Origin of the sequence: Sphingobacterium tenebrionis (assembly GCF_037126265.1) — a bacterium.
GTDB classification, from domain to species: Bacteria; Bacteroidota; Bacteroidia; order Sphingobacteriales; family Sphingobacteriaceae; genus Sphingobacterium; species Sphingobacterium tenebrionis.
Genome location: NZ_JAYLLN010000025.1, coordinates 1 through 57,671, shown reverse-complemented (window position 1 = coordinate 57,671; position 57,671 = coordinate 1). Strand labels below are relative to the sequence as shown.

At 37.3% G+C, this 57,671-nt stretch carries 44 protein-coding genes and 1 pseudogene (1 of these 45 running past the window's edge); 26 read left to right on the top strand and 19 right to left on the bottom strand.

The window, feature by feature from the left end; all coding sequences use genetic code 11:
• The 3 genes from VJ786_RS10890 to VJ786_RS10880 form a co-directional block, all read right to left on the bottom strand.
• Nucleotides 1–2,499 carry the 5' portion of a SusC/RagA family TonB-linked outer membrane protein gene (locus VJ786_RS10890; protein ID WP_336557703.1) on the bottom strand. It extends 507 nt beyond the left edge of the window, so 2,499 of the gene's 3,006 nt are visible here — the first part of the coding sequence; the start codon lies at nucleotides 2,497–2,499; its stop codon lies off the left edge, out of view.
• A gap of 304 nt (nucleotides 2,500–2,803) precedes the next feature.
• Nucleotides 2,804–4,741, bottom strand: coding sequence for a hypothetical protein (locus VJ786_RS10885; RefSeq protein WP_336557702.1), 1,938 nt, complete (start codon nucleotides 4,739–4,741; stop codon nucleotides 2,804–2,806).
• A gap of 32 nt (nucleotides 4,742–4,773) precedes the next feature.
• Nucleotides 4,774–4,959, bottom strand: coding sequence for a hypothetical protein (locus tag VJ786_RS10880; protein WP_134777931.1), 186 nt, complete (start codon nucleotides 4,957–4,959; stop codon nucleotides 4,774–4,776).
• Between the two features lie 315 nt (nucleotides 4,960–5,274).
• On the opposite strand from VJ786_RS10880, the gene VJ786_RS10875 reads away from it, so the two are divergent.
• Both VJ786_RS10875 and VJ786_RS10870 read left to right on the top strand, forming a co-directional pair.
• Entirely contained in the window at nucleotides 5,275–6,252 is a 978-nt protein-coding gene (locus VJ786_RS10875) for an SMP-30/gluconolactonase/LRE family protein (protein ID WP_134777932.1), read from the top strand.
• A 64-nt stretch (nucleotides 6,253–6,316) separates the two neighbouring features.
• Nucleotides 6,317–7,591, top strand: coding sequence for an acetylxylan esterase (locus VJ786_RS10870; protein WP_134777933.1), 1,275 nt, complete (start codon nucleotides 6,317–6,319; stop codon nucleotides 7,589–7,591).
• Between the two features lie 5 nt (nucleotides 7,592–7,596).
• On the opposite strand, the gene VJ786_RS10865 is transcribed toward VJ786_RS10870, so the two are convergent.
• Nucleotides 7,597–8,154 (bottom strand): biliverdin-producing heme oxygenase, encoded by a 558-nt coding sequence (locus tag VJ786_RS10865; RefSeq protein ID WP_134777934.1) that lies wholly within the window; start codon nucleotides 8,152–8,154, stop codon nucleotides 7,597–7,599.
• Nucleotides 8,147–10,366, bottom strand: a complete 2,220-nt coding sequence (locus tag VJ786_RS10860; protein WP_336557701.1) for an ATP-binding protein — start codon at nucleotides 10,364–10,366, stop codon at nucleotides 8,147–8,149. The genes VJ786_RS10865 and VJ786_RS10860 overlap by 8 nt, the downstream gene beginning before the upstream one ends.
• Nucleotides 10,367–10,738: 372 nt before the next feature.
• Between VJ786_RS10860 and VJ786_RS10855 the strand changes: the two genes are divergently transcribed.
• Nucleotides 10,739–10,984, top strand: coding sequence for a helix-turn-helix domain-containing protein (locus VJ786_RS10855; protein ID WP_336557700.1), 246 nt, complete (start codon nucleotides 10,739–10,741; stop codon nucleotides 10,982–10,984).
• Nucleotides 10,985–11,020: 36 nt separating this feature from the next.
• Here the strand turns inward: VJ786_RS10855 and VJ786_RS10850 are convergent, their stop codons facing one another.
• Complete coding sequence (locus VJ786_RS10850) at nucleotides 11,021–12,652, bottom strand: ABC-F family ATP-binding cassette domain-containing protein (RefSeq protein WP_134777937.1); 1,632 nt, start codon at nucleotides 12,650–12,652, stop codon at nucleotides 11,021–11,023.
• 60 nt (nucleotides 12,653–12,712) lie between these two features.
• On the opposite strand from VJ786_RS10850, the gene VJ786_RS10845 reads away from it, so the two are divergent.
• From VJ786_RS10845 to VJ786_RS10820, 6 genes and pseudogenes are all read left to right on the top strand, one after another.
• On the top strand, nucleotides 12,713–13,918 hold the full coding sequence (locus VJ786_RS10845) for an exo-beta-N-acetylmuramidase NamZ family protein (RefSeq protein ID WP_437129016.1): 1,206 nt from the start codon (nucleotides 12,713–12,715) through the stop codon (nucleotides 13,916–13,918).
• Nucleotides 13,919–14,048: 130 nt separating this feature from the next.
• A pseudogene (locus VJ786_RS10840) lies at nucleotides 14,049–15,638 on the top strand (Na+/H+ antiporter).
• A gap of 140 nt (nucleotides 15,639–15,778) precedes the next feature.
• Nucleotides 15,779–16,969: an N-acetylglucosamine-6-phosphate deacetylase gene (nagA, locus tag VJ786_RS10835; RefSeq protein ID WP_134777939.1), complete on the top strand. Its 1,191-nt coding sequence runs from the start codon at nucleotides 15,779–15,781 to the stop codon at nucleotides 16,967–16,969.
• 6 nt (nucleotides 16,970–16,975) lie between these two features.
• Nucleotides 16,976–18,034 (top strand): LacI family DNA-binding transcriptional regulator, encoded by a 1,059-nt coding sequence (locus tag VJ786_RS10830; RefSeq protein ID WP_134777940.1) that lies wholly within the window; start codon nucleotides 16,976–16,978, stop codon nucleotides 18,032–18,034.
• Between the two features lie 6 nt (nucleotides 18,035–18,040).
• Nucleotides 18,041–19,585, top strand: a complete 1,545-nt coding sequence (locus VJ786_RS10825; protein ID WP_134777941.1) for a beta-N-acetylhexosaminidase — start codon at nucleotides 18,041–18,043, stop codon at nucleotides 19,583–19,585.
• 11 nt (nucleotides 19,586–19,596) lie between these two features.
• Complete coding sequence (locus VJ786_RS10820; protein ID WP_134777942.1) at nucleotides 19,597–20,916, top strand: sugar MFS transporter; 1,320 nt, start codon at nucleotides 19,597–19,599, stop codon at nucleotides 20,914–20,916.
• On the opposite strand, the gene VJ786_RS10815 is transcribed toward VJ786_RS10820, so the two are convergent.
• Nucleotides 20,913–21,956 carry a LacI family DNA-binding transcriptional regulator gene (locus tag VJ786_RS10815; RefSeq protein ID WP_134777943.1) on the bottom strand — a complete coding sequence of 348 codons (1,044 nt, stop codon included), beginning with the start codon at nucleotides 21,954–21,956 and terminating at the stop codon, nucleotides 20,913–20,915. The two genes, VJ786_RS10820 and VJ786_RS10815, sit on opposite strands and share 4 nt — an antisense overlap.
• Before the next feature lie 226 nt (nucleotides 21,957–22,182).
• On the opposite strand from VJ786_RS10815, the gene VJ786_RS10810 reads away from it, so the two are divergent.
• The 7 genes from VJ786_RS10810 to VJ786_RS10780 all read left to right on the top strand — a co-directional run bounded on the left by VJ786_RS10810 (nucleotide 22,183) and on the right by VJ786_RS10780 (nucleotide 31,191).
• Nucleotides 22,183–25,275, top strand: coding sequence for a SusC/RagA family TonB-linked outer membrane protein (locus tag VJ786_RS10810; RefSeq protein WP_134777944.1), 3,093 nt, complete (start codon nucleotides 22,183–22,185; stop codon nucleotides 25,273–25,275).
• 11 nt (nucleotides 25,276–25,286) lie between these two features.
• Nucleotides 25,287–26,660: a RagB/SusD family nutrient uptake outer membrane protein gene (locus VJ786_RS10805; RefSeq protein WP_134777945.1), complete on the top strand. Its 1,374-nt coding sequence runs from the start codon at nucleotides 25,287–25,289 to the stop codon at nucleotides 26,658–26,660.
• Between the two features lie 3 nt (nucleotides 26,661–26,663).
• Entirely contained in the window at nucleotides 26,664–27,659 is a 996-nt protein-coding gene (locus VJ786_RS10800) for a CBM96 family carbohydrate-binding protein (protein ID WP_336557699.1), read from the top strand.
• Nucleotides 27,660–27,690: 31 nt separating this feature from the next.
• Nucleotides 27,691–28,122, top strand: a complete 432-nt coding sequence (locus tag VJ786_RS10795; RefSeq protein ID WP_336557698.1) for a cadherin-like domain-containing protein — start codon at nucleotides 27,691–27,693, stop codon at nucleotides 28,120–28,122.
• Between the two features lies 1 nt (nucleotide 28,123).
• The gene (locus VJ786_RS10790) at nucleotides 28,124–28,867 is read left to right on the top strand and encodes a glycoside hydrolase family 16 protein (protein ID WP_134777947.1); all 744 of its coding nucleotides are present in this window, start codon (nucleotides 28,124–28,126) and stop codon (nucleotides 28,865–28,867) included.
• Between the two features lie 33 nt (nucleotides 28,868–28,900).
• The gene (locus VJ786_RS10785; protein WP_134777948.1) at nucleotides 28,901–29,647 is read left to right on the top strand and encodes a 6-phosphogluconolactonase; all 747 of its coding nucleotides are present in this window, start codon (nucleotides 28,901–28,903) and stop codon (nucleotides 29,645–29,647) included.
• A gap of 176 nt (nucleotides 29,648–29,823) precedes the next feature.
• Nucleotides 29,824–31,191, top strand: coding sequence for a Gfo/Idh/MocA family protein (locus tag VJ786_RS10780; protein ID WP_134777949.1), 1,368 nt, complete (start codon nucleotides 29,824–29,826; stop codon nucleotides 31,189–31,191).
• Here VJ786_RS10780 and VJ786_RS10775 read toward each other — a convergent pair.
• From VJ786_RS10775 to VJ786_RS10760, 4 genes are all read right to left on the bottom strand, one after another.
• The gene (locus VJ786_RS10775; RefSeq protein ID WP_134777950.1) at nucleotides 31,188–32,156 is read right to left on the bottom strand and encodes a helix-turn-helix transcriptional regulator; all 969 of its coding nucleotides are present in this window, start codon (nucleotides 32,154–32,156) and stop codon (nucleotides 31,188–31,190) included. The genes VJ786_RS10780 and VJ786_RS10775 overlap by 4 nt on opposite strands.
• A gap of 6 nt (nucleotides 32,157–32,162) precedes the next feature.
• The gene (locus VJ786_RS10770; protein ID WP_336557697.1) at nucleotides 32,163–32,999 is read right to left on the bottom strand and encodes an MBL fold metallo-hydrolase; all 837 of its coding nucleotides are present in this window, start codon (nucleotides 32,997–32,999) and stop codon (nucleotides 32,163–32,165) included.
• A 505-nt stretch (nucleotides 33,000–33,504) separates the two neighbouring features.
• The gene (locus tag VJ786_RS10765) at nucleotides 33,505–35,694 is read right to left on the bottom strand and encodes a glutamine synthetase III family protein (protein ID WP_099365597.1); all 2,190 of its coding nucleotides are present in this window, start codon (nucleotides 35,692–35,694) and stop codon (nucleotides 33,505–33,507) included.
• Nucleotides 35,695–35,883: 189 nt separating this feature from the next.
• Nucleotides 35,884–38,745, bottom strand: coding sequence for an alpha/beta hydrolase family protein (locus VJ786_RS10760; RefSeq protein ID WP_134776355.1), 2,862 nt, complete (start codon nucleotides 38,743–38,745; stop codon nucleotides 35,884–35,886).
• Nucleotides 38,746–38,845: 100 nt separating this feature from the next.
• On the opposite strand from VJ786_RS10760, the gene VJ786_RS10755 reads away from it, so the two are divergent.
• Complete coding sequence (locus VJ786_RS10755) at nucleotides 38,846–39,580, top strand: SIMPL domain-containing protein (RefSeq protein ID WP_099365590.1); 735 nt, start codon at nucleotides 38,846–38,848, stop codon at nucleotides 39,578–39,580.
• Between the two features lie 380 nt (nucleotides 39,581–39,960).
• Here VJ786_RS10755 and VJ786_RS10750 read toward each other — a convergent pair whose 3' ends face one another.
• From VJ786_RS10750 to VJ786_RS10735, 4 genes are all read right to left on the bottom strand, one after another.
• Nucleotides 39,961–42,048: a TonB-dependent receptor gene (locus tag VJ786_RS10750; protein WP_245153271.1), complete on the bottom strand. Its 2,088-nt coding sequence runs from the start codon at nucleotides 42,046–42,048 to the stop codon at nucleotides 39,961–39,963.
• A 14-nt stretch (nucleotides 42,049–42,062) separates the two neighbouring features.
• The gene (locus VJ786_RS10745; RefSeq protein ID WP_134776356.1) at nucleotides 42,063–43,364 is read right to left on the bottom strand and encodes a BamA/TamA family outer membrane protein; all 1,302 of its coding nucleotides are present in this window, start codon (nucleotides 43,362–43,364) and stop codon (nucleotides 42,063–42,065) included.
• Nucleotides 43,365–43,448: 84 nt separating this feature from the next.
• Nucleotides 43,449–44,141 (bottom strand): DUF8832 domain-containing protein, encoded by a 693-nt coding sequence (locus VJ786_RS10740; protein ID WP_134776357.1) that lies wholly within the window; start codon nucleotides 44,139–44,141, stop codon nucleotides 43,449–43,451.
• Between the two features lie 81 nt (nucleotides 44,142–44,222).
• Nucleotides 44,223–45,107, bottom strand: coding sequence for a 1-aminocyclopropane-1-carboxylate deaminase/D-cysteine desulfhydrase (locus VJ786_RS10735; protein ID WP_134776358.1), 885 nt, complete (start codon nucleotides 45,105–45,107; stop codon nucleotides 44,223–44,225).
• A 63-nt stretch (nucleotides 45,108–45,170) separates the two neighbouring features.
• On the opposite strand from VJ786_RS10735, the gene VJ786_RS10730 reads away from it, so the two are divergent.
• Both VJ786_RS10730 and VJ786_RS10725 read left to right on the top strand, forming a co-directional pair.
• A complete protein-coding gene (locus tag VJ786_RS10730; protein ID WP_134776359.1) occupies nucleotides 45,171–46,205 on the top strand; it encodes an RluA family pseudouridine synthase in 1,035 nt (344 codons plus the stop codon).
• A gap of 3 nt (nucleotides 46,206–46,208) precedes the next feature.
• A complete protein-coding gene (locus tag VJ786_RS10725; protein ID WP_099365585.1) occupies nucleotides 46,209–47,066 on the top strand; it encodes an aminotransferase class IV in 858 nt (285 codons plus the stop codon).
• 85 nt (nucleotides 47,067–47,151) lie between these two features.
• On the opposite strand, the gene VJ786_RS10720 is transcribed toward VJ786_RS10725, so the two are convergent.
• From VJ786_RS10720 to VJ786_RS10705, 4 genes are all read right to left on the bottom strand, one after another.
• Nucleotides 47,152–47,742, bottom strand: a complete 591-nt coding sequence (locus VJ786_RS10720; protein ID WP_134776360.1) for a YceI family protein — start codon at nucleotides 47,740–47,742, stop codon at nucleotides 47,152–47,154.
• Between the two features lie 92 nt (nucleotides 47,743–47,834).
• A complete protein-coding gene (locus VJ786_RS10715; protein WP_336557696.1) occupies nucleotides 47,835–49,586 on the bottom strand; it encodes a hypothetical protein in 1,752 nt (583 codons plus the stop codon).
• Nucleotides 49,587–49,598: 12 nt separating this feature from the next.
• Nucleotides 49,599–49,775 (bottom strand): hypothetical protein, encoded by a 177-nt coding sequence (locus VJ786_RS10710; protein WP_167554217.1) that lies wholly within the window; start codon nucleotides 49,773–49,775, stop codon nucleotides 49,599–49,601.
• A gap of 360 nt (nucleotides 49,776–50,135) precedes the next feature.
• Nucleotides 50,136–50,765 (bottom strand): hypothetical protein, encoded by a 630-nt coding sequence (locus VJ786_RS10705; RefSeq protein ID WP_134776362.1) that lies wholly within the window; start codon nucleotides 50,763–50,765, stop codon nucleotides 50,136–50,138.
• Between the two features lie 97 nt (nucleotides 50,766–50,862).
• Here VJ786_RS10705 and VJ786_RS10700 point away from each other — a divergent pair, with 97 nt between their 5' ends.
• From VJ786_RS10700 to VJ786_RS10670, 7 genes are all read left to right on the top strand, one after another.
• Nucleotides 50,863–51,525, top strand: coding sequence for a suppressor of fused domain protein (locus VJ786_RS10700; protein WP_245153272.1), 663 nt, complete (start codon nucleotides 50,863–50,865; stop codon nucleotides 51,523–51,525).
• A gap of 5 nt (nucleotides 51,526–51,530) precedes the next feature.
• On the top strand, nucleotides 51,531–53,195 hold the full coding sequence (locus VJ786_RS10695; RefSeq protein WP_245153273.1) for an ABC1 kinase family protein: 1,665 nt from the start codon (nucleotides 51,531–51,533) through the stop codon (nucleotides 53,193–53,195).
• A 39-nt stretch (nucleotides 53,196–53,234) separates the two neighbouring features.
• Nucleotides 53,235–53,663: a BT0820 family HAD-type phosphatase gene (locus tag VJ786_RS10690; protein WP_134776363.1), complete on the top strand. Its 429-nt coding sequence runs from the start codon at nucleotides 53,235–53,237 to the stop codon at nucleotides 53,661–53,663.
• 288 nt (nucleotides 53,664–53,951) lie between these two features.
• On the top strand, nucleotides 53,952–55,157 hold the full coding sequence (locus VJ786_RS10685) for an MraY family glycosyltransferase (protein WP_245153274.1): 1,206 nt from the start codon (nucleotides 53,952–53,954) through the stop codon (nucleotides 55,155–55,157).
• Between the two features lie 7 nt (nucleotides 55,158–55,164).
• Nucleotides 55,165–56,124, top strand: a complete 960-nt coding sequence (locus VJ786_RS10680; RefSeq protein WP_134776364.1) for an NAD-dependent epimerase/dehydratase family protein — start codon at nucleotides 55,165–55,167, stop codon at nucleotides 56,122–56,124.
• A 9-nt stretch (nucleotides 56,125–56,133) separates the two neighbouring features.
• Complete coding sequence (locus VJ786_RS10675) at nucleotides 56,134–56,988, top strand: glycosyltransferase (RefSeq protein ID WP_134776365.1); 855 nt, start codon at nucleotides 56,134–56,136, stop codon at nucleotides 56,986–56,988.
• Between the two features lie 17 nt (nucleotides 56,989–57,005).
• Nucleotides 57,006–57,671 (top strand): glycosyltransferase (locus VJ786_RS10670; protein ID WP_336557695.1); only part of this gene is annotated, 666 nt, incomplete at its 3' end.

The window sequence follows — 57,671 nt, the reverse complement described above, 5'->3', positions numbered from 1 at the left end:
GTCATTGTCATCGATTATGCCATCACCATTGGTATCTTCAAAAATGATATCTCCAGGTAAGGAATTGTTCCAAGCTGGTCTACTTGTAATTTCATTCGCTGTTTGATAGATCCCCAATTGTTTGAATCCGTAAAAGTATCCGATAGAATGACCGGTTTCAGTTCGGTTAGCACCATTGTTTCCTAAAATCTGGAAATTTATATTATCACCAATGGAATTTACGACATTCTTGTTGTAACTGTAGTTAACATTCAGACCGTATTTCCAATCTCCAAAGGAGTTGTTCCAACCCATAGAGGCTTCAATACCACGGTTGGTGATCTTACCTAAATTTGTAAAATAGGAGCGTGTTTCATTTGGTAATGGAACTGCAGTTAGGATATCAGTAGTTGTTCTATCGTAAAGATTGATTTCAGTGCTCAATTTATTGTTGAAAGCTTTGATTTCCAAACCTAGATCCATTCCTCGAACGATTTCCCAGTGAAGGTTTGGATCGGGAATGTAGGCCGCTTGTAATGCTGTATATACATTATCGCCAAAAATGGCTGTATTACCATTGGATAGGCCAGGAAGATAAATATTATCGGCAATACCATTGGAATTTCCGATCTTACCCCAAGCAAAACGCAATTTCATGAAATTGATTTTCTCTACATCGGAGAAGAATTCTTCCTCTGATACCACCCAACCCACACCTACGGAACCGAAAGTTCCCCAACGGTTTTTAGGAGCAAATTTGGATGATCCATCCCGACGGACAGTTGCATTCAATAAGTATTTATTTTGGTAGGCATAACTAGCTCTTAAAAATCCACCAACCAAGGTGTTTTTTGCTCCACCACCAGAATAAGATCCATCTGGATTGGTCTGTTGATTAATAATGTTCAGATACCATAAATCAGGATTGTCAGGAACATTATTGGTGGTATCTCTACGAGAACCTCTTAATGAGGTATTATCATTATATACCGTTGTAAAACCAGCAACTGCACTTAACCGGTGGTCCTCGTTAAAGGTTTCCTCAAAGGTAAGGGTATGATCCTGTTGGAATCTTCTAAACTCTTCCGAAGATTGGCTAACCGCTGTTTTCTGCATATCATCATAAAACAATTGGTTGGCTCCGCCAAATTCTCCCAAATACATGAAATTGTAGGGTAATGGGGTATATCCTCTGGAATTGTTGAAGCCTAAATCGGTATAAACGGTGGATTTCCATTTTAAGCTTTCCAATATCTTAATTTCTGCAAATAAACTACCGACAAAACGATAACCTCTGGTAAGATTTTTACCATCCAATCTATTCAACGTTGCAATTGGATTACCTACCTGCGCACGTTGAAAACTCGGCATGGCATTATAAGTGTTTTCATCAAACATCACATCTACCACCGGTGCTGCCCATAGGGCATTGGTCACAGAAACATTCGTCGGGTTCATCTTCCAGTAACTTCCGGATAGATCACCACCTACTTTAATACGTTCTGATACGGTTATTTCTTGATTTAAACGGCCAGTAAAGCGATCATAACTACCATTGCGAATAACTCCATCCTGTTTGCTATAACCCAAACTGATATGGGTAGACGATTTCTCGCCAGAATTGGAGATACTTAGGTTATTATTGCTGTTGAACGCAGTTCTTAAAATAAGATCTTGCCAGTTGGTATTGGCAGAATAATTTGTGTAATCAAAAGGAACTTCTTTATTGTTCGCTCGTTCCATATCATACAATTTCTTAAATCCCTCGGCATCCGTAACGGATATACGATCCTGCACCTGGTTAAATCCATACGACCCAGAAAAAGTTACGTTGGTTTGTCCACGTGCAGCCTTTTTCAACGTGACTGCGATTACACCATTGGCGCCTCTTAACCCATAAATGGCAATGGAAGAAGGGTCTTTCAGAACATCCATCGATTCGATGTCCTGCGGACTGATGAAGTCGATATTGTCGTGTAGCACCCCATCAACCACATATAATGGATTGGAATTGTTGGTGGAGTTTACCCCACGGATACGAACTGTAGGCGCTCCACCAGGAGTTCCGGAATTACTGATGGTCAAACCAGCCACTTTTCCTTGTAAGGAACTGATTGGATTGCTGTTCGGCATATTGGCGATTTCTTCCCCTTTAACCTGCGCAATGGAACCCGTTAGGTCCACTTTTCGCTGGGTACCATATCCAACAACCACCACCTCTTCGATGTTTTCATCTGTACTTTCCAAAAAAATGGTGATTTCGGTCTGGTTTCCTACCACGACAGATTGGGCAGTGTATCCCAAATAGGCTACTTGAAGGGTATCGGTAGGGGAGGCAGAGATAGTAAACTTTCCAATCTCATTGGTTTGGGTAGCTGAAACCTTGCCCTTTACCGATACTGTAGCTCCGGCAATGCCTGCTAAAGTACTCGCGTCTTTAACAGTACCGGTGATTGTGCCCTGAGCGTAAATGAAATTCACGCAGAACACAAAACATAGTAAAGTAAATAAATGCTTCATGTAATTTCGATTTATATTGGTGTCCAAATAGTTTGTTTAAAACTTTAACAAATATTAAGATGTATATGTTTGATTCCAAATTTATTATTTACACATTACTACATCAGGTGTATGTCAATATCTCATTGAACTATGTTTTTATTCGTAAAATAATGAAAAACAATATTTTAAATAAATAAGTTACCACACAAATCAACATCCTTAGTGTTTAATTTACACATCGATTGTTGTGTAGTAATGATGTAGTGAATAAACAAAGAAAGGCCATGAACTTCATGACCTTTCTATATGGATTTAGGATTATTTATGTTGTCGGAAAATTTCTCACGCAACGTACATTGATCGCATCTTTTACATTTAGGGTTGCTTTAATGATGTTTCCAGTAGTAGCTGTACTGTTGGAAGAATAAACTTGCGCTTTAAATTTTGGTGAGCTTCCAGAATTCGCTGTTATTTTGAGGTAGGCATAACCATTTGCCACAGCTAATTTATAATAACCTTCACCAATTTGCCTGTTCGCATTAACTTGCGGAATACTGGTTGGCTCCATAACATATTCAGGAGTAGCACCTGAGGTGTATTTTGCATATCCTTTCATTTCAAATGAAATGCGATCTGTCCAATCATCTGCTGTTCCATCCTTTATATTCACCACTACGATTAATTTACCTGGATCAGTTCCTGATGCGGAAACAAAGGTGTGGCTAATCCTTCCTGTATTTGCATATTGATTGAAGTAATTGGCAAAGGCAACTCCTTGAGCTATGGTTGGGGTTCTCCAGCGATCGTTTAATTTTGATCCGTTGGGTTGGAGACCATTACAAGGGTCTTGTGTTGTTGTGGTAGTTTCAGTCGCCAATGGATAAGGCGCATTAAAAGGATAGTATGTAGAACCAAAATTATTTACTTGTTGACCATAGCTTGGAGTAGGTGTTGTTACTCCATAAGGTTTTAAACTGCTGGCATAGGTAATAGAAGTGCCTTCATGATTTCTATGTTGCCATCTTGTAAACCCATCTAAATTGGTAAATCCTTGGGATTTGTCATAATATAGGTCACCTCTGGACCAATTTACTGCGACCGTATTGGAAGTAGCAGGAACTTTAATTCCCAAATCAAAAGGTACGACACTTAATCTGGAAGACATACCTTTTCCAATCCTAACTTTATCAGTAAACGTTTTATTATAAATCCTTGGAGGAGCTGGACGATCTAAAACTAACCAAGGTTCTACCGTATAGGTGAAATCATTGATATAATCATTTTCACCAGCAGGTATTGTGAAAATAAATCCATGGTAAGAAGTTACAGGGTAATTCAGATTATATGCATAATTGCTTAATGCATTGACATATACTGGTGTTGTTACTTTTGATTTGCTTGTAAAAGTTCCAGAAAGCAAATTAAAAACACCCTGCTCAATTACATTTGCATGTACTCGGATATAGGGTCTTGAGGCATCTTGGCTTAGAAATTTCGCAAGATCAGCTTTTGCAGCGAATCCTCCGGTCAAAACATTCATTTCAACCATCGCCATCATGTGTTTGAAGGTAATCTTTACTTTTGTTTCTGGTATTTTACCAGCTTCAACACCTGTAGTAAATGTACCGAAGGCATATAAGAAATCCTCATTCTTAACATTTAGGTTTGGATTGTTTTTATTGGCGGTAGGAATAGGTTCTAATGGAGCTGAAGAGTAGTAGGAATAGGAGAACCATTTATACGTTGTTCCTTGTTTCAGTTTGGTCGTTGTTGGGGGAGTCAGACTGCCCGCCGTTCCATCTAGTTCGTCTATAAAATTATTGTTCTGATCATAAATCATCACTCGGAATTTTACACCATTTGTTAATTGACGGCCACCAGGAATGACTTGGGCAGGAATATAATTGTCTGGATATTCAGGTGCCAAAGCTATATTTCCATTATGTTGGGTTCTTCCGCTCGTTTTGATCTTTTCATTTAAGTTCACGCGAAGTTCTTCTTTCCAAACAGAAAATTCAACATCCTCTTCTTTATATTGTTGAACATTAACCAAGTTATAAGAAAGATTAGATTTTTGGCTGCTTGATTTTTTTCCTAAAGGATCATCGCCATTTTCAGGGTTATCTATATTGGTTTCTGTATTTACATCAAAAGAAACTTTGAGGCCATCGGCACCGATGGGATCATTTACATCTTTTTGACAACTAAAAAGTGCGAAAACCATTAAAATACTGAATGGTTTTAAAGTATATTTTTTCATAAAATAATTATTATAGGTAATAAATGAGCAGCTTACCAATCCTCCGTGTGGGTAGGGTTGTCTTGTTGAGAGTCGGGATTAAAATTCCAAGGATCAACATCCGGGGAGGCTTCATTATTTGGTCCGATAAAAGTTGCTCTTGCAGAGCCGGTTGCTATGCTGTTTTCTATTGCAATTTCATAATATTGCAAGTCAGGACTTGAATACTTTTTTTTCATATAGAGAGATGCGTTAGTGTGAAATAAAAATTTTCGTTTTACATAAACGTTAAAATTTAACCGCAAGGTAATATTTATATGCGCGTATTAATAACCTAAAGTATAGTTGAAATTGATAATGTGGCTAAAATATTACAAAATAAAAGGTGTTTGTTGAAACATTTATATTTTTAATGCCAATAAATTATCAAAATGAAAATGTTTAAACAATTAATTATAGATTTATAATATTATTTGTTAAAACATATATGGAAAAACGTGTTTTACCAGATTAGGGAATTTTACCTATCTTAGGAATACTTGAAATCAACCCGAATGAAAAATATTTATTTGCTAATCAGTTTCTTCATGTTATCCTTCAATTCATCTGCACAGACTAAAATTGAAATTTTTGACCCTTCATTTTTGGAGCTTATTGATTCCACCTCACAACTTGAGTTACTTGCCGATGGTATGAAATGGGCAGAGGGACCAGTTTGGGATGGGAAAAATAATCGATTGCTGTTTAGTGATCCAGCTTTGAATACGATTTTTAGTTGGGATGAAAAAAATGGTAAAGAAGTATTTCTTCATCCCTCTGGTTTTGACGGAGATGGACACTATAGTGATGAACCTGGAACAAATGGCTTATTGATTAACAAGATTGGGAAATTGATTGCATGTGATCATGGTAATCGTCGGATTGCGGTTATTGATCTGGATAATAAAACTAAAAATTTGTTTGCTGGCAATTGGGATGGAAAGCGTTTTAACTCTCCCAATGATATCTGCGAACATCCCGCGGGATATTATTTTTTTACTGATCCACCATATGGATTACCGCATCGGGAAAAAGATTCCGTAAATAAGGAAATTCCTTTTAATGGGGTTTATTGTCTATCTGACGATGGTAGGGTAAGCCTTTTGATAGATCATCTCGATCGTCCAAATGGAATAGCACTTTCGCCTAAAGCTGAACAGCTTTTTGTAGCCTTGAGTGATGGAAATAATCCTTATATAATGCGCTATGCATTAAAAGGTAAGAGTATTCAAGGTGAAGGAACAGTATTCTTTGATTTTAAGAAGAATTTTCCAAATGAATCGATGGCTGCAGATGGTATCAAGATCAATAAGCAGGGTGATGTATTTGCAGCGGCAGGTAAAAGTATTGTGGTAATTAATAAACAAGGTAATCCTATTGGAAGGATCCATACCGGAAATCCAACGGCAAATTGTGCGTTTGGGGATGATGGTTATCTTTATATTACGGCTAAGGATAAATTGATGCGGGTTAAATTAAAGAGCCTAGATTAATCCAAGAAAGTAAATCTTATTGAAAAATTTTATATTTGAATAACAATCAAATACATCTAAACCTATGAAAACAACCCTATTAACCACCGTATTGTTATTTCTTTATGTCCTGTGCTTTGCGCAGGTAAAAATTGAAGTTGCCTGCAACCATCCAGATTGGAATTATCTACTGAATGAAGAAGTTACCTTTAGCTATAAGATAACAGGAGCTGAAGACCTTAAAGGACCATTGGAAATCAACTATCAAATTGGGGAAGAGAAAATGCCACCTTTAAAAATTGGAGAAATCAAAGATTTTGAAGGAACTATAAAAGGAGGAACAATGACAAAACCAGGATTCTTACGTTGTACGATTCTTGGAACCGGGGCGGGTAAAACAATAAAAGGGATGGCGACTGCGGCTTTTGAAGCACAAAAAATTCAGCCTACAGTTAAACTACCTGCTGATTTTGAATCTTTTTGGACCAATGCGATCACTGATGCCCGGAAGATACCTTTAGATCCAATAATGACAGAGATACCTGAGCAATCTAACGAAAAAATCAAGGTTTATGCCATTAATTTTCAGAATAATATGAAGGTTGGACGCTTATATGGCGTACTTACTGTACCTAATAAGGAGGGGAAGTTTCCCGCGGTTTTATTAGTTCCTGGAGCTGGTATTAGACCATATAATGCAAATAAGGATTTTGAAAATGAAGATATTATAACCTTAAACATGGGTATTCATGGTATCCCAGTTGATTTACCCAAGGAACTATACAGCAGTTTGGCTAAAGCCTCGCTTTTTGAATACCCTTTCATGAATTTAAATAGTAAAGATCATTACTATTATAAAAGAGTGTATGTTGGCTGTGTTAAGGCAGTTGATTTTATCTTTGGATTGGATAAATTCAACGGTCAGGATGTGGCTGTAAGCGGAGGTAGTCAAGGAGGAGCACTTGCCATAGTTACGGCTGCACTCGATCCTAGAATTAAATATTTGAGAAGTAATTATCCAGCTTTATGCGACTTGACAGGATATTTACACCAAAGGGCAGGAGGCTGGCCTCATATCCTAAATCAGCAAAATGCCCCACGTTATCAAGCTGAAAAATATATCGAAAATCTCGCATATTATGATGTGGTTAATTTCGCGAGATTCGTAAAGGTTCCTGGTTTCTATACTTGGGGATATAATGATGAAACTTGTCCACCGACTTCCTATTATTCCGCTTTCAATATGATCACTGCTCCAAAGGAATTATTGGTGAAAAAAGAAACCGGTCATAATACCCTGCCAGAACAGCATCAGGCACAGGTCAAATGGTTAGCCGAAAGGTTGAACAAGAAGAACTAATGAATTTAAGAGGTCTTTAATTGGTTTTCAAAACTAAGAAAGACCTCTTTTACCAATTGGATCAATTCCTGTTTTTCGTTCTCTTGAATAGGAAGTTCATTCAAATGCCTTCTGAAATCCTGCCAATTTTCCATACCTTTTTCTCCATCTCCCATAAAAAATGATAAAGACTGATCAATCCCTCTTTTTTCAAGCATTTTTGCAATATAGGGACCACCCAAAGCAGATCCTTCTAATACATATATAGCGCTTAATGCCTCTTTTAAAGAGGAAATGTCTGGATGTTTTAAGGGACTTATTGCTGGAGCTTCCGACCCCATACTCATTAAATCATCGATAATTTTACGGGACCTTTGGTAGTTGGGTTTGTGGGGATAATTTCCTTCCTCCAAATATGGAAGACTAGCGTCTTCTATGGATTTGTAAAAACGGTAAAAATCCAATAAAAGCATTTTATATGCATCCAGATTATTTACATTTTTTATCCGTTGTATGACGGTTTTCTCCACTTGTTGATGGATAGCAAGGGTTTCTTTTTTAAGAATATCGGCAAAATTATTCATGGAATGTTTTATCAATCGTATAATCAGGGAAAAATATTACTATTTCGGTTCCTACTCCTAAGTTACTTTCAATGGAAATTTTTAGGTTCAGTTTATCGACTATCCTTTTTACAATGGCCATTCCGACTCCCGATCCTTCAAAGCCAGCAGAATTGGACATGCGTTTAAAAATTTCATACACTGTTTCCAACTCGCTTTTCTTGATACCGATTCCATTGTCTATTACTTTATAGTTCACTCCATTGTCTAATTGCTCGGATGAAATGGAAACTGTTGGGTTTTTGCTCTTGGAAGAATATTTAATGGCATTACCTATGATATTGACAAATAACTGGTAAACCAGCGTCTTTTCTCCATAAACAGGCAATAATTCGCCAAAAGACACATTTAACCCCCCAGAGCTATACCGCTCTCTGGCAATTTCTACAATTTCTTTAATGAATTTATCGGTACTAATTAATACAGGTTGATAATCAAATACACTGGCTTTTGAAAAGCTGTGGATCTTATCGAGCATATTAACGATATTATTAACGCCATCCAAGATATTCTGTGTCATTTTTTTCTTTAAACCGTCTGGTACGGAATCTCTAACACTCAAGAATTCTCCCGAAAGCTTAATGGCAGTAAGCGGATTTTTCAAATCATGGCTAATGGTATAGGCATAGGTATCCAACGCATTATTCATCTCTATCAACTGCTCATTGAGGGCAGCAATTCGTGAAGCCTTCTTTAACATTCCCTGTTGAAGTACGTCCTTGATTCGTTGAAGAAACAGCACTTCTCTTTGGGTCCATTTTATGGCTGATCCTTTCACTTCCTCCATATACAATTGAAAAGAAGTTCGTGGAGAAGGCTTTAACACCTGGTCGGCTTCATCCAATACAAAATCCTTTTCCGGTTTTCCTGCCCATTTTTTTATCACTGGTGTTTCCTTTCGGAACCAGATCAATGTAAACCCTAATGGGCCTTCAATTGGCAGAAAGGCTATTCCTGGAAAATCTTCAAAAAACAGACTGGAATCCATATTGGAATATTTATCATGAAGATTGCTCAAATAAATATCCTTAAGTTCCGATTTCACAGAAGAGATAAAATTAGAGATCGATGATTTCCCAGGTGTTTCTCCAAAGGTCATTATTTCGTCCCCTTGAATAATAGCTATTCCATCACTGATCATAGCTTCCATCAGTTGGGGCATGATCGGTTCTAAGTCTCTAAAAACATTGTTTTTTAAATAAATAGCCTCTTTTATCTGACTTTCTAATTTCTGAGATTCACCCAGATAGGTGAGTTTTTCCTCATGCTCTAGATATTGAAACCTCGACGCTGCATAATGGGTTAGGGTGAAAGCTAGATTCCTTCGTTGAAGGTCTACATGTAATGGCATTTCGTTTTGACAACATACCAATCCCCAGAGCTTTCCTTTTACGATGATTGAAATACTTAGACTTGATCGAAATCCACCATTTCTTAAATATTGAAGATGGATAGGGGAAAGGGACCTGATCCCAACCCTTTGCAAATCGATTTCTTCACCAATACTGATCATATGATTAGGCGCTACATCCGTGTCTACAATAAAACGAATGTGGTTTTTGCTATATAACGCTCTTGCTTGCTGGGGGATATCGAATTCTGGATAATGAAAACCTAAGAAAGATGATAATGACTGATCCTTCAGATGCTCGGCAACCACAATGCCGCTGCTATCCTCTAAAAATTGATAGATCATCACTCTATCAAAGCCCATTAATTCTCCTAAAATATCACTGAGATCTTGCCAAAGGGAATCCTGGGATTGTGAAATCTTTTGAAGGTAGGAATTAAAAGATAAATTGAGATTTCCTTGTTTATTATGCTTAACCTCAAATTCCAAGTAAAGTAACCCATTGGTCCAGTACATGGATAAGTAAAACTCTTGATCCTCCACGACGAATTCTTGGGAGAAACGATGAGGATTCTCAGCTTGGTTCTGCTCAGAAAGTTCATCAAAAGCATGTTGGATTTTTTCAAATGGAAGGCGAAGAATTCCCTGGATGTTTTTATCTAGCCAATCCCCCTCATGAAAAACCTTATTTAAAGGCTCAATAACTTGACTATGGGTTTTGACTTTCAAATCCTTGTCGAGGATTATCAATATCCCGTAAGGTTGTATCAGTCCTAAAAGATGAATCTGTTCATCTTCACATTTATTAGAAATTTTATTCATTGAAATCAAGCTATTTTAAGATATAATTACTGGAAAAATGGATCTAAATCCATGAATTTTTATTATGGAATTAGATTTTTTTGTTAATGTGAAGTAATTATAATTTGTGATGCAATTTACCTAATTAAATATAGAAAACAGCTTAATAATTGTTTTATTTTATTTCTTCCATTACAACGCTGTTTAAATGATTTTATATAGAATTATTTAATATTTTAATAATGCAAATATAAATTAGTGTGCCTTGCAATTCGCTGATTAAAAAACCAATTTTAGGTTGAATTATTTTAAAATCAAATTGTTATGCTCCATAATGATCTTTTGAAGCTCCGAAGATTACTTGAGGATATATTAAAAGTCCTACTTAGAACCATGAGTCTCTATGAAAATCGCTTAATTCCCTCCGAAGTGCAGCAGGTAAACCCAGAAATCTCACAGCCTATGCAAGTAGAATTATTGGGTACCCAGGAAGTTCTGAAACTGTTAAATATCAGTGAGAGCACTTATTATCGATTGGTAAAGAACGGTTCCCTTATCCCTACTAAAATTGGAAGCCGCCATTATTATAGGAAGAATGATTTGGATGCCATATTTGAGTTATTCCGCAGAAAAAAATGAGTACAAAAAAAAAGAGTGCATTTGCACTCTTTTTTCTTATTTCTCGATTTCTTTCAAGCTGGACATTTTTTTGTATTCCAAAAATCCTTTAATGTCTTCGAAATGTTCCCTAACACGTTTATTTCCAAATTCAAATACTTTTTTTGCCAAACCATCCAAGAAATCACGATCATGGGAAACTAGAATCAAGGTGCCATCAAAATCCTGAAGAGCATCCTTGATGATATCCTTGGTTTTCATATCCAAATGATTGGTAGGCTCATCCAGAATCAACACATTAACAGGTTCCAACAATAATTTGATCATAGCTAAACGGGTCTTTTCTCCTCCTGATAGTACCTTTACCTTTTTGGTGGTATCATCTCCGCTGAACATAAAAGCACCCAGTAGGTCCTTTATTTTTACCCTTACATCACCAACTGCAATCTGATCAATCGTTTCGAATACGGTCAGCTCTTCATCCAGTAAGGAGGCCTGATTTTGGGCGAAATAACCAATTTTTGCATTATGGCCAACTTTTAAACTCCCTTCAAAATCAATTTCTCCCATGATTGCTTTAATCATGGTTGATTTTCCTTCTCCATTTTTACCTACAAAAGCTACTTTTTCACCTCTTTCGATCACCAAATTTGCTTTTTCAAAAACTAAATGATCACCATAGGATTTCGTTAGGTCTTCTACCATTACAGGATAAGTTCCTGATCTTGGGGAAGGAGGGAATTTCAATCGCAATGCGGAAGTGTCGACCTCATCAATTTGTATGATCTCCAGTTTTTCCAGCATTTTCACGCGTGATTGAACCTGTAAGGTTTTAGAGTAAGTACCTTTAAAGCGGTCTATGAATTCTTGATTATCGGCTATAAATCGCTGCTGCTCTTCATACGCTTTGATCTGGTGTTGCCTACGCTCTTTACGTAACTCAAGGTAATGGCTGTATTTAGCCTTATAATCGTAGATTTTACCCATAGTTACCTCGATCGTTCTATTGGTGATATTATCAACAAAAGCACGGTCGTGGGAAATCACCATAACTGCTTTAGCCTGTGTTACCAGAAAATCTTCGAGCCATTGGATACTTTCGATATCCATATGGTTGGTAGGCTCATCGAGTAGGATAAGGTCTGGTTTCTTTAGGAGTATTTTTGCCAGTTCGATACGCATTCTCCATCCTCCAGAAAATTCAGAAGTTTGACGGTTGAAATCCGATCTTTCAAATCCAAGGCCTTTTAATACCTTTTCAATTTCAGCATCATAATTCGTTTCCTCCAAGGAATAGAATTTTTCACTCAATTCGGAAACCCGCTCGATCAATTTCATGTAATCGTCCGATTCATAGTCCGTCCGTACATTCAATTGTTCGTTAAGTTCAATTAATTCCTTCTCCATGCTGTTCTGTTCATCAAAAGCTTTAGCTGTTTCTTCAAAAACAGTTAAGCCGTCCTGAGTCAGTAAATGTTGCGGAAGGTAAGCAATAACAGCATCTTTGGGTCCTGTGACATTTCCTGTTGTAGGTTTTCCGACTCCAGCAATAATTTTTAATAAAGTAGATTTTCCAGCGCCATTTTTACCCATTAAGGCAATTTTATCATTTTCATTGATAGAGAATGAAACGTCTGAAAATAAAGTGGTTCCTCCAAAGGAAACGGATATATTATTTACATTAATCACTTGTAGGCAATTTTAATAAGTTGCAAAGATAATGTAACTTTATTAACCTAATAAATTATCATGAAAATAAACCTATTCATTTTTTCCATTCTCTTTTTGAGTTCAGGCTTTGTATTTGGCCAATTAAAATACGCAAATGACAAGATCAAAACTGGCGCTGACCAAACAGAACTTTATATTCCTCAATTAAAAGGTAAAAGGGTTGCTCTGATTGCCAATCAAACGAGCATTATTGGTAAGTCCCATTTATTGGATAGCCTTGTTAAAAGAGGGATAAATGTGGTAAAAGTATTTGGCCCGGAACACGGTTTTAGAGGGAATGCCAGTAATGGTACCGAGGTTGGGGATGAAGTTGATAAGGGAACTGGGGTAAAGATCATTTCTTTATATGGCGCCAAAAAGAAACCATCTAAGGAAGATTTAGCTGATGTGGATGTCTTGATCTATGATATTCAGGACGTAGGATGTAGGTTTTATACCAATATTAATATTTTGAGGGATGTGATGGAATCTGCAGCACAATATGGAAAGGAAATGCTGATTCTTGATCGTCCAAATCCTAATGCCTATTTTGTTGATGGCCCCATTCTGGACATGAAAAACAAATCGGGAATAGGCCAATTTCCTATTCCAATTGTCCATGGATTAACAGTTGCGGAGTTTGCCCAGATGGCAAATGGGGAAGGTTGGCTGGAAAACAACTTGAAGGTAAAATTAAGGGTCATTAAAAATGCAAACTACAAACATGATATGTTGTATAAACTGCCTATCTATCCATCTCCGAATCTAAATACCCCAGAAAGTATCTTATTATATCCTAGCACCTGTCTTTTTGAAGGGGTTTCACTCAATCATGGTCGGGGAACAGATTATGCTTTTACGGTAGTGGGCGGACCAATGTATAAAGGGATTTATAACTTCAATTATACACCGGTTTCTATGCCTGGTCGAGCGGAAGACCCCTTGTACCAAGATCAAGTTTGTTATGGCTTGGACCTACGCCAAACAGACCTGGAAGAATTGGTGAAATCGAAAAAAATTAACCTGGAATGGATGATGGAACTCTATGCAAAACATCCCAACAAGGCACGATTCTTCGACCGATCCATTCATCGTCAAATTGGAAATATCGATTATTTGGCTGGTGTATCTGAATTTAAGGAGCAGATTAAAGCAGGTTTATCTGAAGAAGAGATTAGAAAGAGCTGGGAACCTGGGCTTTCCGCTTACAAGAAAATGCGTAAGAAATATCTTTTGTACAAATAAAGAAATATAGCTTTTACTAATAAAGAGCTACAAAAAATAAATAGCATGAAATATTAAGTGTTTTTTTTTGAAAGTAGAAGTATGGTGAATTTAATTTTTCCATACTTTTATTTTTTAATCACACGTTTTTATGATGCATAGCATGCTCCCAATGGTATTGGTCATGGTATTATTGATTGTAATACTGACTATTTGGGCTAACAAATTGAAGATCGCCTATCCGATATTATTGGTGGTCGCCGGACTTTTGACCTATTTTATCCCAGGTCTTCCAGTTATCAAAATCGATCCCGACCTCATATTTTTCATCTTTCTACCACCCTTATTATTTGAGGCTGCATGGACAATCTCTTTTAAGGAAATGAAAAAATGGTGGCGGATTATTGGAAGTTTCGCTTTTCTGGTGGTTTTCTTTTCTGCCTTGTTGGTGGCATTGGTTTCCAATCAGATGATCCCGGGATTCTCCATTGCCTTAGGATTTGTGCTAGGAGGGATAGTATCACCTCCAGATGCTGTAAGCACTGGGGCAATTACCAAATTTGTGAAAATACCTAAATCCACGTCGACAATTCTAGAAGGAGAAAGCTTATTGAATGACGCTTCCTCCTTAATCATCTTTCGATTTGCTTTGGTTGCCGTTGGAACCGGCCAATTTATTATACAAGAAGCGGCTGTTGACTTCCTATGGATGTTGTTTGGTGGTGTAGGGATAGGTATTCTGATCGCTTTGGTTTTTATGTGGATCCATAAATATTTCTCCACAGATGCCCCTTCTGATATTGCGCTGACTTTAATAGAACCTTATTTCATGTATTGGGTGGCAGAGCAATTCCATTGTTCCGGCGTGTTAGCTGTTGTTTCTGGGGGGTTATTTTTGTCTGCTAGACGGATGAGCTACTTAGCAAGTACAAGTAGGGTTAAAGGATATTCTGTATGGGAGAGTTTTACATTTATCTTGAACGGAATGGTGTTCTTGCTGATCGGATTAGAACTTCCGGAAATCGTTGCAGCTATTAAGTCTCATGGAATTCCTATTGGTACAGCTATGGGCTATGGGGTGATCGTTACTGTGGTGCTGATCCTTGCCAGAATTTTGAGCTCGTATGCTGCTATGTTTGCCACAGTTATTTTTAGACCAGCGGTTGCACACTAGAACCAATTCAGTAGAAGGCGCTGGTATTTGCCTATCATGTTAGGATGGACCGGTATGCGTGGGGTGGTATCCTTGGCAGCAGCCTTAGCCATCCCCTTAACATTGCCTTCGGGTGAACCTTTTCCCTATAGAAACCTCATCTTGTTCATTACCTTCGTGGTGATATTATTGACCCTTGTGGTACAAGGGCTTACCCTGCCTTATTTTATTAAAAGATTTAAAATATTTGAGGGACTTGAAGATGAGGAGCAGATAGCGCAAAATACCCGGTTGAAAATGAAAGTTGGTCTGAGAAAGCATGTCTACCAACATGTTAAATCCAAATATGAAACCGAATATGCAGGTCATGCGGGTATGGAAAAGATATTGAAGCACTGGGAGGATCAGTCCAAAGTACAAGAAACCAATTGGATGGATGACATCAGTAAAAACATGCTGTTTGAGATTTTTCAAGTGCAACGAGAATACCTCGCAGAATTAAATAAAAGTGAAGAGTTTGATGAAGAGTTGATCAGGCATCAGATCTATCAAATCGATCTGGAAGAGGAAAGGTTGAAAGCTGTTTAGGATTATAATTTAACGATTTTTTAATAAACAATTTTAAAGCTTTTCCTCAAATAAGCATAAATTACCTTGCATTTAAAAGCATGGAATATTATATTTGTTATCGTTAACAGGATTAACAATAACCCAATATAAACTATTCCATGTCAAAAACCTATTTCTACAATGGAGCAATAATTCTATCTGATTCCCAAATTTCTAATGGTTATGTATTGGTTGATGGAACTAAGATTTTAGATTTTGGTCATGGTGAAATAGCAGTTGAATCAGATACCGTCAAGATAAATTTGAATGGGAGATACCTTTCTCCGGGCTTTATCGATCTTCATGTACATGGTGGAGGTGGTTTCGATTTTATGGACGCAACATTAGAGGCGTTCTTAGGCATCGCAAATACTCATGTTCAATTTGGTACTACAGCCATGTGTCCAACCAGCCTTACTGCAGAATTATCTGGTATTTATGCAGTGTTGGACTGTTACGAAGAAGCATTAAAAATGAATGATACAGGAGCAGCATTTCTTGGGATACACCTAGAAGGACCATATCTAGCTTTAAGTCAAAGAGGAGCCCAAGACCCTATATATATCCGTGACCCGGAACCATCAGAATATATGGGTATTCTTTCATATTCTCCCCATATCATCCGTTGGAGTGCAGCACCCGAACTCCCCGGAGCATTAAAATTTGCAGATTATTTAACAGAAAATGGTGTTTTGCCTTCTCTTGCTCATACCGATGCGATTTATGAAGAGGTCCTCGAAGGATTTAACCATGGATTCTCATTAGCTACCCATTTTTATTCTGCGATGTCCGGAATAACCCGAAAAAATGCGCAACGTTTCGCCGGTACCATAGAAGCGGGATATCTAATCGATGACATGGATGTGGAAATCATTGGAGATGGAATCCATGTTCCACCACCATTATTAAAACTTATTTATAAGATAAAAGGCCCAGACAGGATCGCCTTGGTAACTGACGCAATGCGTGCAGCAGCTATGCCAGAGGGACAAAGTATACTAGGTCGGGCATCAGATGGATTACCTGTGATCGTGGAGGATGGTGTAGCAAAATTAATGGACAGATCAGCGTTTGCAGGAAGTGTGGCAACAGCCGATCAATTGATCAGAAATTATGTGCGATTGGGAGAGGTACCTTTAGTAGAAGCCATTAAAATGATGTCTCAAACACCAGCACGTATATTGAATATAAATCATCGTAAAGGAAAAATTGAAAAAGGCTATGATGCTGATCTGGTAATTCTAAATGAGGATTTGTTCGCAGAATTGACCATGGTTATGGGGGATATCAAATTTCAAAAATATAGTTAAGCAGGCATGAGTGAAAAGAAAAATTTACAAGGAGTAAAGGAGATTGCTAAACTTGCCAATGTTTCCATTGGAACAGTAGATCGGGTATTGCATAATAGACCTGGAGTTGCCAAAGCGACAAAGGAGCGTGTTCTTGCCATTCTGAATGAACATAATTATTCACCTAATCTGATCGGAAGAGCCCTTTCAAAACGTAAATTGATCACTTTGGCAGTTATGGTTCCTAAAAGTTCAGAAGAATCGGCTTTTTGGGATGCTCCTTTGAAAGGCATTCAACGTGCGGTCTCTGAATTAGAAATTTACCAAGTTAAATTGGAGTTATTTTTATTTGATCAGAATGACCGTTTGAGTTTTATAGAAAAAATTGAAGAGCTTAAAAAAGCAAAAGTAGATGGTTTAGTCTTGGCTCCAACTTTCCTAAAAGAATCGAAACAAGTATGTCTATACTGTGACGAAGAAAATATTCCCTATAATTTTATAAATTCCAATCTCGAAGGATGTAATAATCTAGCATATTATGGGCCAAATCTATTTCAGAGTGGAACACTAGCGGCTAGGTTAATTAGTTTATTAAATAAGCCAAATGAGGAGTTTTTAATAGTCCATGTTTCCAAAGAACTAGAAGAAGATCATCATATTCTTATTAAAGAAGAAGGAGTAAGATCATTTTTCAAGGAACATAATATTGAACAAAATATGAAGCATCTAATTATATTAGGTACAGACTACAGCTATGTATCCAATAAATTAGAAACATACCTAAAATCATCTAACCCTAAAAGCATATTGGTTAGTAATTCACGAGTATCTACTATTGCAAGGTTTTTTGAGGAAAAGCAAATTTCAGGAATTAGATTAATTGGATTTGATTTTCTGCCAGAGAATGTGGAATACCTTCAGAAATCCACTATAGATTTTCTGATCTGTCATAAACCTCTCGAACAAGGCTATCAATCGATCATGTCTCTATTTGCTCAAGTTAATACCCAGAAAACACCACCTAAAATCAATTATTCTCCTCTGGATGTAATCTGCAAGGAAAATTACCACTATTACCAAAACTAAATCTTTATGAAGAACTTAATAATCCTCGTATTTACTTTTTTGAATGTTTTATTCATAAATGTCTCTGCCCAATCAAAGAACAGTGATTTTAAGGTTAAAGGCTTTCATTTGGACCTAAGGGTTCAAGTGATGAAAATACCGGCATTAAAATCATTTGCAAAGCAATTGAAGGATGGGGGTATGAATACATTAATTATGGAATGGGAGGCTACTTATCCATTCAAAAACCATCCTTTGATCCCTAATCAATTCGCATATACTAGGGAGGAAGTTATTGATTTCGTGAATTATTGTGAAAACTTAGGAATTGATGTGATTCCACTTCAACAAAGTTTTGGTCATGTGGAGTATATCTTACGTCATTATCGATATAAGGAACTCCGTGAGGATCAAAAGGATTATTCGCAGATAAATCCACTTAAAGAAGACCTGGCGAAAGAATTGTTTAGAGATCTATTCAATGATTTGATCAGTACACATCAATCAGAATATATCCATATTGGTGGAGATGAAACTTACTTACTTGGACATTCTAAGGAATCGCAAAAGAAAGTTGCAGAATTTGGTAAGGGAAGGCTTTATGGCGATTATATAAAACTTCTTTGTGAATTGGTCGTAAGTTTGGGCAAAAGACCTGTACTATGGGCAGATATTGCCATGAAATATCCCGACGCACTTAAAGGTTTACCAAAAGAAACAATCTTTGTGGATTGGAATTATGGTTGGGACATCAATATGTTCGGCAAACATAGTAATCTTTTGCAGTCTGGGTTTGAGATTTGGGGGGCTCCATCTTTAAGGTCACATCCTGATAATTATTATATCACCCAATGGGAAAAACACCTCAGAAATATCCGCGAATTTATTCCCTTGGCACGTGGTTTTGGATATCAAGGCATGGTCATCACATCTTGGTCAACATCCGGGTTGTATTCCAGTTTATGGGAATCCCCAAAAGATTTAGTTGAACTGTATCCTATTCGTCGCGTTTACCCATTATCTGGATTCAACCTCTTGATTTCAGCCTACTTTGAAGCGATGAAAAGTGATAGGCCATTACAGGTAGACAACTTTGTTTTAGACTATGCCAAAAGGCAATATGGATTCAATGACCAAGAATCAAAACGATTCTGGAAAGCTCTTCAGGCCAATCCTTATGAAATAAATCAAGGTGTAGTTGGATCCTCCGATTTGACCATTCAAACTATAAAAGATAGTGCAGAATGGGTCCTGAGGGAATTGCAGGAATTAAACCCTAAAAACAATAAAACAGAATATGCTCATTACCCCTTAATGGCAGAAATCCGAGCCCAATACCTTGGTTATATGCTAATTGAACAGCAATTGAACCTAGCTGATTTTGATTCCGCAAAGCTACCTGCCATAATACAAGAATTAAAAGGAATTTTGGATAATAACCTGGATGAGCGTTTTGAAAAACTGAATGGTGACTTTATTTATACTCGTGAAATTCAGGATGAACATGATCTTAGAAATAGGAAAGTACGCCTCTTGTACGAGCGATTAACAAGAATGGGAAAAAGCGATTAAAACCTTGGGTCATGAAGAATTATCAGGAAGTTTCAGTTCAATCCTTGACAACAGGACAGAAAAGAATGTCGGTATTGATCATTGCAATCATGTTTTTTGTTTTTGGTTTTGTAACCTGGATAAATGCCATTCTGATTCCCTATTTCAAATTAGCGTTTGAATTAAATCATTTTGAATCCTATCTAGTTGCATTTGCATTTTACATTGCCTATCTCGTGATGTCTTTACCTGCTGGATACTTCTTAAATAGATTTGGTTTTAAAACTGGGATGATGCTGGGTTTTTTTGTGATGTCAGTTGGCGCCTTCTTATTTATTCCAGCTGGTGCCGTCAGATCATACCCTTTATTCCTTCTTGGATTATTCACTTTAGGTATTGGTCTTTCAGTCCTACAAACAGCTGCGAATCCTTATGTGACGATATTGGGAGATAAAGAGCGAGCCGCCCAACGATTTAGTATCATGGGGATCTGTAATAAAATGGCTGGCATTATTGCTCCATTATTGTTCGCGGCTATTATTCTTAAGCCGGAAGATAAAGAATACTTTGAATCAATACTGACCTTATCTCCCCAGGAAAAAAATCTTGCTCTAAATGGATTGACACAAAGGGTCATTGTTCCGTATGGGATTGTGGGCGTCGTGTTAATCGGATTGGGTTTATTGATCAAATTCTCGCCATTACCTGAAATAAATACTTCAGAGGATGGGAAATCTGATCTATCTGATGCTAAAGTAAAGCCCAATATCTTCGCTTTTCCTCATTTGGTTTTAGGAAGTGTTGCTATATTTTTTCACGTTGGTTCCCAAGTAATTGCGGTAGATAGTATCATTAATTATGCTCAACATCATGGCTTAAGCTTCTATGATGCCAAAACTTTTCCTTCATATACGCTTACTGCTACGATTATAGGGTATTTATTGGGGATCTTTTTGATCCCGAAATACATCAGCCAATTATCGGCCTTGAAATTCTGCACCTGCTTTGGTCTGATATTATCTACAGGGATTTTATTCTTTAACGGGGAGATTAATCTTTTGGGTTATCACACGGATGTTTCCGTCTGGTTCTTGGTTTTATTAGGTTTCGCCAATTCGATGATTTGGGCTGGGGTATGGCCATTAGCCTTATCAGATTTGGGTAAATATCTTAAAATTGGCGCTTCTTTATTGGTAATGGCCCTGTGTGGAAATGCTATCCTACCGATGCTGTATGGGTATTTTGCTGATTATATGGGTCTGCGGGAAGCCTATTGGGTATTAATACCATGTTACGCATATCTCATTTATTATGCTTTTCACGGATATAAACTCAGAAACTGGAAAACTTAATATTTATCCCTGTCGCTCGACTCCCGAAGGATAAGTTCGGTTTTTATTAAAATTTCTTGGTAATCGGTGTGTTCGAAATCAGGGTCTTCAATTTGCTGGATAAGAAGTTTCGATGCTACTTTGCCCATGGAATAAGCATTATCGTCTATACTGGATAATTGGGGGTCAACAACCTTGGAAATAGGGTAATTACTAAAACCTATAATCGCGATATCCTTTGGGATTTGAAATCCCAATTTTTTAAATACTTGTATAGCGGCTGCGGCAGTATAATCATTTGCACAAACTAATCCGTCTATTTTCATATTCGAATTAGCCAAAGATTGAGCCAACTCCAAACCCTCCTCATAACTCAAATGCTTGGCTTCCTTTATCAATTCTTCTTGTACAGTTAATCCTTGCTGAAGTAATGCATCTTTATATCCTTGTAAACGAGATTGGAAAATGCCTACCGATTGGTCTCCAGAAATATGTGCAATCTGCTTACAGCCCATTTGAATTAGATGTTCAGTTGCCTTAAAGGATGCTTCATGATCATTGATCATCACCTTGTTGGTTTTTAAACCTGTTGCATTTCTGTCATATACCACCAAGGGGATATTGGCTTTTTTTAACTTTTTGAGATGTTCATAGCGATGTGTTTCTAAACCAGGACAAATTATTAATCCGGCAGCCAAAGAACTCTCCAGCATTTGCACAATCTCCTTTTCTTTTTTGTAATTATCCTGGGATTGAAAAATGGTTATTTGATAGCCGTTTTTATAAGCATAGTCTTCAATTCCACTAATTACTTTGGAATGAAAATCAATATCAATTCTTGGGCAAATCACCCCGATGGACTTTGTTTTTTTACTCCGGAAACTGGAAGCTATGGGGTCGATTGAAAAACCTAATTCCTTAACTTTTTCATTCACCATTTTTTTAGTAGCCTCACTGATCGCGGGATGATTCGATAAAACGCGGGAAACGGTTGAAGTCGAAACGTTCAATGCTTTTGCTATATCTTTTATGGTAATCCTTGGGGAATCTGCCTGTTTCATCCTTAAAAATTTATGGAACCTAATTTAATGTAATTTTTCTGTTATTCAAATTTATGAATCATATAATTTAATGCAATTGATTGCATTAAATTATATGTATAATTAATTTATAACCATAAAATAACGCAATGTGATATTTATTTTAATGCAAACATTTGCATAAATTATCTTAAAATCATAACTTGCTTACATAAACAAACAGATTGTAAACCTTTAATCTGAAATTATGATGATAACCACCCACCGATTTATGATTAAATTGGAAAGTCGAGTAGTTAGCAAAATACTCTTTCTCTTAGGATTGATTTTGTTAGCCTTCTTTACTGCCCAGGCGCAGACCAAAACTATTACAGGATATGTCAAGGATAGCAATAATGCTGGTTTGGCCGGAGTAACCGTCCAAGTCGCAGGCAGCTCTAAAGCAACAAGTACAAATGATCAAGGCTATTTTGAAATGACCAATATTTCTGTTGGTCAAGAATTGATATTCAGCTTTCAAGGATTTACCGAAAAACGTGTTACTGTCCAAAACCAAACTATTCTTCAAGTCACTTTAGAATTCAGTTCTACAGTCATAGAAGAAACAGTTGTAGTAGGGTATGGTCGCCAAAAGAAAAGAAACCTGACTGGATCAATTGTTTCGGTCGGTTCCAATGAGATTGAAAAAACCAGTTTACAAGATCCTATTTCCATTCTTCAAGGTCGTGCTGCCGGTGTTCAGATATCTTCAAACTCCGGTGCACCAGGTTCAGAAATGATGATTCGTGTGAGAGGAAATTCTTCTTTGAACTCAGGCAATAATCCATTGTTTGTCGTTGATGGCATTCCAATTGAGTCAAATTCTATCTCCTCCTTAAATGGTACAGAAAACTTTGGCCTCAATCCTTTGGCAGATATCAACCCAAATGATATTGCATCCATAGAGATATTAAAAGATGCAGCTTCCACAGCTATTTATGGTTCTAGGGCTGCAAATGGGGTTGTTATGATCACGACTAAGCGAGGTGCTGAAGGGAAACCTGAAGTCCTTGTCAATGCTACTACGGGCATTAGTAATCTCACCCGTAATTTAAGCGTGCTTAATGCTGCCCAATATAGAGAAGCTGTCTTGGATTCTTACTTTGCCCTACCAAATCCAGAAGAACCGTATTATACCATAATTGATTCTTTAAACCCAATGAACAATGGTGATGTAGATTGGCAGGATGAATTGATGCGTACAGCGAAGCAATATAAAATTGATGTTGCAGTAAGAGGTGGTACCAAAGCGGCAAAATATGCTTGGAGCACATCCTATTTAGATCAAGATGGGATAATTCTAAATTCGAATTACAAAAGGTTTACTTCCAGATTGAATGTTGATTTTGATCTAACGGATTACCTTAGAATAGGCCAAAGTATTTCTTATACCAATGGGGTGAACAATCGGACCAATGCTGCAGGAACGGGGAATTTAAGTATCATTCGAAGTTTATTGGTTAGACCTCCAAACATGTCCATGTACTTACCAGACGGTTCCTTGAATGGTTATATGATCGGTATGCGCAATCCAGTTGGAATGGCATTATATGCCACTAACCTCAATAAAAGTAATCGTATAATAGGAAGTCAATATGTAGAGGCTGATATATTTAAAGACCTGAAATTCAGATCAAATTTTAACTTGGATTATATATCCATGAAAGAGGAAGAATTTATGCCTTCGATATTAGATTATCGTGAGGGATATAATACAGGAGGGGTAAGAAATATTGGTAATCTCACTTGGGGAAATGAAAGTTATTTCACCTACCAAAAGAGTTTGGAGAATGTACATAATTTTGGAGGGGTTTTGGGTATGAGTTTCCAGAAGTGGCGATTTGATCGGACGGGACTTGATGGAATGTTCTTTCCAAGTGATGATATCAGAACGCTGAATGCCGCATCGGTCATTTCTAACCAAGGAGTGAATGTGGCTTCCGAACACGCCATGTTATCCTATTTTGGACGTGCTACCTATGATTATAGAGGTAAATACCTTCTAGAATTCAATCTACGAGCAGATGGATCATCCCGATTTGGTAGAGATAATCAATTTGGATTTTTTCCATCTGCCTCAGCCGGGTGGAGATTTAAGGATGAAGAAATGCTTAAAGATGCCAGTTGGTTAAGTGATGGTAAATTGAGGTTTAGTTTAGGAAGTACTGGTAATGAAGCGATTGGAGATTACACTTCACAGGGTGAATTTACCTTAGGAACGAATTACCTTGATTTTTCAGGAGCATCGCCTACTGTTATGCCAAATGCGAGTTTGAGTTGGGAGACAACGACACAATATAACCTTGGTCTGGAATTGGGCTTTTGGAACAATCGGGTTTTATTTACGACAGAAGCGTATTTAAAGCAAACACGTGATTTATTATATAATGTACCAATTCCAAATACTACAGGTTTCGAGTTTATTACTCAGAACATTGGAAATATTGAAAACAAAGGCTTAGAGTTTAGCTTACAAACTAAAAACTTACAAGGTGCATTCACCTGGAATACAGGTCTTAATATAAGTTTGAACCGGAATAAAGTAGCATCTTTGCCAGAAAACTTATTGACGAATGGGTATATCCAAAATGGGACATATCATATTTTACAAGAAGGACTGCCAATCGGTGTATTTTATGGATGGCGTTTTATGGGTGTATATGCGCGTGATGAAGATAATGTAAACAAAGTTACTCATGGTGCTAGCGGACCTGTTTTTGTGGGCGGTGATCCCATTTGGAAGGATTTAAATGGAGATAATATCATCAATCAGGATGACCGTGAAATTATTGGTTATGCTGAACCAAAATTCTTTGGTGGTATTTCTAACGATTTTAGTTATAAAAATTTCCATCTCAATGTATTCCTTCAGTATTCCGTTGGAAATGAAATATATAGTGAATTGAACCATCAAAGAAACTCTGTTGTACGGTACAATAATCTTTCTACAGATGCACTTGACAGGTGGCGAGAGCAGGGAGATATCACTAATTTTCCAAGATTGATTAGGGACGATCCAAAGCAATCAGATTCACGTGTTCAAAGTAGGTGGGTAGAAGATGGTTCTTACATCAAGTTGAAAAATGTAAACCTACGTTATAGTCTCAAACCCGAATGGACCCAAAAAATTGGACTCAGAAAGGTTGACGCCTTTATTAATGCCAATAATTTAATCACTTGGACCAAATATACTGGTTTTGATCCTGATGTAAATTCGTATTCCGGACTTCGGGTGGGCCTGGATGAGGGGTCTTACCCGCAGAGCCGTACGTTTATGTTTGGTTTAACATTTGGACTTTAATTTGAATTATCATGAAACTATCATTTAAATATATCATAGCCGCCTTTGTTTTGAGTGCTTCTAATACTTCTTGTTCAAGTTTTTTGGATAAAGAACCTATCAGTAATTTTTCGGGACAAGGTTTTTATAAAAAACCTGCCGATGCACAGGCCGGAGTGAATGGCATTTATAATTCTTTACAATCTGTTTTTCGTATAAACTTTGCTTATTGGGGTGAAGGTAGGGCAGATAATGTAACTACAAGACATTCAGGAGATCCATTTGCCTTACAGCAAAACAATCTTACACCAATCATTAATTCTGCACGTTGGGATAATTTTTACACCTTGATTTCACGGGCTAATTATGCCATTAAATATATCCCTACGGTTTTTGAATCCGAAGATAGTGCATTAAGAAATCAATTATTGGGACAGGCTAGAGGACTCAGGGGATTGGCCTTCTTTTATTTAACCCGGATATGGGGTGATGTCCCCATCATTTTGGAACCATACGAAAGTATAGATCAGAATTTGTTCGTGGAAAGAAATAGTCAGGCCGATGTTCTAAAACAGGCTGAAGAAGATTTATTGTTTGCAGCGTCCAATTGTGCAGACAATTACACGGGGGATAGAAATAGAGTGTTTTTAACAAAAGGTGCTGCATATGCATTTCTTACCCAACTTGCCATGTGGGAAAAACAGTATGATAAAGCAGTAGGATATGCCGACAAAGTACTAGACGATAGCCAATTCAGTTTAGTTTCCATAAGTGATTGGAATAGTATTTTCAATAAGGGAGCAAGCTCAGAAAGTATATTTGAAGTGGGTTATAATGAGGTTCAGACAAATTCTTTAAGAGTTTTATATGCTTTAGGTTCGGACTCTGATTATGTTCCAAGTTCAAAATTTATAGCTTCTTTTGAAGAAGGGGATTTAAGGAAAAATCTAATCTATGATGTGAAAGAAGTTCAACCGCGTAAAATATGGAAATTCTTTGGTGTGGGATTCAATGATGAAAGCCCTGACCCTTCAGGTAATAATATTGTTTTGACTCGATTAGCTGATATTATGCTGTTAAAAGCAGAAGCATTATCCAATCTTAACCAAACAGATGAGTCCTTAACACTCCTGAATAATATTAGAAGGAGAGCTGGATTGGCAATTATGGATTTGGAGGTGGCAAAAAATCTTTATGGTGATCTTACTTCTGCTATTTTACATGAACGATCTATTGAATTGTCCTTTGAAGGGCATCGATGGTTTGACCTCGTAAGAACAGGTAAAGCCATAAATACAATGAATCCTTTAAATGGACTATCAGACGAAAAAAATCTAGTATGGCCAATCCATGAGAATGCTTTATTAAGAAATCCGAAGCTCAATCAAAATGAATTCTACAAATAACCAATGAAAATTAATTTTATGAAAAAGTTAAAAAATACAATATCAATGGTGCTATTAGGTGTAGGATTAATTGGTATGCAATATAGCTGTGAAATACAGGAGAATTTTGAATATGTACAAGGTCCTGATAATAGTAAACTTTCAGTTGATGCGCTAACCTTTATTTCAGAAAACGAATCTTTAAGTCTTTTAAAAGAAGCGATCATTAAAGCTGGGATGGAAAGCTATTATAATGGATCGAAAGAATATACTTTTATTGCGCCTAACAACCAAGCATTTACAGCTTATCTAAAAGACAATGGTTATGCGTCTATAAATGATATTCCTTTACCGATTTTGAAGAATATGCTGAAATATCATATCGTAAATGGTACAGTAAATTTTAATGATCCAGCACTATCTGCAAGTAATAAACCAATTGCTTATAATACAGAGAATGGGCAAACGATGTTTCTTTCTCATAGTAGTACCTATGTTGGGATCATCAATGAAGGAACGAATAGCCAATGGCAGATCCGCACCTCCAATCTTGTCCCTACTAATGGAGTGATGCATGTGACCAATTTTATCACTTACTATTCGGCGCCAACAGGAGATGCAAATGCCGTAAACCCAAACCTTTTGTTAGATACCATTTTTCCTAAACACGATTCTTACATCAATGGAGGAATTGATTCGGATAAGAATTTGGGAACCACCAACCTGTTGAAAATTAAGAACGTTTCTGGAAATGGTGATTATGACCGTAAGGCAGTAATGATTTTTGATTTTAATGATTTTAAGAAAGAAGGTGTGGTTACAGATTTAAGGATGCAGTTGTCTGTTTCTTTTACACATGCCAAAGGGGTCGATCTAAATCTATTTGAAACACCTAATGCTAGTTGGACAGAGGCATCAATAAAATTTAACAATATGGTGTTTCCAAAGAGTCCAAGAATTGCCTCCATAAAAACCAGTAAGGTTAGTTTTTTCAATTTTGATATAACAGATTTATTATAAAAACGTCAATCCAGAGGGTTTAAAATCATTTATGTTGGATGGACAACCTGGCTCAGATGAAACCGATGAAATTGCATCAAAAGAACATGCCACCTTATTACCACCAATGATAATCGCTACATTGGCATCTGGAGATTCAGAATTGACTTTAGAAAATATAACTGATTTTAAAATTGAAAATGGCGGTGTATATGTACTTTCCAAGGATAATTTAGAAGTTTCTGGTGCATCAGCAGGTGATATTATTTACACCATTGAGGAGGCTCCAGTATTTGGCTGGTTAATAAAAGGTGCAGAAGTATTAAAGAAAGGCAGCAAATTTTCACAATTAGATTTAGATTTGAAGAATTTATTGTTCATTCATGATGGTGAACAAAATGGCACACAAACTATAAAATTGACTGCTAGAGATCGAGCAGGTGCTATTCTGGAAAATTTGGAATTAAAAATCACAGTGGAATAAGATGAAGAAAAACCTTTTTGTAGGCTCAGCAGGAGTCGGATTGTTGTTGTTAATGATGAATTGTGGAACCCAGGCGCCAGTTGTGGAAAAGCCAAAAGAGCCTACAGATCGTGTAATTAAATTCTCCGGATTTGATTGGATCGTAAGAAACGATATGGTCAAAAAAGGTCCTGGCCCAAATTACTTTTCCAATTCGGAAGATAATGTTTGGATAGATAAAGAGGGAAAGCTGCACCTAAAAATCACGCAAAAAGATGGTAATTGGTATTGCGCGGGAATGTATTGTAAGCAACCTTTAGGTTATGGTAAATATACTTTCTATGTACATTCAGATATAACCTTATTAGACCAAAATGTTGTTTCTGGATTATTTACCTATTTAAATGATGTGGAGGAGATCGATATTGAGTTCTCGAAATGGTCAATCCCTGAAAATCAGAATGCACAATTTGCCATTCAACCCTCTGATAAAACAGGTAATAAATATCGTTTCCAGATTCCCAGTAACGCTGGTCCAACAAGACACAGTTTTGATTGGCAAGAAGATCAGATCAATTTTATCAGCCAGGTAAATTCTGATGCTGCTATTGCGCCCTATGCTGCTTGGAAATATACAGGACCGGATGTTCCAAAAGCTACAACGGAACGTATGCGCATTAACCTTTGGTTATTTAAAGGGCAGATGCCTTCCGACTTAAAAGAGCAAGAGATCGTCATCGATAGTGTTACGTTTAATAAAAATTAATGCATAAATCAACCTAACCCTTTTTAATAGAACATGGATGTAAATGAAAAAATGATGGCAGTTTTTGAAACGAAAGAAGCTGCAGGATTAGCCGCGGGTAAAGCTATTGAAATGCAGATTACGGACTTATTGAAAGTTCAGGAAGAAGTAAGGATCATTTTTGCTGCTGCACCCTCCCAAAATGAAACCTTGGATTACCTGGTCAATTCCACCAAAATCCCTTGGGAAAAGATAATCGCTTTTAACATGGATGAATATATTGGATTATCAGATGATGCGGAACAATTGTTTTCAAATTATTTAATGGGGCGCATATTTAACAAGGTCAAGGTAAAGAAACTTCATCTGATTGATCCTAAAAACTCGGTTGATAATGAAATCAAACGAATGACCAATCTTATCCATAACGCGGTTATCGATATTATTATCTTAGGGATCGGACAGAATGGGCATATCGCATTTAATGATCCTCCAGTGGCTGATTTTGAGGATTCTGCTGTTATTAAACAGGTGGAATTGGATCAGGTTTGTAGGCAGCAACAGGTGAACGACAAATGCTTTCTTACTATAGATGAGGTCCCTTCACAGGCATTGACACTCACAATTCCTACTATTATGAGTGGTAAACATTTGTTCTGTATTGTTTCGGGTCAACATAAGGCCGAGGCTGTTTATCAAACCCTTCATGGTGAGATTTCCATTAATTGGCCATCTACAATTTTAAGAACTCACCCTGACTGTAAATTTTATTTCGATAAAAACGCCTATAATTACGGTTAACCGTAAGGATTGTTTTCTACTATGCTTTATCTTCGTATTATAGCAAGTACTTAACCAATCCATTATAAATATTCCTATTTATTAGGTAATAAAAAGATCAATGTCCATCATTGGTCTTTTTTGTTTTTAGCAAGCTTCTTGTTATCTTGTTGTATTATAAACCTAAACCTAACGCTATGAACCTCAACCGCAGGGAATTTATTACAGGTACAGCTGCATTATTATCCTTGGCAGCTTTTGTTCAAGATGTTTTTGGATTGGAAAAAGCAGCTGGTAAAAAAGTGGCTTTGATTGGGACAGGCTGGTATGGAAAAAGCGATCTGTTTAGATTATTACAGGTGGCCGATGTAGAGGTGGTAGCTTTATGTGATGTGGACAAAAACCATTTGGAGGAGGCTGGAAGATTAGTCGCTGGAAAACAAAAATCCCAGAAAACACCCGCACTTTATGAAGACTATCGGAAATTATTGGCAGAGCATAAATTGGACATCGTGATCATAGGTACTCCAGATCATTGGCACGCTTTGATGGCTATAGCAGCGATAAAAAATGGTGCTCATGTTTATCTGCAAAAGCCGGTAAGTGTGGATGTGCTGGAAGGAGAAGCTGTTTTAGCGGCTGCGCGAAAGTATAAACGTAAAATACAGATCGGTACCCAGAGAAGAAGTACTGCCCATATGATCGATGCTAAGGAAAATATTATCGAAAAAGGTTTGCTAGGTAAAATTTCCCACGTCGAAATGTGCTGTTATTTTCATATGAAGAGCAATGCCAATCCTCCAGAACAACCCGTTCCGTCCTTTTTGAATTATGATTTATGGACAGGTCCAGCACCTTTAAGACCTTACGATGGCTTGCCACATGGCAGCTGGTGGCGGGCATTTATGGAATATGGTAATGGAATAACCGGGGATATGTGTGTGCACATGTTTGATACCGTGCGTTGGATGTTAAAGTTGGGTTGGCCAAAACGTATTTCGGCAACGGGTGGAATATATGTGCAAAAAGATGCAAAATCAAACATTGCAGACACCCAAACGGCCATATTTGAATATGATGATTTAAATTGTGTTTGGAACCATCGAACTTGGGGAGCTCCTGCCGATCCCGCCTATCCTTGGTCTTTTATCATTTATGGAGATAAGGGAACATTAAAAGGAAATACCATGAAATACGAATTCATACCCCATGGGAAAGGTGAGCGTATTTTAAGAGAGGTGTTGTTCGAAAGGGAAAAATTCCCAGAAGACCTTAAAGAACCCCGTATTGAATTAAATGCAGCACCTGCTACTAGAGGACAAATGATGAACCTATTGACCGCTATCGAAAAAGATCATTTACCTGTTGCCGATATCGAAGAAGGACATATATCCTCCGCATCCTGTATCCTTGCCAATATTTCCATGGAACTCAATAGACCACTTATATATGACCCAATAAAGAAAAAAATCGTAAATGATCCAGAGGCTACCAAAAAATTGAAAAGAACCTATAGAAAAGGATGGGAGCATCCGTATGATAGCTGGATAAAAGGAAAGGTCTAACGGAATTTCAGATTAATGTCTTGGATGATTTCCATCATCCTGCTTTTTAATATGGCTGGTTCTAACACCTCGATATGATCGGCAAACATCAATAACCAACGAGGAAACTCGTGTTCAATATCCCTGCAATCGAACTGCATGATAAAATGATCATCCTTCTTTTCTTCCGAAATATAGCCATAATGGTTTCTTTGCCATCTGACATGTGGTGCCATTTCTTTGCTTACTTTAATCCGAACTTTTGATCTTTCATAGGTCGTAGGTGGATTCAGGGCTATATACTCTTCCATACTTAGGTGCTCTTTGGAAAAATCAGATTCCAACAAATTAACTTCCATAACCCGGTCACTGCGGAATTGTCTATAATCCTTGCGGACTAAACAATAAGCAATAATATACCAATAGCCAATTTCATGAAGAACCCCTAAAGGTTCTATAGTTCTATCGTGGGCTTGATCATCTTTTATGCCTTGGTATAGTATTCGGAGCTGTCTTTTCTGGGCAATCGAAGTCAGGGTCGCATTTAAAAGTTGCGGAGCATGATTGGAAAAAATGGGATTATCCTGTTTTTTCATGATGATCTGCCCCTGCATATGCTCCAACATTTCTTGGTCATGTGATTTTAAAATGGCTTTTATTTTCATCATCGCAAAGCCATAATGCCTACTCGTACTATTATCAAAGAATTTCTCCGCCAATTTCTCGGTAGCCACAAAACTTAAAGCTTCTTCTTTATTGAAACTGACTGGCGGGAGGTTATAGCCATTCATGATGGAATAGCCGGTTCCAGCCTCGCCAATGATCGGGACTCCAGCTTGTTCTAAACTCTTCATATCCCGATAAATGGTTCGTAAGCTTACCTCAAATCGATCCGCCAAATCTTGCGCCTTTACGATTCTCTTGGACTGTAATTGAATTAGAATTTCAACAATACGGTCGAACCTTTTCTTTAAGTCGATGGACATAAGATGTTAAATATCACTTAATTTGAAAGTGTCCTTTAAACGAATTCCTTTTTCAGTATATTGTAGCGTACAGCATTCATGTTCAGCATCATGTTCCAGAAATAGGATGTATTCATTATCCACAATTTCTTTCCAATAATCCTGTCTTTCCTGCATGGTTACCAAAGGTCGTACATCATAGCCCATAACATAAGGAATTGGAATATGACCAACCGATGGAAGAAGATCGGCCATGTACAGAATGGTCTTATCCTTATATTTCATCTGCGGCAACATCATGGCTTCGGTATGGCCATTGGCAAATCTCATGAAGATGTCGCTGTCGTAAACAGGGTTATTTTCATCAATAAATTTCAATTGCCCACTCTCCGAGATGGGTAGGATATTTTCTTTCAAGAAGGATGCCTTTTCCCTTGGATTAGGATTGACTGCCCAATCCCAATGTTTTTCATTTGACCAAAATTCAGCATTCTTAAAAGCAGGGGACAAGAGGTCTCCTTCGCGGATTATCGCACCCCCACAATGGTCGAAATGAAGATGGGTAAGAATTACATCGGTAATATCATCCCGATGGAAACCGTGTTTCTTTAGGGATCCATCCAAGGTATCATTTCCATGAAGGTAATAATGGGAAAAGAATTTATCGTCCTGTTTATCCCCAAGACCAGTATCTACCAAGGTTAATCGGCTTCCTTGTTCTATTAGGAGCAATCGAGTTGCCCAAGTACATAGGTTGTTAGCATCTGCAGGATTAGTCCTCTGCCATAAAGATTTCGGTACTACACCAAACATCGCCCCACCATCCAATTTGAAAAACCCGGTATCGATACTGTATAAATTCATCTTCTGCGTTTATTTGAATATAAATTTGCTGTTTTAAAAGCAGAATGACAAGTTTGTTTTTATTTTGGGTTACTCCCTGTAATTATTATTTTCAAGTAAGCCCCGTCATTGCGAGGAGGCACTACACATCCGTCATTGCGAGGAGGCACGACGAAGCAATCTTTGGATATGGTCGCCCCATGTCATCCTGAGCGAAGTCCTTTTGTCATCCTGAGCGTAGTCGAAGGATCTCTACGGGTACAAACGAACAGATGCTTCGACTACGCTCAGCATGACATGCGGGAAGATTGCTTCGTTCCTCGCAATGACGCGGAAAGTCGTGCCTCCTCGCAATGACCAAATGCCTCGCAATGACGTGTAAAGTTCCTCGCAATGACGCAGGAAAAGAGGCAATAAAATAAGAAAAAGACCTCGTAAAACGAGGTCTTTTTCAAAATCTATAATCTAATGTCTATTATCTATAATCTAAAATCTATTATTTAAAATCTATAATCTATTAGACACCCTAATGTATAAACAACAATTCTCTCAATTTTGGCAATGGCCATTTTGCATCATCCACCAATTTCTCCAATTTATTTACATTATACCTGATTTCATCAAAGAAAGGCTTTACAATTTCATCATAAGCAATTGCTCTTTCACGCATATCCTCAATAGTATTCGATTTCTTACGTGCTTGACGCATTTCTTCCGCTTTTTCCAAAATAATATTCACGTGCTTAGAGATGCGCTCAATATAATTCAATTGCGAACTATATGCTTCTTTACCCAATCCAAGATCTTTCAATCCCCTAACATTCTCAATCAATTGATTCTGATAGATAATACATGCCGGAGCGATCTGGCTAGTAACCACATCCCCAATCACCCTTGCCTCAATCTGTAATTTCTTGAAGAAGTTCTCCAACAAAATCTCATGTCTCGCTTCCGATTCCCTTTTATTATAAATCCCCAACGTCTCAAACAATTCAATAGATTCTGGAGTTACATAAACATCCAAAGACTTAGGTGTTGATTTAATGTTTGATAAACCACGAGCAGCAGCCTCAATTTCCCATTCCTCACTGTAACCATTTCCTTCAAAACGGATTGCTTTTGAATCCTTGATGTATTTACGAACAACATTCAAGATCGCAAGATCCTTTTTGATTCCTTTTTTGATCTGTTTGTCCACTTCGTTCTTGAATTCAATCAATTGCGCGGCAACGATAGCATTCAAAACCGTCATGGGTAATGCCGAGTTTGCCGAAGAACCCACCGCACGGAATTCAAATTTATTTCCCGTAAAAGCAAATGGAGAAGTACGGTTTCTATCGGTATTGTCCAATTTCAAATCAGGGATTTTTGGAATGCCATGCCATAGATTGGCATCTGCTTTCACTTTCTTCGCAACACGTGCAGATTCCACTTCTTCCAAGATTTCATCCAACTGAGAACCTAAGAAGATGGAGATAATAGCAGGAGGTGCTTCGTTTGCTCCCAAACGGTGGTCGTTGGAATGACTTGCAATAGATGCCCTTAATAAATCAGCATGCTCAAAAACCGCTTTGATGGTATTGACAAAAAAGGTCAAGAACATCAAATTGTTTTTAGGAGTCTTTCCAGGAGACAATAAATTAACACCTGTATTGGTAATCAAAGACCAGTTATTATGTTTTCCAGATCCATTTACGCCTGAATATGGTTTTTCATGCAATAATACTTTGAAATTATGACGGATAGCCACTTGTTCCATTAGATTCATCAACAATTGGTTGTGGTCAATGGCCAAGTTGATCTCTTCGAACATCGGAGCACATTCAAATTGCGACGGAGCAACCTCGTTATGGCGAGTCTTCAAAGGAATACCTAATTTTAAGGCTTCATTTTCCAGGTCTACCATATAAGCTAATACACGCTCAGGGATAGCACCAAAATAATGATCTTCTAATTGTTGGCCTTTTGCAGACATATGTCCAAATAATGTTCTTCCAGTTAACTGAAGGTCCGGACGTGCATTATATAAGGCTAAATCTACCAAGAAATATTCCTGTTCGATACCTAATGAAGCAGTTACCTTATCAATGGATTTATCAAAGTACTGCGCCACTTCGGTCGCTGCTTTATCGATTGCTGCAATTGCTTTTAATAAGGGAGCTTTATAGTCTAAGGACTCACCAGTATACGAAACAAAAACAGTTGGGATACACAAGGTTTTTCCCGCGGCCGTTTCATAGATGAAAGCAGGAGAGGACGGATCCCATGCCGTATATCCACGTGCTTCGAAGGTGTTACGGATACCACCATTTGGGAAAGAAGATGCATCCGGTTCTTGTTGTACCAATGCATCTGCAGTGAATTTTTCAATCGCACCACCGTCTCCATCTGGTTCAAAGAAAGCATCATGCTTTTCAGCTGTTGAACCGGTCAATGGTTGAAACCAGTGGGTATAGTGTGATACTCCATTTTCAATAGCCCAAGCTTTCATAGCTTGTGCAATGAACTCTGCCATCTCTCTACTGATTTGATTTCCTTCATCAATAGCGGTATTTAAATCATTGAAAGTAGATTTGGGAAGATAATCCCTCATCTTTGCAGTGGTGAAAACGTTTTTACCAAAAATATGGATAGCACGTTCTGAAGTTACTGCTGATGACACGTTGAAGTGGTGTTTTGTTGCTTCTTCAACGGCGGCGAATCTGGAATTTGACATATTTTTATATTTATATCTTGAGTTTGTGATGATTCTCTCTAAAAACATTTCAAAAATATGGTAAATTCTCGATTTCAAAATATTTTTTTGAAAAAAAAATCACAAAATAAGCTTGAAAAACAATAAATGTGTCAAAAAAAAGGCTGGATATAACAAAATATCCAGCCTATTATTGGTTTTTAATAAGGATTAATCTACTTCCAGTCCCCAATCAATACCTTTTTCCGTAGCTTTCACACCTTTCTTAATCCAGTTTGCTGCTGGTTTACCTTTCAAAAAGTGATCAAAAAACTGCGCTTCGCGGATTTGTATATCCTTTCTGTTCTGCCTTTGAATTAAATTATGGTCATCGCCATTATAATTCAACAACCAAACAGGTTTATTTAAACGACGTAATGCCGTGAAAAATTCAATCCCTTGGTACCATGGCACTGCACCGTCATTATCATTATGCATAATAGCAACCGGCGTATTCACTTTATCCATAAAGAATAATGGAGAGTTTTCTATATATAGATCCAGTGCTTCCCATAGTGGCTTGCCTATTCTACTTTGGGTGTTCTCATATTGAAATTGTCTAGACATTCCTGTTCCCCAACGGATACCTCCATAAGCAGAGGTCATGTTCACTACTGGAGCACCTGCCCAAGCAGCGGCATACATATTGGTCCTGGTGATCAAATGTGCCACCTGGTAGCCACCCCAACTTTGTCCTTGGATACCCATCTTCGTCGAATCTACCCAAGCATTGTTCCGTGCTAAATGATGCATACCTGAATTGATATATTCTTCTGCCGAACGACCTGGATATCCTGTTTCATAACGGATATCTGGTGCAAACACCAAATACTCGTTGCTGACGAAATAAGGGATATTCAATCTGGAAGGAGTTGGTGCAGGTGCTTGGTAGGTATGCAAGCCATCACTTAATACCTCATAGAAATAAGCAATGATCGGATATTTCTTGTTTGGATCAAAGTTTTCCGGTTTGTAAAGGATACCTTCTGCCTCATGTCCTTTCGGAGTTTTCCATTTTACCAATTCCGCTGTTCCCCAATTATAATTGGCCTGTTGCGGATTGATGTCTGATAAACGGGTTTCATTTTTAAGATTGCTCAATAAATAAAGATCAGGAGACTTTTGATAATCTTCCTTGGTATAGATTACCTGATCTAGTTTTTCACTATTGCTAAGCATTCTATAGGTAAATGGTCCAGCCCAAATCTCTTGTGGACCTTTTTTATCTAATTTATAATAGCCGTTATATTTGTTGGTTTTATTGAAACCGGTTAAATAGATTGCTTTCTTTTCATCAATAATAGTCGCTCTTTTTCTTGGATCATCATCCCGGCTGATATCCACATATCGGTAGGTGATTTGATTTTCACGACCTTTTCCTTTGGTAAGCATGCTTTTATGTTTTCCATCCAAACTTAATTTCCAGATATCAAATCTATCATTTAGGTAGATATTCTTAAAGTCATTGGACCAACCTGCCAATCCATATGGACCTGGTAATGCAGGAACATCATTTTCCTCATCTACAAAACTGATGGCCAAGCCTTCATTTAGATGTGTTGTTGATTCTTTTTGGATATCATAACTGTACCAGTTGGCATTTTCTCGATTAAAGTAGATCACATGTGTTCCAGTAGGAGAGAGCATGGCCATTCCGGAAAGGTTCTTGATCACTAATTTGTTCTTTCCGGTCAAGGTAGAAACCAGGTATACATCCGATTTGGAACCTCCAGACCATTGCGTTTCAATACGGTATTCTGCATCTGAAGTCGCTAATGCCCATTCATTATCCGCATCACCGGTTAAACTGATTCTATTGAAGGTATCATCGGAAAGTGGAAGGATCGCCCGGTTACCGGCTAAGTTGATCAGAGCAGTATAATTACGCGACATATCCCGACGGGCATTCACCAACTGCATCGGCTGAAGATAATCATCCTGCCAGTGCCAGATATCTAATTTTGCGGTTTCAAAGTCTACCAAAGACGTATCTCTTACTCTGGCAATAGGTGCCAAGCCAAAGAACAATCTATTTCCTGCTTTACTAAAATTGATGAATCCATCGCCAGAAACATTCCATTTTTCTGGCATTCCTGAACTGTTCTTATCGGCAATGATGTAAGCGCTGTCTTGTTTAGGAGTATAATAATATAACTTATATTCCTTTTGCAATGCTTTTTCCGGACTCTTCTCAGCTAAAAATCCCAATTGCTGATTCTGATCATCAAAACGGAAGGATTTATAAGTTCCCTTTCCATTAGATATCTTTTTGCTGCTTTTGGTTGCGAGATCGTAAATATATAATCCAGCTTCATTCAGGGTATCTTTGCCTTCGCCCTTGCGGGTGAATAATAAATATTGTTCATTATCGCTCCAATAAAAATTATCCGCCTTTAGAATTTGCGAAGTGTCACCTGAATTCAAGTCCAATACATGGAGAACAGGAGTGGTTTTCTCTTTTCTAGGGCTAGGTCTTCTGTTGTTGGTACTATCTTTTGCAGCGATAACCTCTTTTTTGACCTCTTCTTTTTTCGTCGAGTCTGCTTTTTCGTCCTTTTTAGGATTTGGCAACACGATTTCTGATATGAAGGCTACATAATTATTCGCTTTTCTAGCTAGCTGTGATGATTTTACTGCAGGAAATTTAGTGGTTTTATTCTTCAGGATATCAAAAACCAATAAACTGTCTTTGGGCATGTCATCAGGTCTTTTCTTTTTAATCCTTGCTTCACGAACTTCCTTAAAAGGGGCCTTGATGGTGCTGATCAAAAACTTTTCGTTTTCCGTTAATTTAAGATTACTACCTCTTGGGATTTCCAGTAAACTTTGGTTTTTATTATTTTTCAAAATGGCCAATGCATCACCTTCCTGTGGAACAATAGCATAATAGATATAATTCCCGGATTTACTGATGGAAGGATTGGAAATAGATTTCCAGTTATCATATACCGTATGATCGATTGGCTTTTTCTGGGCCTGGGCAAATGATAATAAGGAAAAACTAATGAAAAGTAAGCTGAATTTATGTTTCATAAATTGTATTGTTTGGAACATCAATATTACTCAAAAAAACGTTAACTTAGGTTTAATGAGATTATAACAATTTTATTATAAACATAATAATGACCATATCATGAAGAATACAGGAATCATCATTAGTGTAATCGCAGGGATCGCTTTTATAATATTTGGTTTGTTGTTTGCCAATGCTTACAAATACAAGTACAAAAACTCAAATACGATTAATGTTACTGGTAATGCAAAAACCGATTTTGAATCGGATATTGTGAAATGGTCTGCTTCTTATAGTAGAAAATCCATGGATCTGAGCGAAGCTTCGGAGCAATTGAAGAGGGATAGGGAATTGGTTCGGGATTTTTTGGTTAGGCAGGGTATTAAGGAGGCCGAAATTCTGTTCAATGCGGTGAATATAAATCGAGAGTTTAATTCTTCTACGGATAGTAATGGGAATAGTTATACCACTTTTTCTGGTTATAGTTTGTCACAGAATGTCAGTGTGGAGTCTAAGGACTTGAATAAGGTGGATAATGCGTCAAGGGAGATTTCGGCATTGATATCGCAGGGGATTGAGTTGAGTTCGAATCAGCCTAGTTATTATTTTTCTGGATTGGAGGATTTGAAGTTGAAATTGATTTCTCAAGCTTCACAGAATGCGCGTTCAAGAGCCGAGAATATTGCAAAAGAGGCAGGTTCTTCGTTAGGGGAGCTGGTGAAAGCGGATTTAGGGATTTTTCAAATTACGGGTCAGAATGATAATGAAGAGTTTTCTTATGGGGGAGCTTTTAATACAACTTCTAGGAGTAAGACGGCTAATATAACGGTGAAGGCGAGTTATTTGTCGAATTAGGATAGGGGTTTGGTTCGTACTGAAAGTAGGGTGAAAGTAATGTGAAAGTATGTTTTTAGTATGTAAGGGTAGTAAAAACACGGTTTAAGTATGTTTTAAGGGTGTTTTTGTAGTGAATTTAATGGTTTTACATACGAAAATGGTGGATTTGGGCGTGATTCCCATCATTGCGAGGGCAACTCTGCGTCATTGCGAGAAGGTTTTGCGTCATTGCGAGGAGGCACGACGAAGCAATCTTTGGACTTTGTCATCCTGAGCGGTCTTTGTCATCCTGAGCGTAGTCGAAGGATCTTTACGGGTACCAAATGTAGATGCTTCGACTTCGCTCAGCATGACATGTGGAAAGATTGCTTCGTTCCTCGCAATGACGCGTGGTTAACTTAAAAACCAACCTTAACCCCGCCATAAAAATTCCTAGGGGCAGCAGCATTGAAATACCTATTTCCCATCGCATTAATATCATTCCCTAAAGAATATTTTTGGTTCAACACATTATCAGCACCAATAAAAAATTGAACCTTATACTTATCTAAAAATCCAATTCCCCAAGAAGCTTTCGCCTGAACCAAATGATATTTATCTGCAAAAACACTATTTCCATCATTCAACGGAATTTCATCCGTGAAATTATGGAATACATTCAATTCAAAGCCCTTATTAAATTTCAAGGCCAACATATTCACCCACATCCATTCCGGAATAGAAGTAACCTTATTTCCAGAAAAATCTTTATCATCAACCTGATAATCATCAAATTTATAATGCTGATATGTCAGGTTGGTAGAAAGAATTAGTTGTTGGATAAATCTTTCAGGCTGAGGGGAGATTAATTCCGTAAGTACACTAGTCTCTAAACCTTTTTGATCAATTTTTCCAGCATTCACAAAAAATTCATTGCCTTCTTCATTCAACTGTCGGACGATGCCATTGTCCATTTTATAGTGATAAGCCGTCAAATCAATAATCAATTTCCGATTGAAGGCTTCCTGCCTAAATCCCAATTCATAATTTGTTCCTGATTCAGCCTGTAGACCTGTATTGATCTGGTTATCGGAAGAACGAACCTCTGATAAAGTCGGTGTAGAATAACCTGTTGAAATGGCTGCACGCAAAGCGGTATTCGAAGCTACTAAATACGATAAGGCTACCCTTGGCATCAATTTAGAATGAAAATCGATATCACCTTTGGCAAGCTCATCTGTCATTCCACGTTCGAAATTGATGCTGTTATTGTTGAGCCCTAATGATGCTTCAGCTGTAAATTTCTTGAACAATTGAGCTTTTGCTCTTAGGAAGTAAGAATCCTGAAGCATATCCAACCTGTCATTGTCTGTCAGATTGCCTATTTCGCCAAGGTTATTTTCATGATTCTTAATATGGTACCAACCTTTCTGTAATTCCATCCCTGCCTGAACTTCCCAACTCAAATCCTCTGATGGATTTCTATCAAATGAAAAATAGGTTCGATATCCTAAATTCTTTTCTTTACGAGTTTCATAGTTCGTGATGAAGGGATTCTCAAAATCCGTATGGGAGCCAAATACAGATATGACATGTTTCAATCCAAACTGAAATTGATAGTCATGGATCAATCCACCTAATAAAGTCTTGTTATAGATTCCAGCTTGTTGGTCAACAGCAGATGGAAAATTCCCTGCAGCAGGACGTGCCTGTTGAGGATTCTCTTCATACTGTTGAAGGGTTAAACCTCCAGGCGTTTCATAGCCAAGATCACTATAAATCCCTAAGAATTTTAAGCTTCCCGAGGGATTATATTGATAATGATGCGCAGTCTGAACATATTTTTTGGATAAACCGGTCTGTTCACGGTATCCATCAGATCTTAATAATGCCTGGTCAAAGGAAAAGCTGTATTTTTTATTCACTTCATGTCCAATCGATAAAGTTTGATGAAACATTCCATAGGACCCTCCCTGTAAAAGAATGGATTTTTCATGATTTGGTTGGCTCAAACCATTAGGGCTAATCCGAACTACTCCTCCAGAATTTGGTCCAAACAAGGAAACATCAGGGCCCTTTAACACATGGATTTGCTGAATCCCTACAGGGTCCAAAAGATTGAAATAGGTGTTTCCACTGGCATCCGTCATTGGGATTTCATCCAAATAAATTTTTGTGTTCCTGATTCCAAATGGAGAACGGATCATACTACCCCTTAAAGCCAATCGATAACTACCAGGAGATCGCTCTTCCATGCGTACGCCTGCTGTGGTATTCATGGCTGAAATCAAGGAAGATGGTTGTTGTGCATTAAGTAATGGTTTAGTTAAAACCTTAGATGGACTAGTCAAGCTTAGTAAGGCTTGCGAATTGAAATAAGCTTTAACCACGACAGGGTCAATTTCCCTATAGCTGGTATCTCTTATTGTTTCTTGAGATTTTGCCAGAAAGGGGATAAAACACAAACAAGCAACAGTTAATAGTGATTTACTTTTTATATGGGTCATGAATAATAATGTCTTTAAAATGCCTCGTTCAACCCCAGGAATAAGCCATGCTGACCAAACCTTCCATAGGCATAGTCTATACAAAGGTTTGTGCGGGTTGCTTTATTGAATAATAGTCGAAGGCCAGCACCTCCAGCCGGTTGCCAGATTTTAAATAACTCGGTGCCCATCTGGTCATTAGCAGTCTGCACATTGGCAAATACAACTCCGCTTAGGAATTGGTTCCTTAGGATAGGGAATCTATATTCCAATTCCGAATAGAAAAATGATCTTCCTTTAAAATAACCTAAGGTATATCCTCGACCACTTCGGGCATAAGGGTCTTTTCCGGTACCTGGAAGATCCACATAAGGCAATTTACCTCCAAGATTGTAAGAACCGAAATTCCAGAAGGCCAATACATGATTAGGTCTTTCAGTAGACAATTGCCAATATTTTCGGAAATCTGTCTGTAATTGATATGCATTTTGTGCACTTCCCATCCAAGATTGGTTCATACGTAGCACCAAATCCACATAATAGCCTTTATAAGCGCTATTCGGATTATCCCTTGTCATGTATTGCATATTCAACATGAGGCCATTGTTGTTTACACGAGTGGCATCAAAACCATTCCAACGGCTGTATATTTCTACAGGTGCCATGCCTGGATCGGAACCTACGGTTTCGAATTTCCGTTTCATCTCAAAAAAGAAACCTACACCTACGAAAGCTCCAGGGAATAGGTTTTTATAAACCCGCTCACTGATGGAATAAACCATAAACTTATTCACATAACGCTCACGTTCTGGATTGTTCATGATCAATTCTTCTTCCGTGGGATTCTCCAATGGACCACCTATACCCATACCATAATCCAGTCCTACGGCCTTGGCCACCATCATATTTCCTTTGATGTTCCATCTATTACCAGGGGTATAGATGTCATGGATCAGGTATCCCACAATAATCCCTCTAGTCGTGGCACTGACCGCTGCCGCACCTATGGACATTGCTGTGTTGGCTTCATTACCCAAAATTTTACCTCCAACCGCTTTGATCCCAATCTGACCACCAATAGATGGGTTATAGTTCAGGTTGGGCAAATAGGTAATTGCAGATCTTTTAGTACTTTTTACTACAGTGGAATCCTTTTTCTTAAAAGGATTGATATCCTTGAACAGGTCCACAATGTCATAAAGTTGTTGTGTAGGATGGATGGTATCCTTTTCCAACTTTGTACTAATCGTATCTTGGATCTGAACTTGGGCAATTACATGCTTTGGTTTCGAAGCTTGGATAAATATGAAAAGAAGCAAAAAAATGCGAAAGCGCATAGGTATTTGATTGATAGCTTTAAATGATTAGCAACAAAAGTATAAAAATAAAGCTATCCCTCTTGTCATAGGAATCAAATAATATTATACCTCTACAGAAAAGTCTACGGTATGGACTTTACCCGATATTTTAAACTGCACCCAAATCCGATAGTTGCCAGCCTTTTCGATATGGGCTTCTGCATATATTGGATATTTCTTATTGGATACGGGATGAATATGTAAAAAATCTTTTGATTTGGTTTCGATCATCACAATGTGCGCAGATGCGCCTAGATACTTTTCCAAATCCTTTTCACCTAACATTTCGCCTTCTTTTTCAACGGTGAAGGCTAGGGTCTGCATTCCCGTATTCAATTCCCGGCCATTGACCAAAGTGATGATATAATCGTCTTCTCTAGCGACTATCTCCGGTTGGAATTCAATTTTTTCACTCAATTCGTCCCCTACAACATGGATTTCATGTTTGTGTACCATGGGCTCCCCATCCTGAGGCTTGAAGTCTACGAATAATAGGAACTTTCCAGCGGTTGGAAAGGTTTCTTCAACTAGGTACGGGCCTTTATTTTCTTCGGGATGTAAATGATCGAACCAGGTCAGTTCATCATTGACAGCCAATAAATGCATTTTTTTCTCATGCACCGTATCTAAAGAAACAGCATTGTTATCTTGCTTTAAGGAAATATTAATGGATACAGGCCTACCTGCTTCCACACGTTGTGGATCTAGTATAACATCTACATCAATTTCGTTATGCTGTTCGTGGTGGTTGTTCATATTTTGCGATTTTATTCAACTTAATTAACAAAATAGTGGTAGAATTAGTTTTGAAAATAACGCAAATTGCTCAATTAGCTTTTAGAATAGGTTTAATTGTCCAAGCAAACCTGTTAAACCACCGGTATGCAGAAAAAGGATTCGGCTACCTGGTTTAAAATAATCTTTTTTGATGAGATCAACTAATCCATACATCGCCTTACCTGTGTAAACTGGTTCGATCATGATTCCTGTGGAGGCAACGAAATCTTTTATAAAGTGGATGAGTTCGGGGTTTGATTTCCCATATCCTGAAAAATGATAATCTAGATGAAGATCCATATTCTTGGTGGAAACCTCGAACTTTTCTATGTCATCCTTAATAAATCCGCCATTTTTTAAAACAGGAATAACATGTAACCGGGATGCTAAATTTGCTTCATCAATTCCTTGTAATAGTCCCGCTGCAGTAGTGCCTGTACCTGCTGCCGTAATAATGTGAGCATATTCCTGTTGAAGTTCTGGAATAATTTCTTTGCAACCCAGCACGCCCAGGTTTGAGCGCCCGCCTTCATCTATGAAATAGGCTGTTGAAGAATCAAAATGGTTATTAAAATAGGATTCTTTCTCTCGATATGAACTCCTATCGATAAATTGCAATTTCATACCAAAAAGTCTGCACATGGCCAATACGGGATTATCAACCGATTCTCCACGAACAATCCCTTGGGATTGAAAGCCAAATTGGGCAGCAGCAGCAGCTGTAGCCAACAGATGATTGGACCACGCACCTCCAAAGGTTACCAACAGATTTTTATTTAGGTTCTTAGCCTCTTGTAAAGAATATTTCAATTTGCGCCACTTATTTCCTGAAATGAAGGGATGGATTTTGTCATCCCGTTTGATGAATACCTGAACAGCTTTTTTGGAAAAAACTGGGTGGTTTATCTCTTCTTCGGGACTATGGATGGGAAATTGACTAAGCATGGATTAAAGATAGGATTTTTACTTTTGAGTTTGTTGAACGCTTTAAAATACTACTTTTGTAGCATGTTAGATGAATTGGAAAATGAGCAGGACGAACAGGAATTATTCGAGCATTTACGGATAGTTGCTGATAAAGGTCAAGCTTTATTACGTATTGATAAATTCCTGATGAATAGGGTAGAGAATACCTCTAGGAACAGGATTCAGAATGCTATTGATGCCGGTTCTGTCAAGGTAAATGATAAAGTAATCAAAGCCAGTTATCGGGTCAAGCCATTTGATGTCATTACCGTTGTTTTACCAGATCCACCGAGAGATACCGAAGTCTATCCAGAAGATATTCCTTTGTCAATCGTTTATGAAGATGATGACGTGCTGATGGTTAATAAAGAGGCAGGTATGGTTGTTCACCCGGGGTATAATAATTATACGGGAACCTTGGTAAATGCCTTAACTTTTCATCTGAACCAATTACCAACTTTACCTGGAAATACAGGTCGCCCAGGATTGGTGCACCGAATCGATAAAGACACTTCAGGACTGTTAGTCATTGCAAAAAACGAATGGGCGATGACCTTTTTAGCGAAGCAGTTCTATGAGCATAGCATCAGCAGGAAATATATCGCACTTGCCTGGGGTGATATCGTGGAAGATGGAACTGTATCAGGATATATCGGAAGATCCTTGAAAGATAGAAGGATCATGGATGTCTATGATGACCCAGAAAAAGGGAAATGGTCCGTGACCCATTATCGGGTTTTGGAGCGTTTAGGTTATGTTACTTTAATCGAATGCGAACTGGAAACCGGTCGTACCCATCAGATCCGTGCACATATGAAATCCATAGGCCATCCTTTATTTAGTGATGAATCCTATGGAGGAGATAAGATATTAAAGGGCACTCAATTTGCAAAATACAAGCAATTTGTGTCCAACTGCTTTTCCTTGTTGCCACGGCAAGCGCTGCATGCCAAGTCGTTAGGGTTTATACATCCTAAGACAAAAGAAAATTTATACTTTGAAGTACCATTACCGGAGGATTTTCGTTTAGCATTAGAGAAATGGAGAACTTATGGCGATGCCAATAATCAGATCTAAAATATGCCGATACAATATATCAATTATAACGGAACGATAGTTCCAGAAGACATGTCCATCCTAACTGCGGATAGTAGAGCCTTTAGATACGGGGATGGATTATTTGAAACGATGTTATGGAGAGATGGGGATGTGAGATTCCTGGATTTTCATGTCGAGAGATTGCAGGAAAGCATGAAAATGCTTCATTTTGAAGATTACGAGAAATTTGATGGATTTTTTATCCGCCAAAAGATTGAAGAGCTTTCCAGGAAAAACAATATGGTTGGGCAAACTGGCCGGGCAAGATTCATTGTTTTCCGAACAGGTGGAGGACTTTATGGGCCAGAGAGCAATAAACCCTCTTTTATTATTCAGCTGGACAGAAAGCCTGAAAGTTTGCGGGACAAGAAATTAGGCTTGATTATCGATGTATATACAGAGTATAAAAAAGCTTATAATGAGCTTTCTAAGATAAAATCCAATAATGCCTTGATCTATGTGATGGCCGGATTATACCGGAAAAAATTTGCCTTTGATGAGGTGTTGATTTTAAACCAACAAGGAAATCTCTGTGAAGCATTGGCTTCTAATATTTTCGTGTATTATGATAAGGTATTATATACCCCTGCATTAACCGAAGGTTGTATAAATGGGGTAATGCGTAGAGTGATTATGGATATCGCCCAAAGTGAAGGTATCGAAGTGGTTGAAGCAGAAATAAAACCAGAAATATTGAAGGTGGCCGATGAGATATTCTGTACAAATGCGGTAGAGGGAGTACAGTGGGTAATGGGTTATAAGCAAAAGAGGTATTTCAATAAAATTTCCCGGATTTTTCAGGAAAAACTGAGAAATTGGACCTATGAGGTAGAAGAATAAATAGGAATTTATAAAAAAAACAGGCTCTAGATAATTCTGGAGCCTGTTTTTATATGCAAGAATTAGTATGATTCTTATCTAACGATTAGTTTTTTACTACTTCAACGTTTACCGTAATGGCAACTGTAGGTGCAACAGCATCTACGCCAGAAGGAAGCTTATCGTTATAGTTGATGTTGAATTCTTTACGGTTGATGCTGGTCGTAGCTGTAAAACCTGCACGTGTTTTTCCCCATGGATCTGTAATAATACCATTGTTCTGTACCACATCGAAAGTAACTTTTTTGGTCACGTCTTTAATGGTAAGATCTCCGGTAAGTTTGAATTTTCCTTTTCCAGCACTTTTTAAAGTTGCATTTTTCAAGGTCATTTTTGGGAATTTCTCTGCAGAGAAAAAATCATCGCTTTTCAGGTGGGTATCCCTAGCTTCAACACGGGTATCGATACTGTTTACATCAATATCAAAATTAACTACAGCTGCCTCGAAGTTATTAGCGTCTTTAGTTTCCACAGCACCTTCCAATTTCTTGAATTGGCCATCAACAAAAGCAATCCCTAGATGTTTCACCTCGAAACGGGCATTGGTATGTGCAGGGTCTACGGACCATTTTATTTGTGCAAAGGCAACATTCCCTAAAAGGAATACGGAAGCGAATAAACTTAATAATGTTTTCATAAAGCTGTTTTTATTTATTTTCAATTATTTAAGACAAAGGTCTTTGTTTAAGAAACAATAAACATTGATGTATGTTAAGAAATAAATAAAATTTATTTTCTGACGCAACGGACGCTGGCAAGATTAGAACTACTGAATGTGAAGCTATTTGTTTCATCCCATCGATCATTGAACCATGATGTATTATTGTAGTTTAGCCTTGCGAAAGTACCACTCGTTGTAGTCCTCCAATAGCCTTTGGTATTTTGATAACTAGTGGAATTTGGAAAAAAGTTATTTGTTGGACCTGTAGAAGACTGTTTATAGCCCACAGGAGTGAAAATCAGATTTCCATGTGGATATGAAGGATATCCTAATACAGGTGTGGTTGGAGTCATATATAGGTACCAGCCATTATATTCGACACCGACATTCTGGGTAATGTTATTAAAACTATTGAAATGTGCAGGGGTTGGTAATGTCCAAGTATCTTCAGGATAGATCATTTCACAAATATTTTTTCCATTAGCTACACTATAAATATCATGTGTGAAATAATCGGTTGTTGGAACTCCTGCAACGGTTTGATATAAAGGGTTATCATACCTTATTCGATAATCCCAAAATCCGTCTGGTCGCAATGGTCCATCGGCAACACGCCAAGTATTTCCCCGTGCCCATCTTGCTGAACCCATTGGGATGGCAGATTCTACCAATATTATGGAAACAAAATAACTCTTGCCAGGTTGGGCTATAAAACTATTGAATACAAATTCATTGTTGGTAAAAGTCCTTACGACATCAGTTGCTTCTCCATCGGTATCTCTTAAACGCTTGCTGGTAATCCTCATGGTATCAATAGATATGGTCAAAGGTTTGGAGACAGAATTCACTGGCGAATAAAAGGTGTATCTTTTTTTCCAATTCAATTCTGGAACAGTATCTGTGCCCACTGGTACTACATAGGCTGAACTGTTATGGTTATAAACTTGATCAGTAGTTTGAACATTGGTCAAATTTAGATAGGAACTATCAGATAAACGGAAATTACCTTTCATAAAACCAGCATTATCTTTGATTCTTAGGCTGGCATAAGTAACCGGAGCAAACATTCCCCTAGAATTCACTTCCACGACAAATCTTGCTGTTTTACGGGTTAGAACAATGTTCTGAATGCTATTCATGCCATTAACTACATTACTAGTGGTTATTAAGCCAGTTGCATAGGCAAAATCCTGTTTTTTGGTAGTACTGTTTGCGGAAGGTTTTACCGGAACTGTTCCATTGGCGACCACAAAGGTATCAATAGGACTGGTATTATTATACGTATATGCATACCATCGGTATTGGGTATTTCTGTTTGCACCAATTGAGATATAGTTAGATCCGATTGTCCCTTCTTGTTGGCCCGCATAAGTCGTTGCTACACCTGATCCATTGGTTTTGTACAATACTATCCTGTATTTAACCCCATTATTAAGGGGGGAGTGGTATCTGATGGCTTGATTATTCCCATTGAAAGAAGATTTGGTACTACTTTGGATTTTCTTATTGCTGCTTGCCCCAGGGAATTGAGCAGGCAGTTTTTCGGTAATTTCCATGATAACATCAAAACCATTCAATGACAGCACATCACTTCTGAAGGATACTGGTTTAATGGTACGGTTATGATTAGCTGAAGCTTTTTGTTCATTTTTAAATTCTGGGAATACATCTTCCGTATCTTCTAAACCATCAATATTAAATTCAATACTAGCTTCCTTCGGTGGCTCTATTGGATTGGGGTTCTCTTTCTCAATGCCCTTATCGCAGCCAATTAGTAGGATGAAAAGCAAAAAACAACTTAATAATTTAAAGGTATTCATGGGATGATGATTTTATAGATCAAAATTCTTGTAGGTATCGGCAGGAGATTCATCCCAATTTTCAATTCTAGGTTCATTTCCTGAATTAATACTAATGGTCGTAGATGTACTCGCAATCCCTTCTTCCATTTCAATAAAATATAAGGTGATTGTCGGAGTTTGATAAACTTTTTTCTTAATTGTCTGCATCTTTAATTGATTTTTATAGTATTTGGCTATACAGAAAGTGTGAAAAACAAGCTATTAAATACGACGACAAAATTATAGCAAATATTTTACATAAAATTAATATTTAATCTTTTTAGGTAGTTTATTTGGATATTTGTAGCGTTTCGGCTTCAATGAATTTCAACAGAAAGTTATGAAGGAGAGTGAGAAAATAAGGTGAAATTAGATTTAAAATTAAATATTGTAACTAATGAGGTTTAAATATGCTTATAAATGTTAATTTTTAGACCAGGTGAAACCTAGGAATTAAAGTTAAAATTCACGTAATAACATATATTGTTGTTTTTAGATATAACTATTAATTAATATGGTGTATTTAAGTTATTTGAAGGATTTAATTTTATTAATCACCTTTAATAATCTTTTTTTCTTACTTTCTTTTTCAAGATCAAGCATTCTGGCCTCCAAAATATCACCTATATTTTCGGCATAATCCATATGAATATTGTTTTGAACCCATTCTGCATACATAGGGAGTTGATTGCTAGGGCAAGATTGAAGATGTATTTGTAAATAATGATAGGCTAAGGCATGATATTCCTTTTCTTTGATTAAAAGGATTATAATGGCAATGAAATTGTCTCGGGTTATGACCGAACCTTCCATGGCTTTGCGATGCAAAGTTTCCAGATGTGGATAGATTAAATTTGGATATTCTTTAGCAATGGAATAGAGAGCAGTCATTGCACCCCATTGTAAACGATTGTTCTTACTGTCCAAAAAGGCAATAAAATCATCAAAAAATGGAATTAATAATTCCGGTTTTTTTTCTCCAACCTCATATAAAACTTTGATGCTATCGTTTTGAAAAGCCTTGTTTTTACTGCTGATTAGTTCAATAAGCTCATTAATACTTTTAGGATCATTTTTTTCCAAGATCATATTGGCCAATTCAATATTTGGGAGTTCGTCTTTTCTTTCTAGGGAAGAAGCCAGCAGGGATTGGATCATAACATCAAACTTATTTCACATGATTTTATACTTACAATATTAAAAAAACGATTTCGTTTTATATATGTAAAAGGATAGGATATTTCAACAAAATCAAATGGAAATGACGAGAGAGGAATATGAATTAAAATTCAATGCAGATGATGCCGTAGGTTGGATCAGTATAGATCAGCAACTAGCAAAAGTGTATCCGCAGAAAGAGCCGAGGCACTATGGGCCCTTATGTGGTTTGCATTATATGGCTGGCGGTACAGACCCCATAGATGGCATCAATGTTTATGATCGGGAGGATCCAGTTCATTACCACCTAACAACATATGGAATGAGCCAATTGTATTATAGTCCGGATCAATTGGGACAAGAGTTTAGTAAATGGGGTTTTGAATTCACTTTCCGCTTAGCCCCATTTGAAGAGGATGAAGGCGATCCGTTTTGGGCGATGCAGGTATTCAACAACTTAGCAAGGTATGTCTATTCAAGTGGACGATGGTTTGAAGAAAATCAATTTATTCCTGCCAAAGGACCAATTAGGCTGAACACGGATACAGAAATAGTAGGTTTTGTAACCAGCCTCGATCCGGAATTGGGAAAAATAGCAACTCCCCATGGTGAAGTTTCCTTTATCCAATTGATCGGAGTCACAGAGAAAGAGCTGAATGATATTATGGAACATGCAAATACAGATTATATTGCTAATTTTATTGCTCAAATGAAACAAAGTAATCCTTTATTGGTTACCGATTTAACTAGAAGATCTTAAAATCCATGATGCACATTAATGGCTTTCAGAAAATAAAACGAGTAGGGCAGATTCTTAAAATATTATCCAAACATGGATTTGATGAAATAATCTCCCGGTCTAATCTAGATCGTATTTTACCTGATAGCTTTTTGTTTTGGAACAATCATGCACGCAAGATCTTTGAGGATGATTTCAATGTACGCATTCGTTTAGCGATTGAAGAACTTGGACCAACTTTCATTAAATTAGGTCAATTATTGAGTAATCGGCCAGATATTATTCCAGAGGACCTTCAGAGCGAACTGGTTAAACTTCAGGATGAAGTTCCGACGGAACCCATTGACATCAAAGCTCGGTTGGAGAAGGATTTGGAGATCAAATTTGAAGATCATTTTTTAGGCATTGATGAAGTCCCCATTGCTTCTGCATCTATTGCGCAGGTATATAAAGCTCAGCTTTTGAATGGTAAGGAAATCGTATTCAAGGTAAAACGCAGCAATATTGATGAGGCCATCCGAGCTGACCTGGATTTTATAAAGGATTTGGTCAAATTGTTGCAAAGGAAATATGAGGTGGTGGATAAAATGAACCTTTACCAAATTGTCCTTTCCTTTGAAAGCTCTCTTCTAAATGAACTTTCATTCACCAATGAATTAAATAACATTGAACGTTTTCGTCGAAACTTCGCTGAAAACAAGGATGTTTATGTGCCTAAGGTGTACAGACAATACAGCACGGACACCTTACTCTGTATGGAATTTATTGACGGAGTGAAAGTCAATGATGAGGAAGGGTTCAAACGATATGGTCTGTATCCCAAATCCATCCTACAAAATGTACTGGACCTTTATTTGGAACAGGTATTGATGCATGGATTCTTTCATGCCGACCCACATCCTGGGAATGTTTTTGTCAATAAACGCGGTCAGATCATATTCATCGATTTTGGTGCCATGGGCTTTATGATTCCACAGGACAGAAATATCATTGAAGGTATGGTATTGGACTTCCTGGCCAATGATGCCAAGGGTTTGATCAAGAACATTAAGAAACTGGCCATTGTTCATCATATTGAAGATGAAAGAAGATTGGAACGGGATGCCTATGAGATTTTTGAGATGATCAAACAGAATGCATTGGATGATATTGATATCTCGATCATGCTGCAAAAATTGAACATCGTTCTGCAGAGCAATCATATATTATTACCTGATTTTGTATATATCCTTCTTCGAGGGGTATCTATTTTAGAAGGTACAGGAAGACAATTGGATGCAGACCTGAATGTTCCAGAAAGTATTTCGCCTTTTGCCAAGAAAATTGCTGCGCAAAAATTATCGCCAGAATACCTCATCGCTCAACTCAAAGAGAAAGCAAAGATGGCCAAGGATGTATTGGTTGATGTTCCAGATGACTTATTGGATCTTTTGGATAAGGTAAAGAATGATAAGGTTACCTTGAACCACAAAATGCAGGATTTCGATAACCTGCAATTGATCCTTCACCGGATGGGTAATAAATTTCTTTTGTCGATTTTGGCCATGACTTTCGGAGTAGGGGCAAGTATCTTAGCGCATGGTAGGGTTGGATATTTAGTTTGGGGGATACCGATATTATCCTGGTTCGGGTTTATCATGAGTTTTATTCTCTGTTTTGCTTTGTTGAGTCATTTATATAAAAGCAAGTAAATAATTGCATTTAACGTATTAAAATATTTTCTTCGCAACATGATTATTGCAGTTGATTTTGATGGAACGATAGTGGAACACCGATATCCAGAGATTGGAAAGCCGATTCCGCATGCTATTGATGTGCTAAAACAGCTGATGAATGACCATCATCAATTGATATTATGGACGGTTAGAGAGGGCGAGCTTTTGCAAGAGGCTATTGATTACTGCGCAGAGCAGGGATTATATTTTTATGCGCATAACTCCAATTTCCCGGAAGAGGACAGGGCAACGGCCGGTAGTCGGAAGTTAACAGCAGATCTTTTTATTGACGATCGTAATTTTGGCGGGCTGCCAGATTGGGGAATCATCTATCAGGCTATTATCCACAAAAAGGCCTTGAAGTTAAGTTTTAATGAGGAGTTAATCTATCTGGAAAAGAAGGAAAAGCCGAAAAAGGGATTTTTTTCTGGTATTTTTAAATAAAACTTTAGCTTTTTTTGATAAGAAAGATATAACCTAAATTTTCTTTTATTTCTTTTTATTTAACAGTTTAAATAATATTAAAGATAATCAATTAATATTTAGCTTCATTTTTTAATGATTTACAATAAATTGGATTGAATTTAGCAATGTAAACCAAATGCTACAAATAATTTTATATAGGGGTTAAGGACGGGTAAATAGGTTTTCTAAAATCATTAAATTTTTACCTTTGTTTTACGGATTCGATAATTTATTTATCAAATCCCTATCACACTAGATATAATATACATGGTTTTGGAATACCTGATCCTTTTTATCCCGTTTGTAATCGCCATTTTGTTGGGGAATATCATTATTCCTTACATCATGTTGATTACTTATAAAAAGCGGTTATTCGATCCGGTAGATTCCCGAAAATTACATCAAACTATTATTCCTCGATTAGGCGGGGTAGCTTTCGTACCTGTACAATGTTGCTTATTGGCCATCACCGTAATCCTAGTTTATAAAACCAATTTTGTTGATTTAGGGGTTGTTACCTGGGAGATCTTTCCAATGTTCATTATGTTGATCTGCGGTATGGTGATGTTATACATCGTTGGGATTGCGGATGATCTTATTGGTGTTTCCTACAAATGGAAATTTGTTGTACAGATCCTTGTAGCGAGTCTTTTTCCTTTAGGAGGTCTTTGGATTAACGATCTTTACGGAATTCTTTTCATCGATAAATTATCCCCTTGGGTTGGAATACCTTTCACCATGTTTCTGGTTGTGTTGATCATTAATGCGATCAACCTGATTGACGGGCTGGATGGACTATGTTCTGGTTTAGTGGCTATCGGTTGTTTGGTGCTGGGATCATTATTCGCTTTTTACCATGCTTGGATACATGCCTTATTGGCATTTATCACCACAGGTATCTTGATATCTTTCTTTTATTTCAATGTTTTTGGGCAATCCAAACGAAGAAGAAGGATTTTCATGGGCGATACGGGAAGTATGACCTTGGGCTATACGATGGCGTTTTTGGCAATCAGTTTTGCCATGGACAACAAAAGTATCAAGCCGTTTTCGGAAGGTGCAATCGTAGTTGCCCTATCCACCTTGATCGTTCCTGTTTTCGATGTAGCAAGGGTCATTATCGTAAGATGGTTCAATAAATTGCCTTTATTTAGAGCCGATAGAAGCCATCTTCACCATAAATTGTTACGGTCTGGCATGTCGCACCAAACGGCGATGATGACTATCGTAGGTTTGTCTTTGTTCTTTTGTTTATTTAACATATTGATGGTCCAATACATCAGCAACAATATTGTGGTTGCATTGGATCTGGTTTTATGGATGATATTTACGTTAGCCTTCAATTTTGTGGTAAATAAAAAAAAGGAAAAACAACTTGAAACTAAACCTGTTGTTGAATTGGAAAGCAGCAACTTAAGTTCCAAAAAGGATGCAAAAATCGGCATGCCTTTGGTGAAAAAATATAATTTTTAAAGATTTTATGAAAATTGCCATTATTGGTGGATCTGGATTTGTGGGAACGAAATTGTTAGAGCGTTTGTACAAATCAGGATTATATGAATTGATCAATCTTGATAAAGCGGAAAGCTTGATGTTTCCTGCTATTACATTGAATTGTAATGTGTTGGATAAAGAATCATTAAGTAAGGGTTTAGCGGGATTTGATTTGGTTATTTTATTGGCTGCGGAACATCGGGATGATGTTTCTCCTGTTTCGTTGTATTATGATGTGAATGTGCAGGGGATGCGGAATACCCTGGAGGCCATGGAGGCCAATGGGATTAAGCGATTGATCTTTACCAGTTCTGTGGCTGTTTATGGCTTGGATAAGGATAATCCGGATGAGTCGTTTCCAGCTGATCCATTTAACCATTATGGAAAGAGTAAATGGGAAGCGGAGCAGGTGCTGCAGGAATGGTATAAAACGCATGCAGATTGGAATATTAATGTGGTAAGACCAACGGTTATTTTTGGTGAAGGGAATAGGGGAAACGTTTTTAATTTGCTAAACCAGATTGCATCCGGTAAATTTATGATGGTAGGAGATGGAAAGAATCAAAAATCCATGTCTTATGTTGGTAATGTAATTGCTTTTATAGAATTTTTGGTGAAGGAGAGGGTAGCGGGTTATCATGTGTTTAATTACGTAGATAAACCTGATTTTACGACGAATGATTTGGTTTACCATACAGGGGAGATTTTGGATAAGAAGATCCCGACGACGCATATTCCTTATTGGATCGGGATGTTGGGTGGATATGGATTTGATGTCCTGGCGTTTTTGAGCAGGAAGAAATTGGCGATCAGTTCAGTTCGGGTAAAGAAGTTCTGTGCAGTGACCAAATATGATTCTAAAAAGGCTATGTCTTCTGGATTTGTTCCTCCGTATGCTATGGAGGAGGGATTGAGAAGAATGTTGAAGGAGGAGTTTGGTAAGTAATTCTTAAGTATGCTATCTATAATTGTTTCATCGCATAAGGAAGATCTGTACAATAATTTGGTTTTAAATGTTGCTAAGACCATTGGGATTGAGCATGAGATCATTCGTATTCCTAATTATGGTGAAATGAGTATTGGGCAGGCTTATAATAAAGGAGCTGATAAATCTCAATTTCCATATTTATTGTTTTTGCATGAGGATGTGGAGTTTTTGACGGAAAATTGGGGTGAGAAATTGATTGCTCATTTAAATTTGGAGAATGTTGGTGTCGTTGGATTGGCGGGAAGTAATTATGTTCCACAGGTACCGAATGATTGGTTCACATGCGGACCCCACAACTTTATTAATGTCATTCATCACGATTCTGAAATCCACAATAATTTGTCTGTACCATTACAAGAAGTGAATCAAGTATATTCTTTAGATGGTGTATTTTTAGGAATAAAAAAATCAGTTTTTTTAGAATTTAAATTTGATGAAAATATTCTTGGCTTTCATTCCTATGATCTGTCTATAAGTTTGAGAATTGCAAGAAAATACTATAATTATGTTATTAGCAATATTAAACTTTTACATTTTTCTCATGGCAAACCTGATAAGAATTGGTTTCTTTCTAATATAAAAATTAGGGAAGAAGTAGGTTCAGATTTTAATTTTAAAAAAGTTGATTATATAGAATATTTGGCTTTTAAGAGATTTATAATGAATAATAACAAATTTGAAGGATCAAATATGGTAAGATTTAAATCAAATATAAAATTTTACCCAAAATTTGATCGCATTAGGATATTATATCATTTAAAATTAATTTACTTTATCACTAAAAGCCTTTTAGTCCCTAGAAAAATTAATTTTTTAAAATAAAATATTTTTTAAATAAAATGCTGTCAATAATTGTTTCATCTCATAAGGAAGATTTATATAAAAACTTAGAAGATAATATTTTAAGGACAATCGGTATAGAATATGAAATTATAAGAGTACCGAATTATGGAGAAATGAGTATTGGACAGGCATATAATTTAGGAGCTTCAAAAAGTTTATTTTCATATTTACTTTTTTTACACGAAGACGTTGAATTTAAAACCTTTAATTGGGGCCAAATATTAATCAAACATCTTAATGAGGAGGATGTAGGTGTAATTGGATTAGCGGGAAGCAATTATGTACCTCAAGCACCAAATGATTGGGGAATGATGGAACCATACAATTTTATTCATTTAATTCATGGCAAAGGAACTGAAATAGAAAGTATATTCCAATGTCAAAATACACGAAATAGAGTATTTAGTATTGATGGATTATTTTTAGCTATTAGAAAGAAGGTATTTAATGAATTTCAATTTGATGAAACATTGGAAGGGTTTCATAGTTATGATCTATCCATAAGCCTTCGAATTGCTAAGAAATATAATAATTATGTAATTAACAATATTTTAGTACATCATTTTTCTAAAGGAAATCCTGATAAAAATTGGTTTTTATCTAACATAATGGTTAAAAAAGAATTGGGGTCAGATTATAACCATCCAAAAAATGATTTTACA

Coding starts and splice junctions, on each gene's coding strand:
- VJ786_RS10885 (WP_336557702.1), bottom strand. CDS start 4,741: ATGAAAAAATATACTTTAAAACCATTCAGTATTTTAATGGTTTTCGCA.
- VJ786_RS10880 (WP_134777931.1), bottom strand. CDS start 4,959: ATGAAAAAAAAGTATTCAAGTCCTGACTTGCAATATTATGAAATTGCA.
- VJ786_RS10875 (WP_134777932.1), top strand. CDS start 5,275: ATGAAAAATATTTATTTGCTAATCAGTTTCTTCATGTTATCCTTCAAT.
- VJ786_RS10870 (WP_134777933.1), top strand. CDS start 6,317: ATGAAAACAACCCTATTAACCACCGTATTGTTATTTCTTTATGTCCTG.
- VJ786_RS10865 (WP_134777934.1), bottom strand. CDS start 8,154: ATGAATAATTTTGCCGATATTCTTAAAAAAGAAACCCTTGCTATCCAT.
- VJ786_RS10860 (WP_336557701.1), bottom strand. CDS start 10,366: ATGAATAAAATTTCTAATAAATGTGAAGATGAACAGATTCATCTTTTA.
- VJ786_RS10855 (WP_336557700.1), top strand. CDS start 10,739: ATGAGTCTCTATGAAAATCGCTTAATTCCCTCCGAAGTGCAGCAGGTA.
- VJ786_RS10845 (WP_437129016.1), top strand. CDS start 12,713: ATGAAAATAAACCTATTCATTTTTTCCATTCTCTTTTTGAGTTCAGGC.
- nagA (WP_134777939.1), top strand. CDS start 15,779: ATGTCAAAAACCTATTTCTACAATGGAGCAATAATTCTATCTGATTCC.
- VJ786_RS10830 (WP_134777940.1), top strand. CDS start 16,976: ATGAGTGAAAAGAAAAATTTACAAGGAGTAAAGGAGATTGCTAAACTT.
- VJ786_RS10825 (WP_134777941.1), top strand. CDS start 18,041: ATGAAGAACTTAATAATCCTCGTATTTACTTTTTTGAATGTTTTATTC.
- VJ786_RS10820 (WP_134777942.1), top strand. CDS start 19,597: ATGAAGAATTATCAGGAAGTTTCAGTTCAATCCTTGACAACAGGACAG.
- VJ786_RS10815 (WP_134777943.1), bottom strand. CDS start 21,956: ATGAAACAGGCAGATTCCCCAAGGATTACCATAAAAGATATAGCAAAA.
- VJ786_RS10810 (WP_134777944.1), top strand. CDS start 22,183: ATGATGATAACCACCCACCGATTTATGATTAAATTGGAAAGTCGAGTA.
- VJ786_RS10805 (WP_134777945.1), top strand. CDS start 25,287: ATGAAACTATCATTTAAATATATCATAGCCGCCTTTGTTTTGAGTGCT.
- VJ786_RS10800 (WP_336557699.1), top strand. CDS start 26,664: ATGAAAATTAATTTTATGAAAAAGTTAAAAAATACAATATCAATGGTG.
- VJ786_RS10795 (WP_336557698.1), top strand. CDS start 27,691: ATGTTGGATGGACAACCTGGCTCAGATGAAACCGATGAAATTGCATCA.
- VJ786_RS10790 (WP_134777947.1), top strand. CDS start 28,124: ATGAAGAAAAACCTTTTTGTAGGCTCAGCAGGAGTCGGATTGTTGTTG.
- VJ786_RS10785 (WP_134777948.1), top strand. CDS start 28,901: ATGGATGTAAATGAAAAAATGATGGCAGTTTTTGAAACGAAAGAAGCT.
- VJ786_RS10780 (WP_134777949.1), top strand. CDS start 29,824: ATGAACCTCAACCGCAGGGAATTTATTACAGGTACAGCTGCATTATTA.
- VJ786_RS10775 (WP_134777950.1), bottom strand. CDS start 32,156: ATGTCCATCGACTTAAAGAAAAGGTTCGACCGTATTGTTGAAATTCTA.
- VJ786_RS10770 (WP_336557697.1), bottom strand. CDS start 32,999: ATGAATTTATACAGTATCGATACCGGGTTTTTCAAATTGGATGGTGGG.
- VJ786_RS10765 (WP_099365597.1), bottom strand. CDS start 35,694: ATGTCAAATTCCAGATTCGCCGCCGTTGAAGAAGCAACAAAACACCAC.
- VJ786_RS10760 (WP_134776355.1), bottom strand. CDS start 38,745: ATGAAACATAAATTCAGCTTACTTTTCATTAGTTTTTCCTTATTATCA.
- VJ786_RS10755 (WP_099365590.1), top strand. CDS start 38,846: ATGAAGAATACAGGAATCATCATTAGTGTAATCGCAGGGATCGCTTTT.
- VJ786_RS10750 (WP_245153271.1), bottom strand. CDS start 42,048: ATGACCCATATAAAAAGTAAATCACTATTAACTGTTGCTTGTTTGTGT.
- VJ786_RS10745 (WP_134776356.1), bottom strand. CDS start 43,364: ATGCGCTTTCGCATTTTTTTGCTTCTTTTCATATTTATCCAAGCTTCG.
- VJ786_RS10740 (WP_134776357.1), bottom strand. CDS start 44,141: ATGAACAACCACCACGAACAGCATAACGAAATTGATGTAGATGTTATA.
- VJ786_RS10735 (WP_134776358.1), bottom strand. CDS start 45,107: ATGCTTAGTCAATTTCCCATCCATAGTCCCGAAGAAGAGATAAACCAC.
- VJ786_RS10730 (WP_134776359.1), top strand. CDS start 45,171: ATGTTAGATGAATTGGAAAATGAGCAGGACGAACAGGAATTATTCGAG.
- VJ786_RS10725 (WP_099365585.1), top strand. CDS start 46,209: ATGCCGATACAATATATCAATTATAACGGAACGATAGTTCCAGAAGAC.
- VJ786_RS10720 (WP_134776360.1), bottom strand. CDS start 47,742: ATGAAAACATTATTAAGTTTATTCGCTTCCGTATTCCTTTTAGGGAAT.
- VJ786_RS10715 (WP_336557696.1), bottom strand. CDS start 49,586: ATGAATACCTTTAAATTATTAAGTTGTTTTTTGCTTTTCATCCTACTA.
- VJ786_RS10710 (WP_167554217.1), bottom strand. CDS start 49,775: ATGCAGACAATTAAGAAAAAAGTTTATCAAACTCCGACAATCACCTTA.
- VJ786_RS10705 (WP_134776362.1), bottom strand. CDS start 50,765: ATGATCCAATCCCTGCTGGCTTCTTCCCTAGAAAGAAAAGACGAACTC.
- VJ786_RS10700 (WP_245153272.1), top strand. CDS start 50,863: ATGGAAATGACGAGAGAGGAATATGAATTAAAATTCAATGCAGATGAT.
- VJ786_RS10695 (WP_245153273.1), top strand. CDS start 51,531: ATGATGCACATTAATGGCTTTCAGAAAATAAAACGAGTAGGGCAGATT.
- VJ786_RS10690 (WP_134776363.1), top strand. CDS start 53,235: ATGATTATTGCAGTTGATTTTGATGGAACGATAGTGGAACACCGATAT.
- VJ786_RS10685 (WP_245153274.1), top strand. CDS start 53,952: ATGGTTTTGGAATACCTGATCCTTTTTATCCCGTTTGTAATCGCCATT.
- VJ786_RS10680 (WP_134776364.1), top strand. CDS start 55,165: ATGAAAATTGCCATTATTGGTGGATCTGGATTTGTGGGAACGAAATTG.
- VJ786_RS10675 (WP_134776365.1), top strand. CDS start 56,134: ATGCTATCTATAATTGTTTCATCGCATAAGGAAGATCTGTACAATAAT.